Genomic DNA, 57,671 nt, shown 5'->3' with positions numbered 1-57,671 from the left:
TGATTCACCTTACATCCAAGTGTATGAAAAGCGACTGTTGGCATTTTATTCATCTCCTCATTAATTCAAAATGGTAGGAAATTGCCGCTAGAGCATATAAAGGGGCAGTTTCCGTTCTTAATATCCGCGGACCTAAGCCGCACAGAATAAAATCATTTTCTTGTAATACTCTTACTTCTTCATCATCTAGTCCACCCTCAGGACCAAAGACTAGCAGAAGTGATTCCCCTGGATTCATTTTTTGTAGAGTTGCTGAAAATAGGGATGTTTCACCGCTTCTGCTTTCTTCTTCAAAAGCAACTAATTTATATTGAAAACTTTTGCTTTTTCCTAACAAAGCTTTAAAATTCATTGGGCTTATGATTTCAGGAACAATACCTCGATGGGATTGTTCAGCAGCTTCTTTGGCAATTTTTTGCCATCTCTCTACTTTTTTCACTGCTTTTTTGTCATCCCATTTTACAACCGAACGGCGCGCTGAGAATGGTATAAATTCGCGGGCACCAAGTTCGGTACCTTTCTGAATGATCCACTCAAGCTTGTCCCCTTTGGGCAAACCACTTGCAATGGTTATTGAAATAGGTAACTCTGACTTCTCATCTTTCCATTGTACAACGTCTGCAAGTACTTGTTCATCGGTAATTTTTGCAATTTCACAGATTGCTGCTTTACCATCTGGTTCGACACAAATGATTTTGCCGCCAATGTCCATACGCATTACTTTACTAATATGATGGCGGTCATCACCATCAATCACAAAACGATTTTCATTTGCACGTTGTTTAACAAAGTACCGTTGCACACGATGCACCCCTTTAAAACATTTTACTCTTTATTTTACTGCAATAATTGTTTCATTTAAAGCAGGGAAATAGAAAAAAGGGGCATTATCCCCTTTTTTAGCATTATATCCTTTTAGCAATAATGGCAACCCAATCTTCCATTAAGATGGTTTCAGTGATTTCAAAGCCGGACTGAATGAGTCCTTCTTTGACTTGATCTTTCTTCTGTTGAATAATTCCGGAAGCAATAAAAGTTCCTCCAGGTTTAACAACTCGTGCCACGTCATCTATAAATCGTAAAATAACCTCGGCTAAAATATTGGCAACGACAACGTCAGCACTATTTTCTTCTACACCATCTAAAAGATTATTTTGCGATGTAGTAACTTTGCTGCTTACTTTATTAAGCTTTATATTGAGTCGCGCTGAAGTTACAGCAACTTCATCCAAATCATAAGCACGGACATCTTCTGCACCGAGCATTGCTGCAGCAATACTAAGCACCCCTGAACCAGTTCCAACATCAATTACTCTGTCACCAGGTCGAACGGTTCTTTCTAGAGCTTGGATACACATTACTGTAGTTGGATGCGTTCCAGTTCCGAAGGCCATTCCAGGATCCAATTCAATGATTAATTCATCACTGCTGACTGGAGTATAGATCTCCCAAGTAGGAACTATTGTAAACTTCTCTGAAATTTTAACAGGATGATAATATTTCTTCCATGCTGTAGCCCATTCTTCCTCATTCACTTCGCTTATGGTTACTTTATTTTTACCAATATCGATATTGTGGATAATCAGATTATTAATGGATTCTTTTATCGCGTCTACGGTTTCACCAAGAAAGCTGTTAACTGGTAAATAGGCTTTTACAATAACCCCTTCTTCAGGGTAATCATCTGGATTGAGTTGGTAGATTTCCCCGAACTGATCTTGCCTTTCCTTTGTTAGTTCAAAAGGATCTTCAATTACTACGCCGCTAGCACCCGCCTCATGTAAAATATGCGATATTGGTTCAATCGCTTCGTTTGTAGTGTGAATACTAAGTTCAGACCATTTCATTCTACCAACTCCAATCCTTAGTCGCCTTTAAAGGCTCGTTTTACTTTTGAGAAAAAGCCTTCTTCATGCTCCCCTATTGGTGAATTACCACTTAGGTCAGCAAACTCACGAAGAAGCTGCTTTTGTTTATCTGTTAATTTTGTTGGAGTAATAATACGGACGATAATATGCTGATCTCCTACTCCATAGCCACGGACATTTGGAATTCCTTTTCCTTTGAGTCGGAATTTAGTCCCGGTTTGTGTTCCAGCAGGAACCTTTAGTTTAACTTTTCCATGTAAAGTCGGTACTTCAATTTCATCACCAAGGGAAGCTTGAACAAAAGTAATAGGCATTTCACAATAAACGTCATCGCCATCTCTTTCAAAGAACTCATGCTCTCTAACGTGGAAAACAATATATAAATCTCCAGAAGGTCCTCCGTTAATACCGGCCTCACCTTGTCCTGAAATCCTTAACTGTTGGCCATCGTCAATACCCGCAGGGATTTTAACATGGATTTTTTTCCGTTTTTTCACTTTACCTGAACCGCCGCAGGTTGAACATTTATGTTTAATTTCCTTACCTGTACCATTACAATGATGGCAAATACGACGATTGACCACTCGGCCAAAAGGTGTGTTTTGCTCAATATTTAACTGACCTGTTCCATGACAGTGTTGACAGGTTTCAGCCTTCGTTCCCTTTTTAGCACCTGAACCGCTGCATGTACCACATGTTTCTTCACGAGGAATTTCAATATCTGTTTCTTTCCCGAAAGCAGCTTCCTCGAACGAAATGGTCATGGTGTACTGTAAGTCAGCACCTTGTCTTGGGGCATTAGGGTCACGCCTTCGCGAACCGCCGCCGCCGCCAAAAAACGTATTAAAGATATCTTCAAAGCCGCCGAAGCCGCCGCCAAAATCAGCGCCGCCGCCGAAGCCTTGATTTGGATCAGTATGACCGAATTGATCATAGTGTGCCTTTTTTTGATCATCGCTTAAAACCTCATAAGCTTCAGCGATTTCTTTAAATTTATCCGCAGCATCAGCCTCTTTATTAATATCTGGATGATATTGTTTAGAGAGCTTTCGATATGCCTTTTTTATCTCATCCTTAGAAGCGCCTTTACTAACCCCAAGCACCTCATAGTAATCTCGTTTACTCATTGATTACCACTCCCGAATCTGTCACATAAAGATTATTCTAACACAATAAAAACACAAATTACAAAGAAAAAGCCAAAGCCGATGCTGACTTTGACTTTTTCATCAGTTAGTTCATAAAAATTTTATTTCTCATCCTTGATTTCTTCAAATTCAGCGTCGACTACATTGTCATCTTTAGGTCCTGCTGCTCCGCCTTCTGCACCCTGTGCTCCTTGTGCCTGCTGCGCAGCTTGCTCATATAGCTTAACAGTTAAAGCTTGAACAATCTCCTGTAATGCGTCCTTTTTAGCACGGATTTCAGCTAGGTCATTGCTCTCAATTGCAGCTTTTAAAGCATCTTTAGCTTCATTCGCTTTTGCAACCTCATCAGCATCCACTTTACCTTCAAGATCTTTTAAAGTCTTTTCTGTTGTGAATACTAACTGATCAGCTTCATTGCGAAGTTCCACTTCTTCTTTACGCTGTTTGTCTGCTTCCGCATTTTCTTCAGCTTCTCTGACCATCTTTTGAATTTCTTCATCAGAAAGACCAGTTGAAGATTTGATTGTAATTTGCTGCTCTTTATTTGTTCCAAGGTCTTTAGCACGAACATTAACGATACCGTTCTTATCGATATCAAACGTTACTTCAACCTGTGGAATTCCACGTGGTGCCGGTGGAATATCAGTTAATTGGAAGCGGCCTAATGTTTTATTTAGGTTAGCCATTGGACGTTCCCCTTGAAGAACGTGGATATCAACAGCTGTTTGATTATCAGCAGCAGTTGAGAATACTTGTGATTTAGATGTTGGGATTGTTGTATTACGGTCGATTAACTTCGTGAATACTCCACCCATTGTTTCAATACCAAGTGAAAGTGGTGTAACGTCAAGTAATACTACATCTTTAACATCACCTGTGATAACTCCGCCTTGAATAGCCGCACCCATCGCTACTACTTCATCTGGGTTAACACCACGGTGTGGCTCTTGACCAGTTGCTTTTTTAATCGCTTCTTGAACAGCAGGAATACGAGTTGACCCACCAACAAGAATAACCTTATCAAGCTGTGATGGTGAAAGGCCAGCGTCACTTAATGCTTGGCGAGTTGGTCCCATTGTCCGCTCTACAAGGTGAGCAGACAGCTCATCAAATTTAGCTCTAGACATTGTCACTTCAAGATGAAGCGGTCCAGCCGCTCCAGCAGTAATAAACGGTAAAGAAATTTGAGTAGAAGTTACTCCTGATAAATCCTTTTTCGCCTTTTCTGCTGCATCCTTAAGACGCTGTAATGCCATTTTATCTTGAGAAAGGTCAATGCCATTTTCTTTTTTGAATTGTTCTACTAAGTAATCAATAATTACTTGGTCAAAGTCATCTCCGCCGAGACGATTGTCACCTGCTGTTGATTTTACTTCGAATACGCCATCTCCAAGTTCAAGGATTGATACGTCAAATGTACCGCCGCCTAGGTCGTAAACAAGAACGGTTTGGTCTTGGTCTGTTTTATCTAAACCGAATGCAAGTGCTGCAGCAGTCGGCTCATTGATAATACGTTCAACTTCTAAACCAGCAATTTTACCAGCATCCTTTGTTGCTTGACGCTCTGCATCATTAAAATAAGCTGGTACAGTAATTACTGCCTTTGTTACTGGCTCTCCAAGATAATCTTCAGCATATGATTTTAAATATTGAAGAATAATCGCTGACATTTCTTGTGGAGTATAATTTTTTCCTTCAGCTTCTACTTTATAATCTGTTCCCATATGGCGTTTAATAGACATAATGGTATTAGGGTTTGTGATTGCTTGACGCTTTGCCACTTCCCCTACTTGACGTTCACCGTTTTTAAATGCCACAACAGATGGTGTTGTGCGGTTTCCTTCTGGATTTGGAATAACCTTTGGCTCGCCGCCTTCAAGAACAGCGACACATGAGTTTGTTGTACCAAGGTCAATACCGATAATTTTACTCATTTCCTTTTCCTCCTATACCAAATATGTAGTTTTATTGATTCACTTTTACCATTGATGGACGGAGAACCCGATCCTTTAACATGTAACCCTTTTGGAATTCCTCAATGACGGTATTGGAACCATAATTTTCATCTTCCCCTGTCATTACCGCTTGATGGAAATTTGGGTCAAATTCTTTTCCAACTGATTCTATCGCTTCAACGCCTTCTTTTTTCAAAGCTTCCACTAATCCGCGATACACCATTTCCATTCCCTGCAGCAATGATTTTGACTGCTCATTATCTGCTTCTATATTCAAAGCTCTCTCAAAATTGTCCAACGCAGGAAGCAATTCAACTGCTAATTTTTGAGCTCTATATTTCTCACTGGCTTCGATATCCAACCGCGTACGACGGCGGAAATTATCAAAATCTGCTTGAAGGCGTAAATAACGATTATCCGCTTCCTCCAGCTTGTTGGTGAGTACTTGAATCTCAGCTTCATAGTCTATACCCGCAGATTTATCATTAGGAGTACTGTTTTGATCTCCTGCTTCTGCAAAAACACTTTCAACTTCCTCATCGGTAAGCTGGGCATGTTCATTGTTTTGTGATTCAACTTCCTCGTTTAGTGTATGATTTTTTTCTTTTGTCAACTTACTCACCTCCTTAAAGGGTTGGTGTATTTATGATAAATGTAAGTAATTTCATGAAAAGGGGGAGTGAAAGAGTAATTCACCTAGGTGAATTGAGCAGTAATTCACCTGGGTGGAAATACACAGTAATTCACCCCTTATTCAATATTTCCAGCCCTATTATTTTTGATACAGGTTCGTTAACACTGAGGTTAGGTCTTTACTTAAAAACTGGAGCAAGCTTATTACCCGAGAATATTCCATTCTAGTTGGACCAAGAATCGCGATGGTTCCCAATTTTTCTGCTCCAACCGAGTAAGTTGCTGTTATCAAACTGCAATTTTCCATTGCACTATTATTGTTTTCTCTGCCAATTTTCACGTTAATACCAGCTGAATCATTTTTAATCAATGGATAAATCCATTCTTCGTGATCAATCATTTGCAGGAGACTGCGAATTTTACTGATATCATGAAATTCTGGCTGACTTAACATATTCGTCTTCCCGCCAAAGAAGAGCTTTTCATTAGCAGGCATTTTTAATGAATCAGCAATGGTATGAAGCATTAAATCATAATTTCGAATATGCTGCCTTAATAACATCGCTACTTCTTTGTAGATTTTATCGTTTAAATCTTCAAGTGCTACCCCAGTCAACCGTTCATTCAGAATGTTAACCGTTTTTTCCAAATCACTTGCGTCCACTGTTGGAGGCAGATAAAATGTTCGATTTTCAACATGTCCCGAATCGGTTACAAAGATTGCTACAGCACTTTCCTTATTTAAAGGAATAATCTGAATTCGTTTAAGCTTATTAAAACTGGCAGCAGGACCTAATACGATAGAAGTATAATTGGTTAAGTCGGATAAAATCTTTGCTGACTTTTGAATGATTTTTTCAAATTCAAAAATTTTCTCAGCAAAAATCGATTGGATAATCGATATATCCTGTTTGTTTAAGGCTTGAGGCGATACTAAATGATCTACATAATACCGATAGCCTTTTTCTGAAGGAACACGGCCAGAAGAAGTATGCGTTTTTTCAATATAGCCTAGTTCTTCAAGATCAGCCATCTCATTCCTTATCGTGGCTGAACTAAATGATATTTCATCCTTTTTCGACAAACTCCTTGAGCCGACAGGTTGTGCAGACCGAATAAAATCATCAACAATAACCTGAAGAATCAATAATTGACGATCTGTTAACACCTTTCATCACCTCTGTTAGCACTCATTGAAGTCGAGTGCTAATTCTATTAATAAATTATCAAAAATAGGGGGATGGTGTCAATCATTTGATATTAAGAAATTGCAAATCATTATGTCTTCAGGGTTAATTGGCAACCCCTAAAAATGATTGAAAAACCTCATTACCAAGCAGCCGCCCTGTTTTTGTTAAATATATATTATCTTCTTTTACTTCTATCCATTTTTTTGCAATCAAATCCGAAATCTCATTTTCAAATATTTTCAGCGGGTCGAGATTAAATTTTTCAATGAAATGGGATATTGATACTCCATCTGTTTTTCGCAGACCTAAAAACATTTCTTCTTCAATTTGTTCTGCTTTTGAAGTTTGATGTTCCTGAAAGATAGGAAGGTTCCCGTTATTAATTTGTTCCATATATTTTTTCAATGGTCCTGCATTTGAGCGTCTCCAGCCATTCACATAGCTATGAGCACCTGCTCCGAACCCATAATAGGAATCGTTATTCCAATATGTTAGGTTATGTTTGCTTTCATAGCCAGGTTTTGAAAAATTACTAATTTCATACTGATTAATTCCGTGCTTGTCCATTTCCTCCATAAGCAGTTCATACATTGCTGCTTCCGCATCTTCTCCAGGCTGCGGTAGTTTGCCTTTTTGCATGAGATTGTAAAAAACGGTCTTTGGTTCAATAATTAATGAATACGCCGAATAATGTTGAATATCCAGTGTAAAAGCTTCTGTCAATGATTCTTTGAAGTCAGTAAGTGTTTGAGTCGGCAGACTGAAAATTAAATCAATACTGATGTTATCGAAACCAATTGACTTCGCATTTTCTACAGTTTGGTACACATCCCTTGCCCGGTGGACACGTCCGATTTTTTTTAATAATTCATCGTTAAAGGTTTGAACACCGAGACTAAGCCGGTTCACACCTGCATCTTTTAATATTTGTAACTTTTCTTTTGTTAAATCCCCCGGATTTGCTTCAAAGGTATATTCAAGATTACTGCCCGCCGGTAAATTCCTGTTTATACTTTTGCAAAACCTCTCAAGCTGCTTTTCATTTAGGGATGTTGGTGTCCCGCCACCCACAAAAATGGTCTCCAACTGATTCGTTGGGTATTTTTGTAACGTTAAAATCATTTCCTGCTCAAGTGCCTGGATATATTCATCCACCGGCTGCCCCTTTAAAAAGACTTTATTAAAATCACAATAATGGCAAATATGCTCACAAAAGGGTATATGGAGATAAGCAGCTTTAATCATATTTTCACCTTCCTGGAAAAGCGGAAGCGCCTTGCTCAGGGGCGACAGGCATAAGACGAGCCGGCGGGAAGGTTGTTCTTTAACCTTTCTGACGGATTGACTTATGACCCCGAGCCCCTAGGCGCTGCAGCTAGACATTTTTTTCTAGTAAAAAGAGGCTGGATTTCGCCTATAAATAGACATCCCAACCTCCCGTTTCATTTTTATTTTTTTGTATTGTTATCATCCATTTTGAGAACAGCCATGAAGGCTTCTTGTGGGACCTCGACAGAACCAACCTGTTTCATCCGCTTTTTACCTTCTTTTTGTTTCTCGAGCAGCTTTCGTTTACGGGAGATATCTCCCCCATAACATTTAGCCAATACGTTTTTACCCATAGATTTAATGGTTGAACGAGCAACAATTTTTTGACCAATAGCGGCTTGGACAGGAACTTCGAATTGCTGCCTTGGAATTAATTCCTTTAGCTTCTCAACAATGACTTTGCCGCGTTCATAGGCAAAATCTTTATGGACGATAAAGCTTAAGGCATCTACCTTTTCAGCGTTTAACAATATATCCATCTTAACCAAGCTGGAAGGTTTGTAGCCAATTAACTCATAATCAAATGATGCATAGCCTCGGGTGCTGGATTTAAGTTGATCAAAGAAATCATAAACAATTTCTGCTAACGGAATTTCATAGATAATGCTTACACGATTTTCACCTTGGTATTCCATATTAATAAACATACCACGCTTTTGCTGACACAGCTCCATAATTGCACCGACATATTCATTTGGAGCCATCATCGTTGCTTTTACGTAAGGCTCTTCAACATGGTCAATTTTCTGTGGATCCGGAAGATTTGAAGGGTTATCCACTTTTATTTGAGTGCCATTTGTCATGTGTACATCATAAATAACACTCGGAGCAGTCGTAATCAAATCAATCTTAAATTCACGCTCAATACGCTCTTGAATAATCTCCATATGAAGAAGACCTAAGAAACCACAGCGGAACCCAAAGCCTAAGGCTTGAGATGTTTCAGGCTCAAATTGAAGCGCAGAATCATTTAACTGCAGTTTCTCCAGCGCTTCACGTAAATCATTAAATTTTGCTGTATCGATTGGGTACAAGCCACAATACACCATTGGGTTTAATTTACGGTAACCTGGCAGCGGTTCGGATGCACCGTTTTTAGCATTCGTAATCGTATCACCGACACGAGTATCTCCGACATTTTTAATAGATGCTGAAAGGAAACCAACATCACCAACAGTTAACTCGTTTAGAAGCGTAGATTTAGGAGTAAATACCCCTACTTCATTTACTTCAAATTCAGCACCTGTCGCCATCATTTTAATTTTGTCCCCTACTTTTACACTGCCCTCAACCACTCGAATGTAAGCTACAACGCCACGATAGGCATCGTAAAGGGAGTCAAAAATCAATGCTTTTAATGGGGCATCAGGGTCACCTGTTGGAGCAGGGACACTTTTTACAACCTGTTCAAGAATATCTTCAATTCCAATACCAGCTTTAGCAGATGCTAGTACTGCTTCAGAGGCGTCAAGTCCAATTACTTCTTCAATCTCATTACGAACTCTTTCTGGCTCAGCACTTGGTAAATCAATTTTGTTAATAACAGGTAGTATTTCAAGGTTATTATCTAATGCAAGATAAACGTTCGCCAAGGTTTGCGCCTCAATCCCTTGGGCAGCGTCAACAACTAAAACCGCACCTTCACAAGCAGCAAGGCTTCGAGAAACCTCATACGTAAAATCGACGTGTCCAGGGGTATCAATTAGATGGAAAGTATACTCTTCTCCATCTCTTGCTTTGTATTTTAATTGCACAGCATTTAACTTAATTGTGATTCCGCGTTCTCTTTCTAAATCCATCGAATCCAGAAGCTGCGCCTTCATTTCACGGGAAGTTAATGCATTAGTTTTTTCTAATATACGGTCAGCTAGTGTTGACTTCCCATGGTCAATATGGGCAATAATCGAGAAATTTCTAATCTTTGATTGTCTTTTTAATTTTTCTTCTCTATTCATGTGTTTCACTCCTACTATAACTCGCACAATTACACTATTTTTGATTATATCAGTACGGGAAATAAGATTCAATTAAAACTAAGGTGGTGGGTTCTTACAATTAAAAATAGCGGTATCCCGAAAAGGAACCGCTAAAATATTATTGAGTAATAAGATTAATTAATTTCTCAGAAGCATTTGAAATACCTTGGGAAATCTTCTTTCCCATTGAGGAAAATAAATTAAAGGCACTTATTTCCTCTAGCTTCTTTTTCTTTTCATCAATATCATGACTCGATATCTCATTTCCTAAAAAAGTAGCTTTTACTTGCTCGCCATTATCGTTTATTGCCACAGCATTTTGAAAATTCGGATCATCATAGCCCTTCATTTTATGAATGCCATCATTCGCTAATTGCATTCCGGCTAACACCGAAATAAACATAAGAGCCATGATACAAAAAAATTTCAGCATGAACATTTTCATAGGACATGCTCCTTTACCTCTATTGTTTATCTGTGTTTTGTTCTGTCTCTGCGTTAACTTTTTCTGCTTGCCAGTAATATTCACTAAAAACATCTGCAAGTGCTTCGGCAGAACGGTTTAACTCTTCAAAGGTATTATCAACACCGCCAAATTCCACTAATATTACATTCTCAGATAAGTTTTGATTATAGACACCGTTTTGCCCGGCACCCTGGTTCATGTGAATTCCCCAGCTCAATCCCTTATATTTCTTTTCTAGGAGATTATGGAGATCACTTGCTAATTTTTCATTTTTTTCATGATTTGGATTTTTACCGCCAATAACAAAAGCCAATTGTGCATATGCCTTGCCATTTATCATAACTGTCGTTTTATCTTTACGGCGTGCATCTCTATGGATATCAATAAAATAATCCAATTCACGGTTTGTGGCCATTGCAGACTGGACTAATTCACCAGATTTTTGGTAAGTACCAGCCATTTTAACAGACCCCATAATATCAGACTTATCAATTGAGGTTCCAATACCCCTAGCCTCTAAGCTTGCTTTCAACTGATCGCCAATCTTGGTGACATTTAATTGTGAGTGATAAGCTAGATTCGGGTCAGTCACTCCTTGTAAATAAGGAAGATATGACTCACGATTATGAGTAAAGTATAGATGAACCACCTTTTTATCACCTGTCGTAAGTGAGGGATTTGAAGGAATCTCTTCCTGTGTTCCTTTGTCTATACCTTCAATATTTTGCAGTGATGCCTCTCGTTCAGCTTTCATTATTTCTAATGGGGGTGAGCTTTCAAATGGCATGTTCGTATAATTTGAACCTTGCCCAGCTACAAGTATTTTTCCATCAAACTGTTCAAATCCTGGCAGTTCCCTGCCTAAGAGACTTCTTGGATCATCTAAATTAATATTGCTCGATAGCTTAAAAATTAAGTTGGTTAACTTTGGGCTCGCAGTTAAATCATCTTCAATGGATAAAAAATGATGATTCTCCCAAGCCATTAGTTGATAGAGCATTTTTCCATTTACTTCATTTGCGGCAGTATTAACAGAATTAGACATAGGTCTAAATTGGGGCTTTAATGATGTTAATAGCCCGCTGATTGAAAACACCAATAACATGAACAATAAGATAAAAGAGGTTACTTTTATTAGATTCGTCCCTTGCACCGTCAAAAACAATCCGGAATTCCTAGTAGATTTCATGGTTCCACCTCTCAATTTGATTCTAGTAAATACTTATGACATTACTAGAATTGCTAGAACCATAATTCGCAATTAAGAGGCGGTGAAAGAATCTTATCTCGTATAGTAACCTGCATTATCTTGATCGACATTACTGTGGAGAGAAGCATTCAATCCACTTGCTATTAGATTTGCCATATCTTCAATAAATACATCCACTTCCTTTGGGGTAACCATTAAATTATGTCCCAAAGGCGATAAAACCTCATAGATTAATTTTCGTTTTTCTTCCTCTTCTAAAGTACCAATCATCCCTAGAAAGGTCTGGCGGTGTTTTTCTTCCGGAAGATCATCTTCGGTAAGTTTTTTTCTCTTCCCGAAAGTCATACCCGCTGGTGCGAGGGCTCTCGAAGGACGATTTCCTTCCTTGAGCTCCTTGCCAAAATGCTTCAGGATATAATCAATCGTGTCACTCGTAATCGAAACTGCATCAACAACGGTCGGAACCCCAATAGCTATGACAGGAACTCCTAATGTTTCTTTGCTTAGTTCTTTTCTTTTGTTTCCTACTCCTGACCCAGGATGAATACCTGTATCAGAGACTTGGATGGTAGAATTAACTCTTTCAATCGACCTTGCCGCTAAAGCATCGATGGCTATGACAAAATCAGGCTTGGTTTTCTCGACTACACCAAAGATAATATCGCTCGTTTCAATTCCCGTTAATCCCATAACTCCAGGAACTAAAGAACTAACTGGACGATATCCTTCCTCAACACTCTCTGGCTGTAATTGGAACAAATGCCTGGTGATTAAGAGGTTCTCACACACCATCGGACCAAGTGCGTCAGGAGTAACATTCCAATTTCCCAGCCCCACCACAAGGCATGACGCATCCTTTTTGATACCTGTTCCTTCTAAGAAGTGTGCAAATTCTTTTGCAAAAATTTCTTCCACTTTTTGCTGCAAAGGGGTGTCCTGCTGTCTAATGCCCTGAACCTCTACTGTTAAATAGCGTCCTTCTTTTTTACCAAGCTGTTGTGCTCCTTCACCTGTGATCTCAACTAATGATATTTTTATATCATCTATATCTTTTTCTTTAATAATGACTCCTTCGATTTGGGAGATGTTTTCTCCCTGATGTACTGAGCCTTCCCTATCAGCTATAACCATTTCTCTTGCTTCAATCGCTAAATCCGTTCGAATTGAGTACTGACTTAAGTCAATATTGGTGTTATTATTCTCCTGCATTATGTCTCGCTCCTATCCTTAGGTACTAAACTAGAAACTATTTCCTTATTTTTGCCCCTTTTCCGCTAAAACATTCAAGTTTATTCTTATATGTAAATAATCTAGTATTGCAATCTAGGGTTGGGTTTGATAAAATATCTCTTGTTCTGATTAATTGTGAATGAAGGTAAAGTCGAGTTCATATAGTCTCGATCCTTTGTAGGAGGTGAAAGTAATGCCTAACATTAAATCTGCTATTAAGCGTGTAAAAACAAGCGAAGCTCGTAATGCTCAAAATACAACTGCTAAATCTGCAATGCGTACTGCTGTTAAGAAAGTAGAAGCTGCTGTTACTCTTAACGATGCTCCTGCAGCTAAAGAAGCATTCTCAACTGCTGCCAGCAAACTAGACAAGGCTGCTGCTAAAGGACTTATCCATAAAAATGCTGCTGCTCGTAAAAAATCACGTCTTGCTAAAAAAGCTAACTCACTATAAGAAAAGCGGAGGGCGCCTGCTTATCGGCGACAAGCAGAAGACGAGCCGGCTGGAAGGTTGTTCTTTACCTTTCGGACGGATTGGCTTCTGACCTCGAGCCGATGGCGCCTGGAGCTGGACAATAATTTGAGTGCACAAAAAAACGATTCCTTTTGGGAATCGTTTTTTTGTATTAACGCTTTATTTTAAACAATAACATTTCAATTAGTAATGATTTATTCATGCCGCCCGTTTTCATCTGGTAATCAGCGTTGGCAAGCATCCCCATTAGGTTTGTCAATTCTTCATCCGTAAATTGATTGGCTTGTCCGGCAGCAAGCTTAACTCTAAAAGGATGAGTCTTCAAAAATCCAGCCATTTGCTGCTGTCCATATCCTCTTCTCGAAAGCTCTTTAACCTGATAAATCAACCGGAATTGGCCAGAAAGTAAGGCTAATATTTTTATCGGTTCCTCATTTTGCTTTAATAAATCGTAATAAATTCTTAATGCGTCTTCTGGCTTTCGTTGTACAACCTTTTCAATTAATGTAAAAATATTTTGCTCTAATGACCTCGATACTAATCTTTCTACCATCGCGGCGCTAATTTGTTTTTCATCAGCGGCAAACAATGCTAATTTATCAACTTCACTTGTAATCATGAACATATTTGTTCCCACAAGTGTAATCAAAAGTTCGAGCGCTTCAGGATCAAAAACAATCCCATTTACTTTAGCTCTCTCTTTCACCCAATTTTTCAATTCATATTCATTTAACTTCTTTGCTTCAACCGTAACCGCACTTCTTTTTAACTCTTTCGTAATTTTTTTTCGTTCATCGAGTTTTTCATACGGAGCAGATATAACTAAGACAGTATAAGGTGCAGGTTCTTTTATATACGATTCTAATCGTGAGATATTATGGTCGATTTTTTCTTTTGTTTTTTCAGCTGTTAAAAACTTAGGATTATGTAAAAATATTACTTTTTTCTCCCCTAAAAAAGGAAAGGTTTCTGCATCCTCTAAAGCTGTTTCAATAGGTGTTTCATCTAAATCATAAGCAGTAAAGTTAAAATCCTTATCCTCTTCATCTAAAACTTGATTAAGCAATAATTGTTTCGTTTCATTGATTAAAAAGGCCTCTGTACCATATAATAAATAAATGGGAGCAATTTCCCGTTTTTTAATTTGTTTCCATATATCTAATACCATTATCCAAGCTCCCCTTCAATTTACATTCCAATATATATCGTAAAGAAGCTTGGACAATTTGACAAGTGTTTAAAGGGAATTGGCAGCTTTCACTAGAAGTGCCAATTCCCGATCTATAATGAACGCCTGCAATTAAAGCCCTAGGAATTTTTAATTGCTTGGCGGGGTTCCTTGTGTAATTTAGTGTCACCTTTTTACGATAAAGTATTTGTGTCAACTCTTGTCAATATAGGAAGTAGATATTCAAAGCATACTGGATTTTTCAAGTGAAAAAGCTTATAATATTATGTGAAATAGGAGGGGTATATTGTGAATGAATTTGAACAAAATGTAGATAAACGCAACGACGCAATTGATTCTGGTGTAGGCTTTATCGTTTCATTTGGTTTTTTTGCTACAATGTTTATTATTGCAACAGTTATTAAAGTTATCGGATCCTAATGCATTGCTACATAATGAGATGATGGAGGCTGCAAATCAAGCAGTCTCTTTTCTGTTTAAATGAGCTATTGCTTTATATTATGTATAAAGGGAGAAAAGGTTCCATTCTCCTGATTAAATCTATATGAGACAGCGCCATGGTAATCCGTTCTGTAGACAGTCGTATTCGCGAGCTGCTCTAACACTTCGTTATGAGGATGGCCATAACGATTACGTTCACCAACTGAAATCAAAGCAATAGAAGGATTAATTTTATTTATGAATATCTCACTCGTTGAGGTTTTACTGCCATGATGTCCTGCCTTCAGTACATCTATTTGTAAATTAGGATATTTCTTTATAATCCTTTCCTCTCCCGCTTGATCGAGATCACCGCCAAAAAACCAATTAAGCCCTCCAATATTTGCCATAATCGCAATTGAACCACTATTACGTTCACCTTGATAATTTTTTTCAGGACTTAGAACGTAGAATATACTTTTACCAATTTCCCACGAGCTCCCTTCAGCCACCGTTACAACCTGAATTCCTCTTTTATTTGCCTCCTTAATAATATTTATTTCGGATTTTGAAGGCTCAGCGACAGAGGGCATTAATATTTGCTTAACATTTATATCTTTTAAAACAGCCAGTGTTCCACCAATATGATCACTATCACCATGTGTGAGAATAAGTTTATCTATTTGTGTAAGTCCCTTTCCTTTTAAAAAAGGGACTACCACATCTCTTCCAACTTCGTATGGTTTCGCTGCCTTTTTCCACTCTTCCTCCTCAAATTGAATGGTTCCCCCTGTGTCAATTAAATAGGTACCTTTACCAAAGGGATAATGAATCAAAATACTGTCTCCCTGTCCAACATCAATCATCGTGACTTCCCCATAAGGATTTGCCCAATTTAATATAGTCTGGAAAGAAACCAGGATAATAGCTAAGACAATAACTTTTAGTTTCCTCTTTTGTTGTATACCCGCTTCCCAAAATAGAAAGATGACAAGGATGATTACCACATAAATAACAAAGATTATCAGGTTAGGTCTTCCTGTGACAAGCTGTGCGAATGATTGGCCTGCAAGAAAGTCAATCATTGCATTTGCTAAGGTAATGATTTTCGTAAATAGGGTTATTAGAATGGATGGAGTATCACCGAAAACAATTTGAATAATATACAGGATATATAATCCCGGGAGAAATACAAACGAGAAGAGCGGGATATAAAGAAGATTGGCTGCAATGCTGATAAATGATATTTCAAAAAAGTGATACAGTAAAATCGGCAATGCTGCGAGTTGAGCGATAATGGAAGTAACTATCATAGCCGAGATCATTTGTTGGTACCGAGGTAAAATACTTAGGGATAAAATAATGCCATAACTGACTGAATAAGATAACTGAAAACCTGCATCTAAGATGATTAAAGGAGAAAAAAATACATAAATCATGAATGTAAGGCTGATGGCATCAATGGGTGACAGTTTAATTTGTTTGTTCCATTTTACAATAAATAGTATAAGGAAAAGCATTAACACCGCTCGAATTACAGATGGAGAGGCGCCAGTTAGAATGGCATAAATCGGTAAAATAATGAGTAGAAAATTCACCATGAATTGCCTAGTTACACCGATTCTAATCCCTAAATAAAAAACCATTCCAATTAATAAGGAAACATGAAGGCCAGAAATTGCCAGTAAGTGCACAATTCCGGTTTTTTGATAATTCATTAGAACTTCTGGGTCAAACATACTTCTATCACCAAATATTAAGGCAGCAGACAGTGAGGCTATTTCTGGGGGAAAGTGTTTTTCCAAATAATGAATGCCCTTAAATCGCACTTCTTTAATTATTATTAATGGTGATGATTTTACTTCAGCACATTTATTTAAAGGATTATTTTCTATTTCAAGTACCTTATAAACTTTTTTACTTGCTAAATAGTTACGGTAGTTAAATGCATTAGGATTTTTTGCTATAGATGCTTCTGTTAATACTCCTGTAACCTGGCATATACGGCCATAAAAGTTAGTCTCTTTTAGAGTATCCTTCTCTGCCTCTGTTTTAATTTTATAGCGTATCAGCAGTTTTTCTTTATTCTTAAGTTCAATTGCTCTAACCTGGAGCAAATCACCGTCCACCTTTGTATTTTCCGTATATTGCAGATAAAAGGTGGTAAGTGAAGCCTGCAGGCTAGTTTTATTATTTAAGACGGCATGGTGTCCAGTGAGGAAAAAGGTAAGAAATAGGCAAGTGAGGAGAAACAATTGTAATTTGGTATACCGCTTATACCTGTAGAGGAGATAAAAATAAACAATCGCACCAAATAAGAAAGGCAGAAAAGAGAAAAGTGCAGATAATACACCTAAAACAGCAGCCATTGCTAGATAAAAAAATTTACCATTCATAATTAGTCTCCATTAATTGGGGAGGTATTTAACGCCGGCTGACCGGCGTTATTTTTTAGGGGTTATTGACTTATTTTCCGAAGATCAATCACTGATTCTTTAAGTTCCACTTTTTCAGTTCTTACATTAGCCTGCTGAAATAATTTAATAGCATGGGGATGATTTTTATAATCCTCTGCATAATAAACCGTTTTAATTCCTGCTTGGATGATGGCTTTACAGCACTGCAAGCATGGAAAATGAGTAACATAAATTTCTGAATCCGCTGTTGGTACACCAAATTTGGCGCATTGCAGCAGGGCATTCATTTCAGCATGAATGGTCCTGACACAATGATTATCAATAACATAACAGCCTTGATCAATACAATGGTCTCCGCCAGCTATGGAACCATTATAGCCGCCTGCAATGATTCTCTTATCTCTGACGATTGTTGCACCCACTGTTAGTCTAGTGCAGGTACTTCTTAATGCCAGCAAATGACTCTGGGCCATAAAATATTGATCCCATGAAATACGTTCCACTTTCCCCATCTCCTCCAAAATTCGATTACTTTCTCTCTTAAGTGTAATATCGGATACTTTAATAGGTCAATGATAATTCTATTGAACAGTAATGAGATCTTTTAGTTTATCAAAAGTCTTATCACCAATTCCACTTATATTTTTCAAATCTTCAACATTTTTAAACTGCCCGTTTGTTTCTCTATATTCCAAAATAGCAGCCGCTTTTGAAGGACCGATTCCAGGCAGGTTCTGAAGTTCATTTTCATCGGCTTTATTCAGATTAATTTTTGCTTGGTTACTTGAACCACCGGCAGTTTCTGACACGCTCGTACCCGCAGGCATAGAAATGCCTTCCTCTCCCTTTGCAGGGATATAAATGACCATTGCATCCTCAACATGCTGCGCAAAATTCACCTGACTTTCATCAGCGATTTCCGTTAATCCTCCTGCACGATTAATAACATCTATTACTCTTTCTCCCTGACTAGATGAGTACACACCAGGCAATTTCACCTGCCCCTTAACATCCACGATGATGCTTACCGTTTCCTGAATGTGCTCTTGTGGCTGCGGGCTATCCTTCTCTTCCTGTACTTCCTGAGGGACTATATTTTCAATATTTGTTTCGGAAGATTTATTCTCTTCAAAGAAGTAAAAAATGGCTGTTATTATGATTATAGCAGTAATTATGACATATAACTTATGCTCGGTCATCCAGTCTTTCATCATGTATCCATCCTTTCAATTGGTATATTTCACTATCAATTTTCATATTGTTATTAGAGAATCTGCATGCGAAGGAGGGTCGGAATAATGAAAATAGGTATCATTGGTACCGGTAATATGGGGACAATTTTGATCGAGGCTTTAATCGATGGAAAAGCAGTTTCCCCTTCTTCAATGGTGATAACAAACAGAACAAAAACAAAAGCGATGCTGCTTAAAAATAAATATAAGGGAATAAGGGTTGGGGAAAATGCAGCTGAAGTGGCATCTCAATCCGATTTGGTGTTTTTGTGTGTTAAACCACTGGATGTTTACACCATCATTAATGAAATTAACCCACAATTAAATAATAGAAAGTGTGTTATTTCCATCACAAGTCCTATTGATACAAATCAACTGGAAGCAAAGACATCTTGTTCAGTGATCAGGGTTATTCCGAGTATTACAAACCGGGCTTTAGCGGGAGTTTCTCTCATAACGTATGGTGAACATTGCAGTGACAATTGGAAAACAAAAGTGGAAAGTTTATTTGCGAAGATTTCGGTACCAGTAACAATTGATGATAGGATAACCAGAGTCGCATCTGATATCGTTAGCTGCGGACCGGCATTTTTTAGTTATCTGCTGCAACGCTTTATCCTTGCAGCTGTAAAAGAAACGGAGATTGATCAAGAAACGGCAACGGTAATGGCAAGTGAAATGATTGTGGGGTTAGGAGAGTTAATTAAACAAGGACACTATACATTACCTTCATTACAAGAAAAAGTTTGTGTCAAAGGCGGTATTACGGGTGAGGGCATTAAAGTGATGGAGGAGGAGCTTGGAGATCTCTTTGAACATATTTTCCAAGCCACACATAATAAGTTCAATGAAGACTTAGAGAAAGTCAATTCGCAGTTCTATAAACATTAATTCGCCAAGATAAGTCAAATTCCTTTATTTATTTTAAAAAAAGCCATCTTTTTTTCAAGATGGCTTTTTTCTTGCAATAAAGAATATTCTTTCTGACTGATCCTGTGGTTTATTATTTGTAAAGTCAGCAGATATTTCTAGGATTTCGAATCCTGCAGCTTCTAACCAAGAAGAATACTGACTAGTAGGATATGTCCTTTGGTAATGTATTTCGTCAAAACGATCGTATTTACCGGACTGTTCATCTAAAATAAAGAAACTTAGCTCATGTTCTACACTATTTGGTAACTCACCAGCAAAACTGTTCCAGATATAGGATAAATGATCATCAGCTAAGGTAAAGGTTTGATCGATAAATAGCTGTGATACTTTATAAGTAGAATGGACATCAAAAAAGAATAAGCCGCCAGCCTTTAGGTGATTATAGGCACTGGCAAAAGTATGTATTACATCGTCATCCGATTGTAAGTAATTCAATGAATCACAAAAAATCCCAATTATATCAAATTCTCCGTGTCCTTCTAAACTTGCCATATCCTGTTCATAAAAGGGAATAAACACGCCCTCTTTCTGCGCTTTTGCCTGTGCTACAGCCAGCATATCTGGTGATAAATCAACGCCAGTTACTGAAAAGCCCTCCTTTGCAAACCGAACGGAGAGCTCCCCAGTGCCACAAGCTAAATCAAGCAGATTTTTACCACCTGCTTGATATTTATCCAATTTTTCTTTTACAAATCTCACCCATTCATCATATGGAGCATCCTGCATGAGCTCATCATATAGATAGGCAAACTGCTGATAACTCATGTTGTAAGCTCACTGCGAATATCCTCTAAAGGTGCATCGCCCCATAAGCGTTCTAACTTGTAGTAACTTCTCTCATCACGATGGAATACATGTGCAACCACATCACCAAGGTCAATTAAGATCCATGTCGCTTCATCAAAGCCTTCCATTCTTCGCACATTGTATCCATTTTCTTCTGCTTTTTCTTTAATTTCTCTAGCAATTGCCTGAACTTGTTTGTCCGAGTTTCCGTGACAAATAATAAAATAATCGGCAATTAGCGAAATCCCCTGCATATTTAACGCTAAAATATCTTCAGCTCTTTTATCATCAGCAGCTTTTACCGCGATTTTTAATAACTCTTGATTAGACATTAATCAATCCTCCTGACTCATTACGAGATCATTATATGTTTGAAAGCTATCCGGATAAACCGGCTGATTCTTTTTCATTAAGAATAGTATTGTATTTTTTACAGCTTGTATTAACGCTTTGTCCAAATCTTCTTTTGCTAAGGCTCTTACCTCATCCACCCCGGGAAAATGGCGGCCCGGTTCAATATAATCTGCTAAATAAATTACTTTTTCCAGCAGAGTCATCCTTGGCCTTCCTGACGTATGATAGGTAATCGCATCAAGTACTTCCTTATCCTTTATCCCGGCTTCTACTTCGACTAAGTAAGCCCCTGCTGGTGCATGCCACAGCTCTGAGTGATAATCGAGCAAATTCTCAGGGAATTTTTGCGCTAAGATAATTTGCCTCAGTTCATCCTTTGGCCTAAACTTTGCATAATCATGGAATATTGCAGCCAATTCTGCCTTCTTTACATCAGCACCGTATCGCTTTGCTAAAGAAATGGCAGTTTCCATGACTCCTAATGTATGCCGATATCTATGGTCCGTTAACTGTTCTTTTACGATTTTTAATGCGTCTTCACGTTCCATATAAGTGCTTCTCCCTTATAAAATCAATGACCGAGTCGGGTAATAAATACCGTACGGTCATGCCTTGTGATACTCTCTCTCTAATCATACTCGATGAAACATCAAATGCCGGAACATCTACATAGGTAATTGGGTAATCTGTCTGCAAGCTGTATTGCGGCCTTTCTACACCAACAAATTGGACAAGTTCTATCAGTTCATCAATCTTATGCCAGTTGGGAAGATATTCGATCATGTCTGCTCCAATGATAAAATAAAATTGATGTTTCGGATATTGTTCATTTAATATCCTCATGGTTTCAACAGTAAAAGAAGGACCCGATCTCTCAAGCTCACCTTTTTCGATTTTAAAGGAAGGGTTCCCTTTTATAGAAAGCTCCAGCATCTGCAGACGATCTTGATTTTCAACAGAATCCGACTTTTTTTTATGAGGAGGCTCTTGGTTTGGCATAAACCAAACTTCATCAAGATTAAGCTTGGAGAGAACCTCATTAGCGATTAACAAGTGGCCATAATGAGGCGGATCAAATGTCCCTCCCAAAATCCCAACCTTTGTCATGACGAAACCTCCTTATGGAAGTGTTATTTGTTTCTTTTCTACCGATTCTTTGTAAAGTACAATTGTATTTCCAATTATTTGGACGATTTCAGCACCTGTCCCTTGCGCAAGCTGCTGAGCAACAACGTTTTTATCTTCTTCACAATTTTGCAATACACTAATTTTAAAAAGTTCCCTTGCTTCTAAGGCCTCTGCCACTTGTTTTACCATATTTTCATTTACTCCGCCTTTTCCTACTTGAAATATTGGATCTAAATGATGGGCTTTCGACCGTAAAAATCTTTTTTGTTTTCCTGTTAACATTTCGCGCCTCCAAGCTGTTGTAGTACATTTTCTCTCATTCTGTTTACATCTGGGAATATTCCTGTCCATTTCTCAAATGCTAAGGCACCTTGATAAACAAACATCTCCACTCCATTTTGAACGGTTGCACCCTTTTGTTGTGCTTCCTTTAAAAATTGTGTTTCTAAAGGGTTGTAAATAATATCACAAACCAGGGCTTGAGCATTTAAATTACTAAGACTAATGGGTACTTCTGATATTTTAGGGTACATCCCTATCATCGTTGTCTGAATAACCACATCATATTCATTAAGATTGGCAGCTGCTTCTTCCAATGATAAGGATTTAGAATTTGATTCAAACGGGCATGCCTCAATTAATTCTTCCGCTTTACTAACAGTTCGATTTGTAATATCAATTGCGAGAGGCTTCAGTTTCGCCATTGTAAAATAAATAGCCCTTGCAGCCCCTCCTGCACCGATAACTAAGATCTTCTTGTCAGAAAAGGATGTGATATAAGGATCTAAGCCTTTAATAAATCCATATCCATCTGTGTTATAGCCGATTAATTTCCCATTATCATTTACCACAGTATTTACTGCACCAATACTCATTGCCAGTTCATCCACACCATCTAAAAAAGGAATGATGGCACTCTTATGTGGTATTGTTACATTAAACCCTTTTATTCCAATAGCCTTTAACCCTCTAACAGCTGTTCCTAATTCATCCGGACTAACTTTAAAGGGATGATAATGAGCATCCATTTCATAAGATGCTAACACATCATTAAGCATAATAGGTGACATTGAATGACCAATTGGATATCCCAAAACAGCAAAAAGCTTTTTCACCGGTTTCTCCCCATTTCCCTATTGTCTTTTTAGATTAAAGATTTTCTAGTTAAGGTTTGTACGCCTTTAGGTACATATGCAGCTACCTTAACACCCGGCTCGTTAACCGTTATCCAGCCAAGTCCGGAAAATACAACATCTGTCTTAGCATCCTTAATCGTAAATTCTTGTTTAATTAACTCAGGAAATGTTCCTAATTCATCTTTTCTAGGTGGAGCCAGCAATTCCCCAACGTGATTACTATATAGTTCATCGGCATTTTCGGTTTTTGTCCGATGGATGTTTATTTCATTCGAAACATGACAAACAAATGAACTTCTGTCGCCGCTTATATAGTCAAATCTTGCTAACCCGCCAAAAAATAAGGTTTGACCCTCATTTAATTGAAACACCTTTGGTTTTATTTCTTTTTTAGGCGTAATTACTTTTAAATCCTTCTTATCTACAAAGTGTGCCATCTGATGATGATTAATAATTCCAGGTGAATCAATCAGGGCTTTTCCATCCTCAAGGGGAATCTTAATGATATCTAAAGTAGTTCCAGGAAAATGTGATGTAGTAATAATATCTCCTTCTCCAGTAACTTCTTTAATAATTCTATTTATAAATGTAGATTTCCCTACATTTGTACATCCTACGACATAGACATCTTTTCCATTTCGCATTTCATCAATGGCGGCTGCCGTTTCTTTAATATACTTCCCTTTTTCAGCACTGACTAAAAAGACTTCTTCAGGTCTGAGCCCTAACTCTTTTGACTCATGTTTCATCCAATTAATCAATTTGTTATGTTTCACTGATTTCGGCAATAAATCTACCTTATTGCCCACAAGCACAACTTTGTTATTCCCTACAAATCGGTGTAAACCAGGAAGCCAGCTTCCATTAAAATCAAAAATATCTACAATCATAACAATCAAGGCATCAGTCTGACCAATACCATTCAAGATTTTGAGAAAGTCATCATCTGTTAAACTTACGTCCTGTACTTCGTTGTAATGCTTTAGACGGAAACAACGTTGACATATAATGCTTTCCTTTTCAAGTGCTGAGGCAGGCGCATAGCCTAATTCTTCTGGATTTTCAGTTTGAACCTGTACCCCGCACCCCATACATAAATATTGTTCTTGTTCACTCACACTTTAATCCTCCCATTGAATCATCCCTTTTCTCCTGAACCAATTCATAATTCTTCGTTCAGCAAAGCGGTTAAATTTAGTAATAAACCCATCTGTCTGCGCAACTGGGACCACGAGAATGGTATGAAATCCGCTTCGATTTCCACCTAAAACATCCGTTAACAATTGATCCCCAATCACAACTGCTTCTTCCTTTTTAATTCCCATTTGAGAAAGAGCCCTGTTAAATGCGCGCACCATTGGTTTGCGCGCCTGAAAGATAAAGGGAATTTGCAATGGATCTGAGAATTCCTTTACCCGCATTTCATTATTATTAGAAACAATCGTAACGAGAATATTATGTTTTTTTATCTGTTCGAACCATTTTATTAACTCAGGTGTGGCATTAGGACGATCCCATTCCACAAGAGTATTATCCAAATCCGTAATAATTCCCTTAACCCCTCTTTTTTTCAAGTCTTCGGGATGAATATCTAATATGCTTTTTACATGCTCATCAGGTAAAAAATTCTTTAACACTCAGCTTACACCTCATTAATTCATCTGTTTATCTGTACCATCATAACCAATTTTAACCTTAGTATCAAAATATAACTATTATAGCTGTTATCTTTTATTATTTGTCAAACCTCGACATTTTTTCATTGATATGAATACTTTTTGATGTAAATACGAATTACAAAAAAATATTTTTCGACAAAATTCATGATTTTACACACCTGTGGATAAAGTTATTAACATTATACCCATTGTTTCAGTCACTTTTTAATACTTTATAAACAAGTTAATCACAAGTTATCCACTGCTAATTGTGAATAATTGGAAAGGTTGTCCAATTAAAGTTAATTTGGTAGATTTAGGGTACACCAATTGAACCTACCATTTTATGCTTCGTTCATATTATTTAGTACCATTTATTTTTCATATGGAGGTGCATTCTGGCTTGCGTAAACTGTCAGATGAGTTACTAATTGAGTCCTACTATAAAGCAAGAGAATTAAATCTAAGTCCTGAGTTTATTCATCTAATTGAAAAAGAAATCCATCGTCGTTCTTTATTTAACAAAATGAAGATTTCTTCTTAACCTGATTACCATATGCCCCTTGAGGGCTTTTTCTTTTGCCTGGAATAGAACGGCAGAAATCAAAGCACCTCAAGCGTCCTTAACCATAAGCCCAATTTTTTCTCCAATCCTAATGTCCTTTGGTGTATGAATGGAAGAATCCACTTGAAAAGAATCTTTTTCAAATAATAATACAACCGTGGAACCGAAGCTAAAGTAAGCCATTTCTTGGCCTTTTACCAGGTTAGTCCCTGTATGAGTTTTTTCAATTGAATTTACAAACATCGCTCCCACTTTCACAATAGCTAAATGACCCCCTTTAGAGGCCACTTCTGTAATCATTCGGTAATTTTTAGATAATGTTCTAACTCCGTATTTTAGCCCCAATTTATTAACTGGGTATGATTTTGAACCAAGCGACCACTGTTTAACAATCGTGCCCTCAATCGGACTATGTATACGATGATAATGACTCGGACTTAAATAAAGAATCATATATGTTCCATCTAAATATTTAGTTACTGTCTCCTGACTTCCTAACATCTCGAGGATTGAATATGTCTTGCCTTTAACGACCATTTCACTTGTTTGGCTGATGGGCCCCACATCCTCAATTACAGCATCCACTGGGCTTACCACCGAGTTTGAACCAGTATCTATGCTTCTAGCTTCTCTTCTCAGTGTCCTAATAAATAAATCATGTAAAGTGGGATACTCATGTAAAGCTTTTTCCATCTCATTCTGATTTAATTTATAAATTTTTGCGAAAGAAGGAACTACAAATTTACTAACCTTAGAACGTGCAAAACGGCGTAAAATGACTGATGTCCACTTCCCATTGGTAAGTTCTATCATTAAACGATATACGTACTTAAACATCACATGACCCCCAAAAAGTGTAAAAATACTCTTTACGAAACTTCTTAAAAAGCTTAATATAAATATAATAGATAATCGAAAAAATAAAGTTCTCTTCCGGCTTGTTGAAAAGGAGTGGTGGAGCAAAATGTTTTTATTAGACGTTTTTGATTCTACAATTAAGAAACTTAAGTCTCAAACAGCAAATGTCATTACCTTAGTAAATTTATCTTTAGGTGGTTTTGCAATCATCTTTACGATGGAAGGTAATTTACGATTAAGTTTGCTATTAATTTTTATTGCTGCTTTAGCCGATCGTTTTGATGGAATGGCCGCAAGAAAATTTAATATCGAATCAGAGCTAGGCAAACAATTAGATTCCATGAGTGATATTATATCATTTGGAGTTGCACCAGCACTATTACTATATCAAGGAATTTTAAATGAATTTGGCGGCCCGGGCTCCTTCTTCACCGTTTTCTATATTGCCTGTGGTGCATTTAGATTGGCTCGCTTTAATGTTACAGAGAGTAATGGATATTTTACCGGCTTACCCATTACAGCAGCAGGCTGCCTGGCAACATTAAGCTTTCTAGCCATCCCTTATGTACCAGCACAAACATTTTTATTTATTATCATCATTTTATCATTCCTAATGGTCAGCCCATTTAAACTGAAGAAAATGTAATAGAAGCCCAGCAGAACTCTGCTGGGCTCAATTTTTTATTTATTTTCAGTGAGTTCCAGGAACTCCACAATATCATCGACACAGATTTTAACTGCCTTTTCCCAGAAATCCTTTTGGGCTAAATCAACCTGTAAATGTTTAAGAGCTAAATCCTCAACTGTCATGGAAGCGGTATCTCTTAATAAGGCAATGTACTTTTCCTCGTAACCTTTACCTTCCTCAAGTGCCTGTGCATAAATTCCAAGTGAAAACAAATAACCAAACGTATATGGGAAGTTATAGAACGGCACTCCTGTGATAAAGAAATGAAGTTTCGATGCCCAGAATAATGGGTGGTATTCTTCTAAAGCATCGCAGTATGCTTCCTTCTGAGCTCCTTCCATTAATTCATTTAAGGTTTCTACTGAAACGGGACCGCGCTTTCTCTCTTCATAAAAACGAGTTTCGAATAGAAAGCGTGAATGGATGTTCATTAACAGAGCAACTGTTCTCTGAATTTTATCATCTAGTAAAGCAAGTTTTTCTTCCTCATCCTTCGCATTTTTCACTGCAGCGTCAGCAACAATCATTTCAGCAAAAGTTGAAGCCGTTTCTGCAACATTCATGGCATACCCGCGATTTAGATAATGCACTCCTCTCATTGCGTAGGAGTGAAAGCCATGACCCAGCTCATGAGCAAGTGTTGAAACATTGGAAGGTGTTCCAGAATAGGTCATAAATATACGAGATTCTTCACTTTCTGGAAATCCCGTACAGAAGCCTCCAGGGGCTTTTCCAGGCCTGTCTTCCGCTTCAATCCATTGATTTTCAAATGCCTTTTTAGCAAAAGCAGACATTTTTTCGCCGAATAGGGCGAAATTTTGTTCGATAAATTCAGCACCTTCTTGATAAGAAACCTTTGACTCTGTTTTTCCATATGGAGCGTCTAAATCAAACCAGCTTAATTTTTCAATCCCTAAGAGCTTCGCTTTTCGGTTCAAATATTCAACTAGTTGTTGTTTATTCTCTGAAATCACTGCCCACATAGTTTCTAAGGTTTCTTTTTTCATTCGATTAATGCTCAGTGGTTCTTTTAAAACATCTTCCCATCCACGCTTTTTATAGACATTTAATCGGAAGCCTGAAAGATGATTCAAGGTTTTCGATAAATAATCACTTTGATCATTCCAGGATTTTTCCCAGCTTCTAAAAACTGCTTTACGCACTTCTCGGTCAGAGCTAGAGAATTTATTAGCGGCCTGCCCAACTGAAAGTTGTTTTACTTCACCATTTTCGGCTAGCGGCACTTTTATTTTACTAACGATAAGATCATACAATTGTCCCCAACTATGGTAGCCATCAACACCTAACGCACTAATTAGTGCTTCTTCCTCAATAGAAAGCTTATCTTTAGCCCGTTCGCGCCGTTCAGTGAGTGAATATGTCAATTCTGCCAGATATTCATCTTCTAACACTTGAGCCCAAGCATCATCGCTAATCGATGATAATAGGTTGTCAAATGCACTTAACGCTGATTGAAATACCGCACTTAGCCCAGTTACCGTTGCATCAAGTGCATATGCCTTTTTATCTTCTGTATTTTGAGCTTGCAGACAGCCTACAAACGCTCCTGCTTGACGAAGCTTTTTACCAGCTGTTTCGAAATCTGCCAGCAATTCCTTCAAGTAAACTTTATCCTCTGCGGAATTTAACGGGGACCAATTTTTTACTTTTGTTGCAAATAACTCAATCAATTCCTTCGTTTCATTTAAATGGTCAGCAAATTCAGCTGAGTTGCTTCCACCCTTGAAAAATACTTCAAGATTCCATACATCTGAATATGTAGCGGATGTCATCCTATTCCCCCTTTAGATATGTACCATTACATTATAAATTTATATTCTGAAAAATTCTATTTTAAGCATTTACCAAAAAAAATAGCCTGTGCACTGTGTGCACAAGCCTATCATTATGATCAACAGCATGTAGAATAGTACCACCAGCCACCGAAGATGAGCACTAATATCAGTAATACGATAAAGAGTGCATACCATCCTCCCCCGCCAGTTGTATAGGGAACAGGATAAACTGGATAAGGGGCTTGGCAGCAGCAGGGATTTTGGTAACCATATGACATATATATACCCCCTTTTCCTCTTTGTTATAGGGTATGTGCCTGTATACAATTAGGTATGGGCACCTGCCGTTTTACATAAAAAAACAGAGACGGAACTGTTCCGGCTCTGAGGGTGTTCAGTTCTTTTTCTTCCTTTCTTTTTCAGCACGATAAAATTCATGAAACATTTTCATCAATGCACGTTTTTCAATCCTAGAAACATAACTTCTTGAAATCCCCAATTCCTTTGCAATTTCTCGCTGAGTTTTTTCCTTTTGAAGATCGAGACCAAAGCGACCGACTATCACTTCTTTTTCTCTATCATCAAGAACATCAATATATTTTCTAATTTTTTCCAGCTCCATATTTAACTGGATGGTGTCAATAACATCTTCCGATTCTGATTTCAGTACATCAATCAGCGATATCTCATTCCCCTCTTTATCCTGTCCAATCGGGTCATGCAATGAGACATCCTTTTTTGTCTTTTTAAGTGCCCTTAAATGCATTAGAATCTCGTTTTCGATACAGCGAGCGGCATACGTTGCAAGCTTTGTTCCCTTACCCTCAGAATAGCTCTCAATCGCTTTAATTAATCCTATCGTTCCGATTGAGATTAAATCCTCTGAATCTTCACCAGTGTTTTCAAACTTTTTAACAATATGAGCGACAAGCCGTAAGTTATGTTCAATCAGCATATTACGGGCATGTGAGTCCCCTTCCGCCATCAACCGTAGGTATTTTCTTTCATCTGCAGCAGATAGGGGCTGCGGAAAAGCATTGTTTTTTACATAAGAGACAAGAAATAAAAATTCCTTAATGAGATAACCCAGAGCTGTAAAAATCCCTGCCATGCACATCCACCCCCGTGCTTTTTTAGGGCTTTGCCTATAACTAATTCCTATGTTAGAAACAGGATGATTGTGTCTGTCCCAAACATTTTATTTGAAAATAAAGTCTTTTAGCATATATCAAAAAAAGCACTGACCTTTTAAAAAGATCAATGCTTTTTCGTTATTCTACACTTAATTCTGCAGTTATTACACAACTTATCGCCCCAGTAATAACTAAAGCCATCACGATCATGAACATATTCTCCACCCCTTGTGATAGATCCTATTATCTAATTCGAATTTATCATATTTTCACAGTATCTAACTTAAGGGGTTGTGAACATTTTGTTAACAAACGTACCTTTAGGAGTTAAGTTTATTTATGATATCATTTTTTATTTTTCTTCTTTGTCTTTTTGAAAAGAAATAGTAAAAAGTTATGCACCGGCATTTGCTGTTACCTCCTTAAATAGACTAACTAGGTGGTATCCTTCATACTCCATAAGCTTGCTCCGCGTTTTTGAATTAAATAGATCATTGTTAGCCCACCTTTCGTTTTTTGTATTTAAAAGCCTAATTCTTAATACATAATGCGATGAACAGATATTTGACGATCCTTGGTTTCTTCATATATTTTCTTTATTTGTTCTTGGTGTGCTTCTTCTTCCATGCTCATCGCACGTTTTTTGATGGTAATGGATAAGAATAAAATATTTAGAGTCATGACTATCACCTCCCATAAAGGGTTTATTACATTGAATGATAAGCTGCTGCCTGGCGGTCTTTGTGCTGTTCATACAGCTGTTCAATGATTTCATTTTGAATTGCTTCTTCTAGACTTTCATTACGTTTCTTTACAGTTACTGAAAAAAATAAGATATTCAAAGTCATTATTCTACACTTCCTTTTTTATAAGTTAATTTATAGTAAATGATGCATGGTCAGTTGACGTTCTTTGTTTTGCTCGTAAAGTTTTTCAACCATTTCATTTCGAGCTGCTTGTTGAAGGCTTTCTTTATGTTTTTTAAATGTTATTGAAATAAAAAATATATTCAGGGTCATAACTATCACCTCTCTTCCCTTTATAACCAAATTTGACAAAAATATCCATTTAATGAGCGCAAAAAGGCCGCAAGAAATTACTCCCTTGCGGCCTATTTTAAGGCACAAAAATACCGCAGGGCAGCATTCTCCCTGCGGCATGGATATGTATTGTAACTAAAGACTAGTTAAGCAATCCATTCCTGTCGGTCGAATGCAAATTATTTACATATGCAGTTGTCATCCAAATAACATTGCCAGTAGTAGCAGCCATTAATGTCATCATCATTTTCTTCGACCTCCTTCGGAATTTTTTACTAACTACGGTAATTATATCCATCAACATATGCTTTGTAAACCACTTTTTTGAAATTTTTTATAAAAATAATTAAACCGCCTTTTTTTCAATGCTCTGTTAAAACTGAATGTTGATTTCACTGTGTTAGGAAAATAAGCGGAGAAATTCCGTTTAAATTAGGAAATCCTCATATTTCATTAAAAATAGGCGGAGTTTTTCCGCTTATTGTTTCTAAATCATTGTAATTTGTCTTATTTAAAGCAGTTAAGCGGAATATCTCCGCTAATATCTGCTCTTAAGGTTCCTCTATAAACAATAGACGGAAATCCTCCGCCTATTAATTCTCAACCCTACAGGAAAATCAACAATGCATAATCACAGAGTCTTTTTCAAAAAAAAATAAACGTTCCTCGAGGGAACGTTTATCTGTTATTACTATTGCCATCTTCCATATCCATAAGTTTTAATTGGCATTGTTTTGATTGGATAAATAGGAAAATCGATAATGCTAGGAAGGACATGGAGGAGATCATCATTATATTGATATCCATCTCACTCTTTGTGTCAGATGGGATAATTACGCCTAAGAAGAAAAATACACCGACAGCGAGTAATACGACAGCGAATTGTTTAAAATCGACCATTTTTTCATAAAGACTTTTAACTTGTTTGTCCACTGCTGGTCACCTACTTTTCTTAAAATCTACTAAGCTACTTTAACATAAATAGCAGAAGAAAAGTGGATGTAAATTTTAGTAAAAGAAAAAGTCCGGCTCCACAGCCGAACTTTCTCTCCTATCCTAATGCTTCCACAATTTTCATGACCAATGTTGCGGAGTGAGTTGCTGCTTGGTCAATAAATTGATCAAAAGAGATTTCAGATTCTTTCCCTGCAATATCTGACAACGAACGGATGATAACGAAAGGAACCCCGAAACGATGTGCTACTTGCGCTATCGCAGCTGCTTCCATTTCAACTGCCTGCAATTTTTCGAACTTAGATTGAACAAATTTAACGCGCTCAGGATCTTCCATGAATGAATCTCCAGTAACAATTAGTCCTTTAACGATTTGGAATTTATCGAGTTCCTTCGCTGCGTTCTCAGCTATTTGAACTAACTTTTCATCTGCAAGAAAGGCTGCAGGAAGCTGTGGCACCTGGCCATATTCATAACCAAAGGCGGTTACATCCACATCATGATGACGTACCTCTGTTGAGATTACCGCGTCACCTACGTTTAAATCGGGGTTGAAGCCCCCTGCAGATCCTGTATTTATTATGTAATCCGGCTTATATTTTTCGAGCAAAATGGTTGTTGACATTGCTGCATTAACTTTTCCAATTCCGGAGCGAAGTAAAATCACCTCTGCCCCTTTCATTTGTCCAAAGGTAAACTCACAACCTGCAACTGTTTCTTGAGTTTGTCCATCAATATTGTCCCTTAACAGCTTTACTTCCTCTTCCATTGCTCCAATTATCGCAATTTTCATGTTTCAGACCTCTTTCTGATTGTTTACTTCTTTCATAACGAAAGTGTATGAGTTCTTCTAACGACTAATACGATTGCATACTAATAATCTTCCTCGGATTAAACCATCGTATCCGCAAACACTATTCTACCATTATCCGACAGAATTCTTCCAATGCTAGGAGTTCCACTTATATTTCCTTATCTCCGTTTGTGTCACAAGATTGCTCTTGTGACCAAAACAAAAACAGTTTTGGTGGAAAGTGGTCACAAGTAGTGCTCTTGTGACCAGAAACAATGTCGGTTTTGGTGAAAGTGGTCACAAGTAGTGTTCCTGTGACCAGCAACAAAGTCAATTTGGGTGAAAGTGGTCACAAGTAGTGCTCCTGTGACCAGAAACAAAGTCGGATTTGGAGAAAGTGGTCACAAGTAGTGTTCCTGTGACCAAAACAAAGCCGGTTTTAGTGGAAAGAGAAATTGATTAAAAAGCAGGAATTTACTAAAATGAACATAGGGAAAGGATGAGTATTATGATGAATTTTCAGCTTGATTTTATTGAGGATAAAGTAGAATTTTTTGATGCAACAGATCTTAAGGTTTTAGAAAAGAAGATTGAAGCTAAAATTGAGGAAAACAAAGCAATTTTATTAGGCGTCCATTCAGTCTCCCATCAAATGTATGCTAACGAAAAGGGGCAGACATATTTTACAGCAGTCGTACATTTCAAATTAAAAAAATAGGATGGGAGGCCCCATCCTATTTTTTAGTTCTATTGAATTGCAGCAAGCTCTTCGACCTTTGTCGGCCTCCAGCCTTCTCCATCAACCCATTCCAAATATACATTGTATTTTTGCTGTTTATCTTTAGATGCGACGGTACTGAATGATCCAGTGCCTGTTGTTTTATCCCGGCCTAACCAATATAAAGTCATATTACTTTCCTCTAGACCCGTTGCATAAGATATCGCCTTCAGCATTTCCTGCCAATCAACAGAGGAGCTGTCATAGACTGGAGTATGTTCACCTGTTTGTACTGTACCTACAGGCTTCCAAGCAGGATTCTCGATGGTTCTAACTACATTGGACGAGCCATCTCCTTCAGTGATAATTGCCTGTGTATCATCTTCTTGCTCCGGAGCAGAAGCTTCCTCATTTTCTTCAACTGGATTTTCCTCAGTATCACTTTCTTCCTCAGTTTCCTTGGCAGCATCACTTTTTTCAGTATCTTTATCCACTTTTTCTGAGGATTGATTTTCTGTGGTTTTAGATTCTTCCTTTTCGGGTGCTGCTTTATCGTCACCTGATAAAAATATCGTATACGCTACAAAGAGAATGAGAGCTAGTACAATGGCAATGAGACTATTTAAGATAATGTTAGTTTTCTTCCTTTTTGCTCGATAAGTAGAACGTGAGCTAGATTGAAAATCGTTATTCATAAAAATTATCCCTCCAAATAGAAAAGCGAAACGCTGCTAAGCATTTATATGGCTGTCAACATTCTAACATGAATTGATTAGAACTTGAAGAATTTTTACCTTAAGTTAATCCTATTGTAATCCTTTGTCATTTTCATATAACATTTTTACCATATCAGCAAATAACAAATTCACTCCGCCCTCTGTGTCCTGTACATCCAGGTTCACTGCGACAAGCGCATATTTGGGGTTCTGATACGGAAAATAGCCTGCAAACCACTTATTATGCAATTGTTTGTCATTAGCGTATTTTCCTGTCTCCGCCGTCCCTGATTTCCCAGCAACCTCATATGGAAGGTCTTGAAACCATTTACCCGTCCCATTTGGGTTTACAACAACCTCCCTTAACAATTTCTGAAGTTTCATCGCCGTATAGGGAGAAATAGTATCACCAGATAACACTTTATTATTAAAGTTCACCATCGTTGTCCCGTTCTTATACTCAATTTTTGAGGCGGTTCGAACCATTTCTTTTTTACCGCCTCTAGCTATGGCGGCCATCATATTGGCAACAGCCAGCGGGGTTGCTCGAACCTCATGCTGACCTATCCCTGACATGGCCGCATAATTAGGGTCCTTCTTAGCCTCCTCCGTTAAAAACACCCTGCCTTTATCTTCCTCAGTAAGCTGTTTAAAATTATCGGTATGATAAACCTCACCCCGCCAGCCTACGGTACCAGTTAACGACAATTTCTCAGCATATTCCTCCAACAGATTTTTATCTATTTTTTGAAGTTCCTTCGCAAGCTCTCCAAAGGTCCGATTACAGCTTCTTGCAAAGCTGTCAGTAAAGGAGAGCATACCGTAATTATATTTTGTTTCTGGCTCGCCATTAATCTTCACACTGCAATTAAATAACCGGGCAGGGTCATCAAGACTCTTATCAATAGCTGCAGCGGCAACCACCGTTTTAAATATAGATCCCATTATTTCTTGTTTCAACATCCTATTTGTAATCCCAGAGCCGCTATAGGGGTCCTTGGGATTGATAGCCGGACGGGATACAGTTGCCAGCACACTATTGCTTTCAATATCAAGGAGGACAATTCCTCCCTTTTTAATTCCATGCTTGTCCACCAGCTCCTCAGACTTTTGCTGTAAACTCTTATCAATAGTCGTTCTAACATTAACTGGATAAAAAGGATTTGCCGGATCAACATATTTTACATTGATTCCAAATAACGGGGCCCCGCCCCCATCAACATGATAAACAAGCTTTGACTTTCCTTCAGGAAGTAAAAATTCGTCAAAACTTTCTTCAAGACCAGAAACACCAATAAGTGTTTTTTCAGAGAGCTCTTTATTAGGATAGCGTTTTTTTAATTCCTTCTGGTTTTCCCCAGTTAATCCAATTAATTGCTCAGCTAGGATATCAGTGCGTTCGAATTTCTTTTCAATGGCAAATACACCTGGGATCTCTAGTTTATTAATCTTTTCCATTTGTGAAGGTGTCAGCTCTACAGGCTGCGGCTCACCATAAGCAAAAGGTTTCTTTGCATCCTCTAAGGCGTTTATTAAACGTTGTTCTGAAATTCCAGCAATGGTTGAGACTGCTTTAACATCCCAATCCATATTTTTCAAAAAGGGAAATAGGACAAGAACAGATACTTTTTTATGAGTAAGCAACTCCCCATTTCGATCTAGAAAATTGCCTCTCCCATTATCTATGACTAGTTCCTGAGTTCTTTGTTTCACACTTTCTTCTAATAAATTTACATTATGCTTAGAAAAAGCTTCTGTTTGTATTAACTGAATCTGAATTAGCCGTGCGCTCAGCAGCAGCAGCCCTGCAATACAAAAGAAGAGCAGCCCTTTAATCCGTTTACGTATCATAAAAAACACCTCGTCAAAAGTTTTGACGAGGTGTTCCCATTTCAAACATTAAGTTTTAAAATCAATTACTTTATTGAGACAATACGAACGCTCATTTCACCGCCTGGTGTTTGAACAGATACTTGATCGCCTACTTTTTTACCAATTAGGCTTTTGGCTATTGGCGAATCGTTTGAGATTTTCCCTTCAAACGGATCTGCCTCTGCACTTCCAACAATCGTATAAGTTTCTTCATCACCATCTGGAAGCTCAACAAAAGTAACAGATCTCCCTAAAGTGACAGAATCACCAGCACTATCAGCTTCTTCAATGATTTTAGCATTTCTGATCATATTTTCTAGGGTTGTAATACGACCTTCCACAAATGCTTGTTCTTCCTTCGCGGAATCATATTCGGAGTTTTCAGATAAATCACCAAAACTTCTAGCAATTTTTATTCTTTCTACAACTTCTTTACGTTTTACTGACTTTAAATGTTCAAGCTCTTGAATTAATTTGTCTTTACCTGCCTGTGTCATTGGAAATACTTTTTCGATCGCCAAAACTTCTCACTCCTTCTAGTCTTCACAATCCCCCATAGATTGTGTCTTGTTATTGATATGTAGGTATCACAAAATACATAGGAGCGCGTCCTCTTAGAAGGGCGCGCATCTTGTATTCATCCAATATGGATTCATTTTAACCTAATCTTTAGGCTATTGTTTCATAAAATTGACTTTTGTTCAAGAATTGTTTGAATTTTTGTGACCATTAAATCAATCGCCACATGATTTTGACCGCCTTCAGGAATAATTACATCTGCATATCTCTTAGTCGGTTCAATAAATTGGTTGTGCATCGGACGAACAACATTTGTATATTGTTCAATTACAGAATCCAATGTCCGGCCGCGTTCTTTGATATCACGTGACATCCTTCGAATAATCCGTATATCTGCGTCTGTATCAACATACAGCTTGATATCCATCAAATTTCTCAATCGTTCATCTTCAAGAACAAGTATGCCTTCTAAAATAATAACATCTTTTGGCTCAACTTCAATAACTTCTTTTGAACGGGTATGAAGTGAATAATCATAAACTGGTTTTTCAATACCCTCGTACCGTAACAGCTTTTCAAGATGTTCGATGAGCAAATCATTGTCAAATGCCAGCGGGTGATCATAATTTGTCTTCAAACGTTCCTCAAATGGTAGTTCGCTTTGGTCTTTATAATAAAAGTCCTGTTGAATCATCGTAATAGAATGACCTTTAAAGCTCTCATATATTGCTTTGGTAACACTCGTTTTTCCTGAGCCGGAACCTCCGGCAACGCCAATAACAACCGGTTTGCGCATCAACCTAGTTCTCCTTTCGCATCATGTTGTTAGGGTAAACCGGTTTGTCCAATTTGAATTGTACAATCTGAAGTGGATGTCTAGCTGCATCCAGTTCGTTACCTTTTTCATCCCAGATTTTATCAATCACATGTGTAAAGTTTTGAATTTCCGGACCAAAGAACTCTACTTCCTGACCCGGTTTAAAGTGGTTTCGTTGTTGAAGTGTAACCATTTGTGTTTCTTCGTTGTAATCCAACACAAGACCGACAAATTCAAACTTTGTCTTGTTGCTATGATTACCAAACATTTGCTCTTTATACCCTGGAACGCCTTCAAAAAATGCCGGTGCGGTTTCACGGTTCGCACATTTGTCCAGCTCTTCCAGCCACTCACGTTTAATCACAAAGTTATCAGGGTCTGCACAATAAGCGTCAATTACTTTTCTATATACACTTACAACGGTTGCGATATAGTGAATTGATTTCATACGACCTTCGATTTTTAAACTATCAATTCCAAGCTCAATCATTTGTGGGATAGCTTGAATTAAGTTAAGATCCTTTGGACTCATAGCAAATGGTGCGTCATTCTCACCAAAAAGCGGAACTTCTGTTTTGCTGTCCTCTAGTTGATATAAATCATAATCCCAGCGGCATGACTGACAGCATCCGCCTCGGTTGGAATCCCTTGCAGTCATATGATTACTTAATGTACATCGTCCAGAATAGGCAATACACATCGCACCATGAATAAAGGTCTCAATTTCAATATCAACCTTTTCCTTCATTTCTCTAATTTCTTCTGCACTTGCCTCACGTGCTAAAACGACACGTTCTGCACCGCTTTCCTTCCAAAACTGAGCTGTTTTCCAGTTTGTGATGGATTGCTGCGTACTAATGTGTATCTCGATTTCAGGAGCCAGCCTGCGGCAAGTTTCAATAATTAACGGGTCAGCAACGATAATTCCAGCGATTCCTGTTTCTTTTAACCCAAGGATATAGTCTTCCAATCCATCAATATTTTCGTTGTGAGCAAATATATTGGTTGTCACGTAGATTCTCGCACCATATTTTTTGGCGAATTCCACGCCTTCTTTCATCTCTTCAAATGTAAAGTTATCAGCGTTTGAACGTAAACCATATTCCTGACCGCCAATAAATACGGCATCTGCTCCATATTGAACAGCAATTTTTAGTTTTTCAAGATTACCTGCCGGTGCAAGGAGTTCCGGTTTCTTCACGATCACACGTTTTCCATTGACGATTTCAGAAATATTATCTTTAACTGTATTCACGAATGAACTCCTCCTTTTAGTAGACTGTCTCCTTGAAAAAGAATCCAGTATCAAGTTTTCGGTTAGCTGGCTGCACAGCTTCAATTTCTTCTAACAACTCGTCCTTCTTATCATCGTATAAATCAGGATCCTTATAGAATAGGTCAATCGCTTCACGGTACGCCTTTGTTACCGCAATTAGATAATCAGATGATTTTAAGATTCCATCAATTTTAAAAGAATCTACACCGGCTTCAAGCAATTCCTGCAGCTCATCAATGATACAAATATCATTAGGACTCATAATGTGAGTGCCATTTTCATCTTCAAAGATCGGATATTTATTTTCTCTTTCTTTATCATGTATGAACATGTTTTTTTCCATTTTACGATTTTCAATTTCCATTACTTTTCCTTGGAACTCATAATAGTTACCTAGGAGAGAACGTTTTGATTGGAACATACAGCTCATCCCATGAACCTGTACTTCAATTTCCACCTCAGCGTTTTCTTTGATTTCTATGATCGCATCCATATTAATTTCCCGTGCAAGAACAGCTCTCTTGGCACCTTTTTTACCCCAATAATTACATGAGAACCAATTGGTCCCGAGCGTTTCTGTAGCCCAGTGCAGCTTCATATCGGGTGCTGCTTCACGTGCAGTCATCAATACAGCAGGATCGCCAAAAACAATGGCATCTGCCTTTGCTTCTGCAGCAAATTTAATATAATCACTTAATTCATCTATTTTTTCATTATGAAAAATAGCATTCATGGCAACATAGACTTTTTTACCTTTAGAATGGGCTAATTCTATCGCCTGTTTTACCTGTTCACGATTAAATTCACCAGCTAATCGTAATCCATATCTCTGTTCTCCGAGGATAAACGCATCTGCTCCAGCTTCAGCCAGTGGCAGTATATCGTTTACTGACAGTGGAGTAACCAATAATTCCGTTCTATTCATTCTAGTCACCTCTTCTTTTTGCTAATTGCGATTCCGTCTCCAACAGGGAGAATCGCTGTATGATAATCAGGGTGATTCATCAGCCATTGATTAAAGCCATCTATTTTCTTAACAAGATTACGAATTCTTTTCGATTCAATTTCAGATTGTGTAACTAGACCTTTAAATAAGACATTATCCGTAATAATAATGCCGTCATCACTTAAGTATTTGGAATACATCTCAAAGAATTTTTGATATTGCCCTTTTGCGGCATCGACAAAAATCGCGTCATAGGGTGCTTGTTTCCGTACAAGCTCCTCAACTTCAAGTGCATCACCTTTAATCAAGAGAATCTGTCCGCCATGCTTCGAACGACTCATATATTCTTCAGCAGACTGTATTCTTTCTAAATCTCTTTCTATTGTAACAATGGAAGCCTTTGGGAGTGCCTCAGCCATCCGTAATGCTGAATATCCAATTGCAGTACCTATCTCTAGAATCCGTTTAGAGTCTTGGATTCTTAAAAGCTGAAGCAGTGCTTCAATCCCCACAAGCTCCATGATTGGTACTTTATTTTCTTTCGCATAATTTTCCATTTCGATAAACAATGGTTCACGCTCTGGAATTAGTTCCTCAATATAAGAATGCAGTTTATCATTCAACAAACTGCCATCACCTGCCTCTAGCTATTAAAAGCATTGTAACCAATTTACTGCTTTATAGACATGAAAAAATAGCGTTCAAAGAAACGCTATTATCTGCTCATAAAACACTTGAACTATTTTAACACAATCAAGGAGGAAAGAAAACCATTTCCCCCCTGATACTTTGTTAATTATTATTGGTTGGTAATATGCTCTGCTTTTGCAGCATTATGTTCATCTAATGTGTTTGTAAAAAGAACTTCTCCTTCTGGTGTAGCAAGGAAATATAAATGTTTTGTATCTGCGGGCTGTACTGCTGCCTCAATCGAATCCTTACCTGCATTTGCTATTGGCCCAGGAGGAAGCCCTTTATGTTTGTAAGTATTATATGGGGATTCCACTTCTAGATCCTCATAAAGCACCCGTTCCTTATGTTTTCCTTGAGCGTAAAGAACTGTTGGGTCTGTCTGCAGAGGCATACCTTGTTCTATGCGATTATAGAATACACTAGATATTTTTTTGCGATCCGCCTTTGCAGTTGCCTCTTCTTCAATCAAGGAGGACATCGTTAATAACTGGTGTGCGGTAAACTCTTCCTCCTCACTAAACTCAGCTAAATACGGCGTGATCACTTTTTTAGTCTGTTCGAGCATAGTAACAACCATTTCTTCTACAGTCGGATTCGGCTTGTAGAATGGATAGGTTGCCGGGAATAAGTAACCCTCTAGCGGGTACTTAATGTTTGGATTTTGTATGTCTGTTGTTAATAAATCAGGAAATTTCGCCATCATCTTTTGGATGAAGGTCCTATCATTTAATTGATTAAATACTTCTTCTTCTGGCAGGTTAACAGCCTTAGCGATAATTTGAGCAATTTCCTTTAACTGTTTACCTTCTGGTATGGTCAGCTGGAAAGCAGCCTTTTGCAATACTTTACCGGTCTTCAAACGATTAATAATTTCTGGTATCTCCATTGATGGACTCAGTTCATATTCCCCAGCCATAAACCCTGCTTCATTTTTAAATTTCACATAGTATTTAAAGACTTTAGCATTTTTAATAATTCCACTTGCCTCTAATTTCTCTGATATTCCTGTCACGGAAGATCCTATTGGGATTTCTACCTTTGTCTGAACTTTACTATCCTTGTCAACAGGCTGCAGTGCTGACTTGATGTAGAGATAGCCCCCTCCGCCGATAAAGACGAGTATCAATATGGCCACGATTGTAATTATTAAAACAATCCTGCGAACAATTCTTGCTTCACTTTGATGCTCAAGCATTTTCTTGCGTATTACCGCTTTTTTCGAGTTTGTCTCTTCTGTTGACATCTAATTGCCCCTCCCATAAGCCCAGAAACATATATCTTTAAAACTCTTTTTATTCATTAATAAATAGCGTATCAGATATTATTTCAGCATATACAGCGAAAAATGTCAATTTTTCACGAAAAGTTGAAGCGTTTTCACTTCACTACATACCAAAGCGCCCTCACTCTACAGATCCATTTTCTCTTACATCATTAATCAGGATGATTACCGTTGATGTTTAAAATTGGGGGTGGCGGGCATCTTTCATTCGGAATGATTCCCGTCGATGTTCATTATTGAGGGTGGCGGGCATCTTTCGTTCCGAATGATTCCCGTCGATGTTCAATAATGGGGGTGGCGGGCATCTTTCGTTCGGAATGATTACCGTCGATGTTCAATATTGGGGTCGGCGGGCAACTTTCGTTCCGAATGATTCCCGTCGATGTTCAATATTGAGGATGGCGGGCATCTTTCGTTCGGAATAATATCTGTAAAATCCGAAATATGAAGTACTTGGTCTACTAACGACTCAGTTAATTGAATACCAAGTTATAGAAAACAAAAAATGGCCCAGTATAGGAACTGAGCCATTAAAAACTAGGGTGCAAATTTTGTTGTAGTTATATTATAGGATTTTGCAATCCGTAACAAACCTGTAACCTGCACCAAGATTGATTTGTTCTTATTCTTCGTCTTCTTGCTCGTCGTAGAAGGTATTAAGCATTTCTTCTACCATATCCCATTCTTCTTCAGTTTCGATTGGGATTAATTCACCTTCGCCATCTTCATCATTAGGATTGAAGGCATATGCATGAATTTCAGGACCTTCTTCATCGTCTTCCACTCCGCCTACTTGTTGAAACAAAACGTACGACTTGCCAAAATCCTCTGATTCAAATGTAAAAAGTACTTCACATAATTGTTCATTACCTTTTTCATCTACAATTGTAATTTGATTTTCTCCGTGTTCCATAACTTCACCTCATTAATTTTTGCTATCAAGATAGCCTTGTAGAATCATCGAAGCTGCCATTTTATCTATTACCTTTTTTCGCTTTTTACGACTGACATCTGCTTCAAGCAAAACCCGCTCTGCTGCCATAGTAGTTAAACGCTCGTCCCATAAAATGGTTGAAACTGAAAATTGATTTTCAATTTGTTCGGCGTATCGCTGGCTGGCTTCACCACGGGGGCCAATAGAACCATTCATATTCTTTGGCAGACCAATGACAACTTGAGTGATCCCATACTCTTTTATTAATTGACCAATTTCTTCAAAACCAAACTTATTTTTTTCCTCGTCAATCTTAAGGGTTTTAAGGCCCTGTGCAGTCCAGCCAAGTTCATCACTAATGGCAATACCAACTGTCTTAGAGCCTACATCTAATCCCATTATCCGCATTACTTAACCCTCACGTCGTTGATTTAAATAAGATTTTACCAATTCTTCAATAATCTCGTCTCGTTCAAGTTTGCGAATGATATTCCTAGCATCGCGATGCCGTGGAATATAAGCAGGATCACCGGATAGTAAATAGCCGACGATTTGATTAATTGGGTTGTACCCTTTTTCCTGTAAGGCTTCGTATACTTGAAGAAGAACATCATTGACGTCATGTTCAAACGGATCTTCAGGAAAATTGAATCTCATCGTTTTATCAAATGAGCTCATCATATGCACCTCGCAGTTTTAGTAGAGGAGATAACTGTCTGTGTTTAGCTCCAGCGCCTAGGCGCTTCCGCTTTTCTAGTTACCTATATATTACACTACTTTGTCTCATTATCAAATTGATTTTACCCATTCGTCAACGAATTGCAGGGCAGAATCAAGTTTTTCTGGATCTTTACCGCCAGCTTGAGCCATATCTGGACGGCCTCCGCCTCCTCCACCACAGCGTGTTGCAACTTCTTTAATTAATTTACCCGCATGATATCCCTTGTCAATTAAATCCTTAGTAACAGCAGCGATTAAATTAACCTTCCCTTCATTGACACTTCCTAGAAGGATAACAGCCGATCCGACTTTTTGCTTCAGATCATCAGCCATATTTCTAAGATTATTCATATCAGATGCTTGAACTCTTGCAGATAAAACAGTTATACCATCAATTTGCTTAGCTTTTGATACAAGGCTGCCAGCTTCAATATTCCCTAATTTCGCAGCAAGTGATTCGTTTTCACGCTGAAGTTGTTTGATTTCACCCATTAAAACTTCAATACGGTTAACAACTTCCTTAGGATTAGTTTTTAATTTGTCAGCCGCGTCCTTTAATAAAGCTACCTGGTCATTCATCAATTGGTAAGCTGATTCACCTGTCACAGCTTCAATTCTCCTTGTACCTGCACCAATTCCGCCTTCAGAAACGATTTTAAATAGTCCAATCACAGAAGTGTTCGGTACGTGACAGCCGCCGCAAAGCTCTAAGCTATAATCTCCTACTTTAACAACACGAACGATATCTCCATATTTCTCACCGAAAAGAGCCATTGCCCCCATTTCTTTTGCTTCAGCAATAGGTTTGAGGCTAATATTCACTTCGATGTTTTTCCAAATTTTCTCGTTCACGATTCTTTCAATTTCCTCTAATTCTTCTGGCTTTACTTGACCAAAATGAGAGAAATCAAAACGCAGACGATCTGGTTCTACTAATGACCCTGCTTGGTTAACATGCGTTCCCAATACATCCTTCAATGCCTGGTGGAGCAAATGAGTCGCAGTATGATTTTTAATAATTTGAACTCGATTCTCCTGATTAACAGTTGCCGTCACCTTTGCACCAGTTTTTACTATTCCAGACTCCACCACTGCTTTATGAAGATTTTGTCCGTTTGGAGCTTTTTGAACATCCTTAACAGCAAGTGCAACACCATCCGCAAAAATCATACCATGGTCTGCAATCTGCCCGCCGCTCTCAGCATAAAATGGAGTAACATCAAGAATTATCTGTACTTCATCGCCGCTGAACGCTTCCTCAATTAATTCACCATTTTTAACGATGGCAGCAACTGTGGAGTTAGTTTGAAGCTGGTCATAACCTACAAACTCGCTTTCTACCTTAATGTCTCCAAGTATACCACCTTGAACCTGCATACTATCAACATCTTGACGAGCAGCACGAGCGCGTTCACGCTGAGATTCCATTTCTGTTTCAAACCCAGCTTGGTCAATCTTCATACCTTCATCTTCTGCATATTCCTCTGTCAATTCAACTGGGAATCCGTAAGTATCATAGAGACGGAAAACATCACTACCAGAAATCGTATCGCTGCCTTTTTCCTTTTCTTTTTTAATAACATTGCCTAGTATAGCTAAGCCTTCATGTAGAGTTTCATGGAAGCGTTCTTCTTCATTCTTCATCACTTTCTGGATAAAATCAGTCTTGTCCTTAACCTCCGGATAGAAGTCGTGCATGATTTCGCCTACCACAGGAACAAGCTCATACATAAAAGGACGATTGATATTTATTTGTTTTGCGTAGCGGACTGCACGGCGCAGTAAGCGGCGTAAAACATATCCACGTCCTTCATTTGAAGGTAATGCACCATCACCGACAGCAAAGGCAACGGTACGAATGTGGTCAGCAATTACTTTAAATGCTGTATCCTTTTCTTTATCCTCACCATATTTCACACCTGAGATTTCTTCAGTCGCTCTGATAATAGGGATAAACAAATCTGTATCAAAGTTAGTCGGAACGTTTTGAACAACGGAAGCCATTCTTTCCAGGCCCATACCTGTATCAATGTTTTTCTTTGGCAGTGGTGTATAAGTGCCGTCAGGATTATGATTAAACTGTGAAAATACAAGATTCCAAACTTCAAGATAGCGTTCATTTTCGCCGCCTGGGTATAATTCCGGGTCATTTGGATCATCCCCGTAATCTGGCCCGCGGTCATAGAAGATTTCTGTATTCGGACCACTTGGACCTTCGCCAATATCCCAGAAGTTCCCTTCAAGTCGAATGATTCGCTCCTCTGGAACCCCAATCTTTTTATTCCAAAGCTCAAATGCTTCATGATCCTCCGGATGAATGGTAACGGAAAGAAGTTCAGGGTCCCAGCCGATCCATTTTTTATCCGTTAAAAACTCCCATGCCCACACTATTGCTTCTTCTTTAAAGTATTCACCAATAGAAAAGTTACCAAGCATTTCGAAAAAAGTATGATGGCGTGCTGTTTTTCCAACATTTTCGATATCATTGGTACGAATTGATTTTTGAGCATTTGTAATCCTTGGATTATCAGGGATAACCCGGCCATCAAAGTATTTTTTCAACGTTGCAACACCACTATTAATCCATAATAAAGATGGATCTTCATGAGGAACAAGCGGCGCGCTTGGTTCAACAGCATGCCCTTTCTCCTGAAAAAAATCTAAATACATTTTGCGAATTTCTGAACCAGTTAAGTATTTCATATTTTTACCCTCCCTTAGGTTATCCAATATAAGTTAAAAAAGAACACAAAAAAGCCCTCATCCCTAACAGGGACGAGAGCTAACTCGCGGTACCACCCTGATTATGAACACAAAAACATAAGTGCTCATCTCTCAAATAATGCCTTAACGCGGCAATAACGGCAGTGGTTAGCTGCACTCCGGACTAGCTTTCTGTTATCCTTCATCTAGAGCTTCTTACAGCCAAGGAAGCTCCTCTCTGAGAGATGGACTACAACATACTTGATCCTTCAACATGTTATCCAAAATATTCTATAAAGGGATTATAGCCACACGAAAAACGTTTGTCAATCAGAGGGGGCAGGTTCTTTCACTTTTTCGTGCATAAAATGATTCTTGGCATGAATAATGCTGACTTTTAGGACAACGAGAACAGGGACAGCAACAATCATTCCAAGGATTCCTCCAATTTCTCCGCCAGCTGTTAAAGCAACCATAATCATTAACGGGTGCATATGTAGGCTTTTACCCACGATATAGGGAGATAAAATATTTCCTTCTAAAAACTGCAGGACAAATACAATGGCAATGGTTATGATTACTAATTTTACTGAGCTGGTGGCCGCAATAATTACGGCGGGTACAGCCCCAATGATTGGCCCAAAATAAGGGATTACATTTGTGACCCCAATAATCATACCTAAAAGCAGAGGATACTTTAAATGAAAAACCCAAAATAGAATGGAGGAAAGACTCCCGATAATAAGACAAACTAGAAGCTGTCCTCGAATATAGCTTCCAAGAGATTCATCAATATCCTTAAGGAATCGTGTTCCTGTTCTACGCCATTTTTTAGGTGTTAAATACCATACTGCTCTTTTTATGAGGCCAAAATCCTTTAACATATAAAAAGCAATAAAAGGGATAATCATAATGGCAAACGCAAAATTCAAGAAGTTCAGCAGAGAATCGACAATCACATTAAGCAGTGAGTCTAATCTTTTTTCAAAACCAATGATTCCTTCGTTTAATTGGTCCTGAAGACCATCCGGCCATTCCCGCGTATGCGACTGAAGGTCTCTTATCCAGTTTCTGTATTGCTCAGCAAGAACGGGTGCACTTTCCGCAAGGTCTCTTACTTGTGATATAAATACAGGAATGCCTTTGTAAAGTGCTAAACCAATCCCGCCGAAAAAGAGAAAATATATCAGAAAGATTGCGAGTCCGCGATGCAAGCCTTTTTCATGAAGTTTTTCAACGATTGGGTGAAGTAAGTAGGTAATAAATCCTCCGATAAAAAAAGGCAGGATAATCACGATTGCTACCCTAACAATAGGCAGCCAAACAAACCTAATCTTTAAAAACACAAAAAGTGCGATGAGTAAAAGAAGCAAAAAACCGATTCGATAAAACCATTTAACCCGAATATCCAACGATACGTGCCTCCTTATTAACTTTATTCTTAGAGACAAATACCGGATTTATACATAGAGCAAAAATCCCCCTCTTTTAGGAGGGGGATACATCTTAGAATAAAGCACGTTTTACTTTTCTTGACATTCGTTTCATTTGACGGCCAGACATCATGTTGTTTCTCTGTGCAATATTATATGCCGCCACTCCAACACCAAATGCAACAACGGAAGTCATAACTTTATTCATACGTCTCACCTCTTCTGTAGTTTGACAGTGCTCTTTAGTTTTGTGCTTACTGTCTTCCTTCAGTACATAAGTGTTTCCACTTTATATGGTGTAACGACGCTCTTCTTCTTCAAACAAGTCATCTAAGGAACTGAGTGTACCATCTTCTTCGACTTGATGGGTATTGATTACGCCTTTGGCAAGAGACAATTCAATAAAACAATTCCAGCAATAATATTGGTTAATTCCAATCTTACCGATATCCTTGCTCTGACAATTGGGACACTTGAACATGAAAAGAACACCTCACGTATGATTTACGTCTACGATGATGGCATCCTTTCCGATCGCAGGGGGCTTCTCGGATTGTACAATCTGTTTCCCTTCTGTTATATCTGAAAAGAAACCATCCGTAATTTCGTACCCTACGATTGTGCCCAATTCTTCATGAAAATATACGTCCTGTAACAATCCAAGTGACTCTCCGCTCTTTGATAACAGCATTTTTCCACTTAGGGAGTGTTGGTGGTTTAATGTATATTCTGGATTTGTTTTAAGTTTTTCTAGGTGATTATCCTCTTCAATCATAACCCCATCCCAGCCAAAAGATGCTACATCTTGAATGTCCAGAAAGTAGGTTTGCTTAAAGAAAACGCCCTTCTTGACCAAAAGGCCTTTCACGACCCCTTCGTTACTGATACACAAATCAGTAACTTCACCAATTTTTTCTCCAGTACGGTTTTCAAAGACTGGCTGTCCTTTTAATAACGAAAATGTTCGCAAAGAGTGTCCCACCTCCTGTGAACATTTATAGTGTTAGTCATTCACCATGAAATCATAAGGTGAAGTGTTTTCCATGCCAATCATTGGATGCACCTGCATTAATTTTTCCTCCGCAGATAGGTCAGAATCCTGATCAGATTCTTCTTCTTTGGATGTTGTTCTGTTGACTGATATCATTTCTTGAAGCTTTGGAGATAGGGTCGTTTGCCTGCTTTGCTCATCTGCTCTTTCGACGCCCATTCTTAATGCTTCTTCCTCACCACAAAGGATTAAAGATTGTTTACTTCTAGTAATGGCTGTATAGATAAGGTTTCTTCGCAGCATTCGAAAATAGCTTCTGGTGATGGGAAGGATAACAATCGGGAACTCACTTCCCTGAGATTTATGTACCGAACAGCAGTAGGCATGCGTAATTTGGTTTAAGTCCTGTCGTGTATATTCGACTTCGTTTCCTTCGAAGGAAACGTATATCATATCTTGTTTTTCCGTATTTTCCTTTGCATAGATGATTGAAATGATTTCTCCAATATCTCCATTAAAAACATTACTTTCCGGCTGATTTACAAGCTGCAGGACCTTATCACCAATACGATATTTCACTTCACCAAATACAATTTCCTTCCGGGATCCATCCTGGTTGGGATTAAAAATTTCCTGCAATAAAACATTTAGGCGATCAATACCTGCAGGCCCTCTGTACATCGGTGCCAACACCTGTATATCCTTTGCTGAATATCCTTTACTCTTGGCATTCTGCGCAACTTTTTCAATCACCTGAGGAATTTGGACTGTTGAACATTTAATAAAAGAACGGTCTGGCTGCTTCATCGTAACATTCGCTGGTAAATAGCCTTTTTTAATATCATGTGCAAGTTCTATAATCGAAGACCCTTCAGCCTGACGATAAATATCCGTTAATCTTACGGTAGGAACAACCTCTGATCTCAATAAATCCTTCAGTACTTGGCCAGGACCTACAGACGGAAGCTGATCTTCATCACCAACTAGAATAACCTGAATGTTATCTGGCAGTGCTTTAAACAATTGATGTGCTAACCAGATATCTAACATAGAGGACTCATCCACAATAAGAATTTTGCCTTCCAATGGGCTGGCATCTTCAAGGTCAAATCCCTCTGTCCGATTAAAGCCGAGAAGGCGATGAATGGTTACGGCAGGAAGACCGGTTGATTCAGTCATCCTTTTGGCTGCTCTTCCTGTCGGGGCAGCGAGCAAAAATGGAAAGGGTTCATCCTTTTTATGATAGTCCTTTGGCTCTAATGAACAGCCATGCAGCTCAGCATATAGCTCAACAATCCCTTTAATAACAGTGGTTTTACCTGTACCAGGACCTCCTGTTAAAATTAGCATCGGAGACATTAAAGCTGTCTGGATGGCTTCTCTTTGGGTTGGTGCATATTGTACTTTTAGTCTTTCCTCAAGATTGCCTAACGCCAGCAAAAATTCTGATTCAGGAAATTGATCCTTGTATTGTGTTTGTTCGAGAATTTTTTTAATACTTGTGACAAGGCCTTTTTCTGCAAAATAAAGCGAAGGCAAATAAACCCGTTTTTCTTCACCTATTAATTTTCCTTCTTCTTCGAGTTTCACTATCTCTGTAGAAATATCGGTAAATTCAATTTGGTCGCGTTTATTTTCTTCCAACAGATTTTTAACCTGTATCAGTAAATCCTCCGCATGAACAAATACATGTCCTGTTTGCATACTCTCGTTTTCAAGTGAGTACAAACATGCCGCTTTAATCCTGTCTGGATGATTTCCAGAAATACCAAGCTGATAACCCAGCTCATCTGCCCTGCCAAAGCCAATCCCCTCGATATCCTCCACAAGCTTATAAGGGTTCTTTTGAATAATATCTAGGGTTTCATCTTTATAGGTCTGATACATTTTCATAGATAATTGCGGACCGAAGCCATATTGATTTAAGGCAACCATCACCTGCTCGAGGCCTTGATGCTCCATCAAAGTATCATAGAGCATTTTCGCCTTATCTGGAGGAAGCTTTGGAACAGAATCAAGCAGGGAGGGCTGATTTAAAATTTTCGTAATCGCGTTTTCTCCTAATGTTTCAACAATGTTTTCTGCTGTTTTCTTACCAATCCCTTTAAACAATTCACTTGATAAATATGCTGCCACACCTTGTTTTGTCTGCGGAATATCCTTACGAAAATGCTTGGTTTGGAATTGCATGCCAAACTTCGGATGGTCCTTAAATTCACCAAAGAAAATATAAGTTTCCTGCTCATGTATTTTTGGAAAATAGCCGGTGATTACCGCTTCCTTGTCATCATACTCATGATTGGTCTCTTCTACACGAATTCTTAATACCGTGTAAAGATTTTGCTCATTATGAAAAATGGTCACCAGATGTTTTCCTTTTACGAACTTTCCTTGCTCGGCAAATAAATCAAGTGAGCTTTGCTTATCCATGGGGTGCTTCCTCCTTTCTTTCTTTTTATGAAATTATCTTGCTGTTTCAATCAACTTTTTCGCGTGTCCTGCCAAAAGATGATCTGGCTGAATCTCGAGCGCTTTATCAAACATCGCTAAAGCTTTAGCTGTATTTTCTTTGAATGCATATGATACACCCAAATTATAATATGCATCACTATGTTCAGGATCTAATTCCAAACATTTCTCCAATTGAACAATTGCCTCATCGATTAATTCCAGCTGAGCGAGACAGAGACCATACTGAAAACGTGCTTCTGCATCCTCTTCATTTAGTTCTACACTTCTTTGGAGGTAAGGCAGTGCGAATTTACCCTGATCAAGCTGTACAAGGGTTAAACCCAGCATGAAATAATTATCACTGCTGTGCAGGCCTTTTTTCATTGCCAATTCAAACATATTTTTAGCCTGGTCAAACTTATCGTTGCTGAAATAAATAGTACCAGCACTATAATAAGCGGCTGCTGTATTTTCTTCTAATTGAATAGCTTTTTCGTAAAATTTCAATGCCTTCTCGTCATCACCGACAGCAGAAAGCACGTTACCAAAATTTATGTAAGCAATCGGGTCTGTTGGATTTTCCTCAATAACTTCATTAAAGATTTTCGCAGCCTCTTCCCACTTGCCTTCTTGCATGTATTGAACACCTAATTGGTTTTTATCCATGTTAATATCACTCCGTTCTAATTTTAGAGTATACCATAAATCAATCCATTTTCCGTATAGAAGGCGATAGTCTATTATTTACGAACAAAAAACCCGATTCCAGATGGAATCAGGGTCATTTTAACCGACATATGTTAAACGTTGTCCATTTTTATAAACTTCATCGATGGTACCGCCGCCAAGACATTCATCACCATTGTAAAATACAACAGCTTGTCCAGGAGTTACCGCACGAATGGGTTCGTCGAAGATAACTTTGACTTTATTGTCATCCATAATCTGTACCGTCACTTTACTATCTTCCTGACGATAACGGAACTTTGCTGTACATGCAAACTCTGCTGGTTTCTCTCGGTCAGAAACCCAGCTTACATTATCAGCAATGATTGAGTCCGAGTACAGCATTTCATTATGAAATCCTTGTCCAACATAAAGAATATTTCTTTTTAAATCCTTGCCAATCGCAAACCAGGGCTCGCCTGAACCGCCAATTCCTAATCCATGGCGCTGCCCAATAGTATGGTACATCAGGCCATCATGCCTGCCCTTGACCTCTCCATCCATTGTTTCCATGTTTCCTGGCTGAGCTGGAAGGTACTGACCAAGGAATTCTTTAAAGTTACGCTCCCCAATAAAGCAGATTCCTGTGCTGTCTTTTTTCGTCGCCGTCGCTAAATTAGCTTCTTTGGCAATTTCACGTACTCTTGACTTTTCGAGATTACCAATTGGGAACATGACTTTACTTAACTGTTCCTGATTCAATTGATTTAAGAAATACGTTTGGTCTTTATTCTCGTCTCTCCCGCGGAGCATTTTGTATTCTCCGTCACGGTATTCTACTTGAGCATAATGACCTGTAGCTAAATAATCGGCTCCTAATTTAACTGCATGCTCTAAAAAGGCTTTGAATTTTATTTCCTTATTACACATGACATCAGGGTTTGGAGTTCGACCAGCCTTATATTCATCTAAGAAATAGGTAAATACCTTGTCCCAGTATTGTTTTTCAAAGTTAACAGCATAATAGGGAATCCCAATCTGATTACAGACACGAATCACATCGTTATAGTCTTCAGTTGCCGTGCAGAATCCATTATCATCAGTATCATCCCAGTTCTTCATAAAGATTCCGATGACATCATAGCCTTGCTGTTTTAACAACAGCGCAGCAACTGAGGAGTCAACGCCTCCCGACATACCAACAACAACTCGTATATCCTTAGGTTCTCTTTTTTCCATTGTTCTCACCTCTCTAACCTTAAAAATGTCTCTCATTTATTTTTTCAGACGTGTTACAATTCTTGCTGTTTCATCAGCTGTTTTAATGATTTGGTCTTCAGTGGCAGTAAAACCAAAGCTAAAACGAATTGAATTGATCAATACATCTGATTCTTTACCAAACATGGCAACCAGGACGTGTGAAGGTTCAATTGAACCCGCAGTACAGGCAGAACCGCTTGAAACAGCTATTCCAGCTAAATCAAGGTTTACCAGCATTGCTTCCACGTTCGTTCCCGGAAAGCTTAAGTTTAATACATGTGGCAGTGAATGTTCAAGCAATCCGTTTATGGAAAAGTCTACATTTTGTTTATTCAATTGATTAATAAAGGTTTTCTTAAATCCTTGATACTTTTCTCTATTGCTTAAACGTTCTTCAGTTGCAATTTGTACGGCCGTCTGAAAACCGACAATTGCCGCTACATTTTCCGTACCAGCACGTCTTTTCCGTTCCTGCTCACCGCCATAAGCACGCGGGACTAATTTTACCTTATCACGTACATATAGGAATCCAGTCCCTTTAGGTCCGTTAATCTTATGGGCAGAAACGGATAATAAATCGACATTAAGCTCATTCACATCGATATCTTCAATCCCATAGGCCTGAACGGCATCAGTGTGAAACAAGGCCTGATGAGGTTTGAGAAGCCCGCCAATTTCCTTAATAGGCTGAATACTTCCTACTTCATTATTTCCGTACATAATAGAAACAAGAATAGTATCAGTCCTTAGAGCCTCACTGAGGTCATTAATAGAAACGATTCCTGTCTTATCTACAGGCAAATAGGTTACTTCGTATCCCATCTTTTCTAAGCGCTGACAGGCATGGAGTACAGCATGGTGTTCAACTTGAGTCGTAATGATATGCTTCCCTTTATGCTGATAGCTTTCAGCAACGCCAAATAAGGCCATATTATCTGCTTCTGTACCGCCGCTTGTAAAAACAATTTCATTTTCCTTAGCGCCAATACTCTTAGCCAAGGTTTCTCGTGCCAAGTCAATATAATGTCTTGCTTCTCTTCCGAATGAGTGAATACTGGATGGATTTCCATAGTTATGGTTCATAACCTCCATCATTTTTTCAATTACCCTAGGGTGCATCGGAGTGGTAGCAGCATGGTCGAGATAGATTCTTTCCATCGTTCCACCTTCAATCAAAATAATTCTCTATTCTACTTTTAACATTAAATGTAAAACATATAACCATCAATTTCCTCATCATTGCTATGACTTGCTAGATCTTCAAGAGTAGTATGGTCAAGAACGGATTTAATTGCATCACGTATACGTATCCAAAGCTCACGCTGTGCAGGCTCCTCATTCTCGATTCCTTCTACGAGTGTTATCGGTCCTTCTAGTACACGAATAACATCTCCTGCCGTTATTTTGGAAGGCGCATCCGCAAGGATATAACCGCCATAAGCACCACGGATACTTTTAACCAGACCAGCATTTCTTAATGGAGCAATCAGCTGCTCTAAATAATGTTCTGAAAGGTCGTTTGCTTGAGCAATAGACTTTAGTGAAGTTGGCCCCTCTCCATGATTTTTAGCAAGCTCAATCATGATCGTTAGACCATAGCGTCCTTTTGTTGATATTCTCATTTGTAACACCTCTATTATTTTATTTCACTTTTTATATACACAGTAATTTGATAGGCATTAGCAATTATATCATATTGTACTTTAATATGCTTTTCCAGGAGAAAATGGTAGAGTTAAAGGGAACTTATATTTGCTTGGAGAGATGGATTATGCAGCAGAAGCCGCTAGCATTTCGAATGCGACCTAGAACAATTGAAGAAGTCGTGGGACAACAGCACCTAGTGGCAGATGATAAAATCATTGCCCGGATGGTAAAAGCAAAACAGCTTACCTCGATGATACTATATGGACCGCCTGGTATAGGAAAAACCTCTATTGCCAGCGCCATCGCCGGCAGTACGAAATATGCGTTTCGTACGCTAAACGCAGTCACCAGCAACAAAAAAGACATGGAAATCGTCGCTGCTGAAGCAAAAATGTCAGGAAAAGTAATTCTGCTCCTCGATGAAGTCCATCGTCTTGATAAAGGAAAACAGGATTTCTTATTGCCTTTTTTAGAAAATGGAATGATTACACTCATTGGTGCAACCACCAGCAATCCTTATCATGCCATTAACCCTGCGATTCGGAGCAGGTGTCAAATTTTCGAACTCAAGCCTTTAACTCCAGACGAAGTTAAACAAGCATTATTCACTGCCCTAAAGGACGAGGAACGTGGTTACGGAAAGCTTAGAATAGAGATTACAGATGAGGCATTAACTCATTTTGCCACTGCATCGAACGGTGATGTCCGCAGTTCTTTAAATGCACTAGAACTGGCAGTTCTCTCAACCGACAAAGATGAAAAAGAAGTCATCCATATTGATTTAAAAACTGCTGAAGAATGCATGCAAAAGAAAAGTTATGGCTCCGATAAAGATGGTGATGGGCACTACGATGTCCTTTCTGCTTTTCAAAAATCAATTCGCGGAAGTGATGTAAATGCAGCTCTTCATTATCTCGGAAGATTAATTGAAGCCGGTGACCTACAAAGCATTAGCAGACGGTTACTCGTAATCGCCTACGAAGATGTTGGTCTTGCCAGTCCACAGGCAGGTGCACGGACATTAGCAGCAATTGAAACCTGTGAGAGAATCGGTTTTCCTGAGGCCAGAATTCCCTTGGCGAATGCCGTGATTGAGTTATGTTTATCACCTAAATCTAACTCTGCGGTAATAGCAATTAGCGAAGCTCTCGCAGATATTCAAAAAGGAAACATAGGGGAAGTGCCTGATCATTTGCGTGACGCTCATTATAAAGGCGCAAAAGAACTAGGAAGAGGAATAGGCTACCTCTATCCACATGATTATGAATCTGGCTGGGTTCCTCAACAATATCTTCCTAACAAACTAAAGAATAAACAATATTACCACCCCAAGAAAACCGGAAAATTTGAACAAGCTCTTGCAGCGGTTTACGAGAAATTAACTCGAAAAAAATAACCTCTGGAGAATCCCAGAGGTTTTCTTTTTAAGCAGCAACGTCTCTCTTTTTGAAAACATAGAAAGCCAAAAATTGAAAAATTACGAAGTAGATGATGAGCATAATGACAGAGAATGTCATCGTCATTCCCTCTAACAGAGGTGTTCCCTCGATATACTGCATTAAATTGGTATTAGCAAATAAAATGTATTTTGCCCAATCAAATTTCATAGATAGAAGAGCTGTAAATTGTCCTCCAGTGAACATTAAAAATAAAGATAACCCGATCGCTAATGAGCTGTTTCGGAAAACAGATGAAATCATGAATGCCATTGTTGACAGCATAATCATCTCAATCGAACCTAATCCATAATAATTTATTAAATAAACGACAATGTGCTGCTCTGTTACCCTTCCATTGAAATAATTCAAATACGGAAGTGTTTGCTCTGGCAGCCCAAATAGTAGTGCGCCAAGCAATGCTGAAAAACCAAATAAAATACCTACCATTAACAGTGCAAACAATAAAACAGTTAAATACTTTGATAATAATATTTTACTTCGATTTATGGGGCGGATTAGCAGCAGCTTAATCGTTCCCCAATTAAATTCACTGGCAACAATCCCAGCAGAGACCACAATCGTAAATAAACCTGCTAATAAAATAAGCTCTGAACTGTCTTTGACAAATGACCAAACATTATACTTTTCTCTAAATGGAATATCATGCTCAATCCTGTACTCATTGATGGCAATTTGTTTTTTATAATAATCCTGTTCCAGCTTTACTGGACTAGATTCTAATTGCTTTTTCAATGCTTCGTTTTCCTGCTGCAAGACTGGTTTCCATTCTTCGGTCACATTAGGTTCTTCTTCAACCAAATTATATTTCATAAATATCCCGGTGACAGAGACAATCACAACTAGTATCGCAATCATTACATATGTACCAGGTCTTCTGAATATTTTCATTAATTCATTACGAATTAAATTAATCATGATCGCTAGCCCCCTTTTCGGCCGTCACTTCAAGGAAGCGGTCCTCTAATGTTTTGGAAACTTCTCTAATTCCAAACACTTGAATATCTTCTTCAACAAACACCTTTACCATTGCAGGAACCTCGTCTTTTGCAAGTTCCATAGTAATACCATTTCGAGAATGTGTTACAGGGATTTTAGGAAAGTTGGTGTTCAGGAGGGTTATAGCTTTCTCACTAGGAATAACCTCAAACTCAAAGCTTGCACTAGTTCCGTGTACAAATTCCTGTATCATTTGAACATCAATGAGGCGTCCATTTTGGATAATCCCAATTCGATCACACATCATTTCCATTTCAGAAAGGATATGACTTGATACTATCACTGCCATATTTCTTTCCCTTGCAAGGCGACGGATGTAATCACGGATTTCTCTTATTCCTGCAGGATCTAGTCCGTTAGTCGGCTCGTCGAGAATCAACACCTTGGGATCATGCAAAAGGCATTGCGCCAATCCTAATCTTTGCCGCATGCCCAGGGAGTAGGTCTTGACTTTATCGTGGATTCGATCCGATAAGCCCACAAGTTTTACTGTCTCATCGATTTTTTCCTTCGAAATCCCTTTTACCATCCGCGCGTAATGTATAAGGTTTTGATAGCCGCTCAAAAATTTGTACATTTCCGGATTTTCAACGATGGCTCCGACATGTCCCACTGCGTCTTCAAACTTCATTTTTATACTGCTGCCACCTATCGTGATATCTCCTGAAGTAATATCCATCAAGCCAACAATCATTCGAATAGTGGTTGTTTTACCTGCTCCATTTGGTCCTAGAAATCCGAATACTTCACCTTTATTTACTTCAAAACTGATATTATCTATTATCGTTCTTCCTTTAATTACTTTTGTGACTTCTTTTAAAACTACAATTGATTCCAAACTACGACCCCCTCTCCCCATCAAGTTTAACCTATAACAGAGTATTATAAAATAAAAATCAGCCCCGATCATTGGAATCGGGGCTTGCTGCTATTTTTCGTCAGATACTCTTGTTATTTTGATATCTTTTAACAATTGCTGGACCACATAGCTTGCCATGATTAATCCGCAAG

The 57,671-nt window shown here is 38.3% G+C and carries 63 protein-coding genes, 1 pseudogene and 1 other annotated feature (2 of these 65 only partly in view); of the genes and pseudogenes, 7 read left to right on the top strand and 57 right to left on the bottom strand.

The genetic code is table 11. The features are described from left to right. From mtaB to gpr, 12 genes are all read right to left on the bottom strand, one after another. A protein-coding gene (gene mtaB, locus H0184_RS13245) for a tRNA (N(6)-L-threonylcarbamoyladenosine(37)-C(2))-methylthiotransferase MtaB (RefSeq protein WP_221825887.1) crosses the window boundary here: on the bottom strand, positions 1 to 44 show its beginning. Its footprint begins 1,312 nt before the window's first position; the window shows 44 of its 1,356 coding nt (coding positions 1-44); the start codon lies at positions 42 to 44; the stop codon falls past the left edge of the window. Positions 45 to 49: 5 nt separating this feature from the next. Continuing rightward, the gene (locus tag H0184_RS13240; protein ID WP_221825885.1) at positions 50 to 802 is read right to left on the bottom strand and encodes a 16S rRNA (uracil(1498)-N(3))-methyltransferase; all 753 of its coding nucleotides are present in this window, start codon (positions 800 to 802) and stop codon (positions 50 to 52) included. Positions 803 to 905: 103 nt separating this feature from the next. Then, positions 906 to 1,847: a 50S ribosomal protein L11 methyltransferase gene (prmA, locus tag H0184_RS13235; RefSeq protein ID WP_221825883.1), complete on the bottom strand. Its 942-nt coding sequence runs from the start codon at positions 1,845 to 1,847 to the stop codon at positions 906 to 908. A 17-nt stretch (positions 1,848 to 1,864) separates the two neighbouring features. Further along, the gene (gene dnaJ, locus H0184_RS13230; RefSeq protein ID WP_221825880.1) at positions 1,865 to 2,995 is read right to left on the bottom strand and encodes a molecular chaperone DnaJ; all 1,131 of its coding nucleotides are present in this window, start codon (positions 2,993 to 2,995) and stop codon (positions 1,865 to 1,867) included. A gap of 122 nt (positions 2,996 to 3,117) precedes the next feature. Beyond that, on the bottom strand, positions 3,118 to 4,950 hold the full coding sequence (gene dnaK / locus H0184_RS13225; RefSeq protein WP_221825879.1) for a molecular chaperone DnaK: 1,833 nt from the start codon (positions 4,948 to 4,950) through the stop codon (positions 3,118 to 3,120). Between the two features lie 31 nt (positions 4,951 to 4,981). Next, complete coding sequence (gene grpE / locus H0184_RS13220; protein WP_221825876.1) at positions 4,982 to 5,584, bottom strand: nucleotide exchange factor GrpE; 603 nt, start codon at positions 5,582 to 5,584, stop codon at positions 4,982 to 4,984. Positions 5,585 to 5,743: 159 nt separating this feature from the next. Next, complete coding sequence (hrcA, locus tag H0184_RS13215) at positions 5,744 to 6,772, bottom strand: heat-inducible transcriptional repressor HrcA (RefSeq protein ID WP_221825874.1); 1,029 nt, start codon at positions 6,770 to 6,772, stop codon at positions 5,744 to 5,746. A gap of 124 nt (positions 6,773 to 6,896) precedes the next feature. Then, the gene (hemW, locus tag H0184_RS13210) at positions 6,897 to 8,039 is read right to left on the bottom strand and encodes a radical SAM family heme chaperone HemW (RefSeq protein ID WP_221825872.1); all 1,143 of its coding nucleotides are present in this window, start codon (positions 8,037 to 8,039) and stop codon (positions 6,897 to 6,899) included. Positions 8,040 to 8,242: 203 nt separating this feature from the next. Next, positions 8,243 to 10,078, bottom strand: coding sequence for a translation elongation factor 4 (gene lepA, locus H0184_RS13205; protein ID WP_221825865.1), 1,836 nt, complete (start codon positions 10,076 to 10,078; stop codon positions 8,243 to 8,245). 139 nt (positions 10,079 to 10,217) lie between these two features. Next, a complete protein-coding gene (locus tag H0184_RS13200; RefSeq protein WP_221825862.1) occupies positions 10,218 to 10,544 on the bottom strand; it encodes a DUF3679 domain-containing protein in 327 nt (108 codons plus the stop codon). Between the two features lie 19 nt (positions 10,545 to 10,563). Continuing rightward, the gene (locus tag H0184_RS13195; protein ID WP_221825860.1) at positions 10,564 to 11,754 is read right to left on the bottom strand and encodes a stage II sporulation protein P; all 1,191 of its coding nucleotides are present in this window, start codon (positions 11,752 to 11,754) and stop codon (positions 10,564 to 10,566) included. 93 nt (positions 11,755 to 11,847) lie between these two features. After that, positions 11,848 to 12,984 (bottom strand): GPR endopeptidase, encoded by a 1,137-nt coding sequence (gene gpr / locus H0184_RS13190; RefSeq protein WP_221825858.1) that lies wholly within the window; start codon positions 12,982 to 12,984, stop codon positions 11,848 to 11,850. Positions 12,985 to 13,198: 214 nt separating this feature from the next. Between gpr and rpsT the strand changes: the two genes are divergently transcribed. Then, positions 13,199 to 13,459: a 30S ribosomal protein S20 gene (gene rpsT, locus H0184_RS13185; protein WP_063251355.1), complete on the top strand. Its 261-nt coding sequence runs from the start codon at positions 13,199 to 13,201 to the stop codon at positions 13,457 to 13,459. Positions 13,460 to 13,631: 172 nt separating this feature from the next. Here rpsT and holA read toward each other — a convergent pair whose 3' ends face one another. After that, positions 13,632 to 14,648, bottom strand: coding sequence for a DNA polymerase III subunit delta (holA, locus tag H0184_RS13180; protein ID WP_221825856.1), 1,017 nt, complete (start codon positions 14,646 to 14,648; stop codon positions 13,632 to 13,634). A 309-nt stretch (positions 14,649 to 14,957) separates the two neighbouring features. On the opposite strand from holA, the gene H0184_RS13175 reads away from it, so the two are divergent. Then, entirely contained in the window at positions 14,958 to 15,089 is a 132-nt protein-coding gene (locus tag H0184_RS13175; RefSeq protein ID WP_221825849.1) for a YqzM family protein, read from the top strand. A gap of 65 nt (positions 15,090 to 15,154) precedes the next feature. On the opposite strand, the gene H0184_RS13170 is transcribed toward H0184_RS13175, so the two are convergent. From H0184_RS13170 to H0184_RS13160, 3 genes and pseudogenes are all read right to left on the bottom strand, one after another. Beyond that, positions 15,155 to 17,485, bottom strand: coding sequence for a DNA internalization-related competence protein ComEC/Rec2 (locus H0184_RS13170; protein WP_221825847.1), 2,331 nt, complete (start codon positions 17,483 to 17,485; stop codon positions 15,155 to 15,157). Between the two features lie 77 nt (positions 17,486 to 17,562). After that, positions 17,563 to 18,009 (bottom strand): annotated as a pseudogene (locus H0184_RS13165) (ComE operon protein 2); the annotation flags it as partial. Between the two features lie 78 nt (positions 18,010 to 18,087). Then, positions 18,088 to 18,720: a helix-hairpin-helix domain-containing protein gene (locus H0184_RS13160; protein WP_260631550.1), complete on the bottom strand. Its 633-nt coding sequence runs from the start codon at positions 18,718 to 18,720 to the stop codon at positions 18,088 to 18,090. Positions 18,721 to 18,804: 84 nt separating this feature from the next. Here H0184_RS13160 and comER point away from each other — a divergent pair, with 84 nt between their 5' ends. Next, entirely contained in the window at positions 18,805 to 19,629 is an 825-nt protein-coding gene (comER, locus tag H0184_RS13155; protein ID WP_221825842.1) for a late competence protein ComER, read from the top strand. A gap of 54 nt (positions 19,630 to 19,683) precedes the next feature. Here comER and H0184_RS13150 read toward each other — a convergent pair whose 3' ends face one another. From H0184_RS13150 to H0184_RS13115, 8 genes are read right to left on the bottom strand one after another with little or no spacing between them, the layout of a single operon-like run. After that, positions 19,684 to 20,436, bottom strand: coding sequence for a class I SAM-dependent DNA methyltransferase (locus tag H0184_RS13150; protein ID WP_221825836.1), 753 nt, complete (start codon positions 20,434 to 20,436; stop codon positions 19,684 to 19,686). Beyond that, positions 20,433 to 20,789 carry a ribosome silencing factor gene (rsfS, locus tag H0184_RS13145; protein ID WP_063251362.1) on the bottom strand — a complete coding sequence of 119 codons (357 nt, stop codon included), beginning with the start codon at positions 20,787 to 20,789 and terminating at the stop codon, positions 20,433 to 20,435. The genes H0184_RS13150 and rsfS overlap by 4 nt, the downstream gene beginning before the upstream one ends. Before the next feature lie 3 nt (positions 20,790 to 20,792). Next, the gene (gene yqeK / locus H0184_RS13140; RefSeq protein ID WP_221825835.1) at positions 20,793 to 21,359 is read right to left on the bottom strand and encodes a bis(5'-nucleosyl)-tetraphosphatase (symmetrical) YqeK; all 567 of its coding nucleotides are present in this window, start codon (positions 21,357 to 21,359) and stop codon (positions 20,793 to 20,795) included. Continuing rightward, a complete protein-coding gene (locus H0184_RS13135) occupies positions 21,349 to 21,918 on the bottom strand; it encodes a nicotinate-nucleotide adenylyltransferase (protein ID WP_221825833.1) in 570 nt (189 codons plus the stop codon). Before H0184_RS13135 ends, yqeK begins: the two co-directional genes overlap by 11 nt. Before the next feature lie 12 nt (positions 21,919 to 21,930). Further along, on the bottom strand, positions 21,931 to 22,221 hold the full coding sequence (yhbY, locus tag H0184_RS13130; RefSeq protein WP_221825830.1) for a ribosome assembly RNA-binding protein YhbY: 291 nt from the start codon (positions 22,219 to 22,221) through the stop codon (positions 21,931 to 21,933). Beyond that, entirely contained in the window at positions 22,215 to 23,054 is an 840-nt protein-coding gene (gene aroE / locus H0184_RS13125) for a shikimate dehydrogenase (RefSeq protein ID WP_221825826.1), read from the bottom strand. The genes yhbY and aroE overlap by 7 nt, the downstream gene beginning before the upstream one ends. Before the next feature lie 29 nt (positions 23,055 to 23,083). Next, complete coding sequence (gene yqeH, locus H0184_RS13120; RefSeq protein WP_221825962.1) at positions 23,084 to 24,166, bottom strand: ribosome biogenesis GTPase YqeH; 1,083 nt, start codon at positions 24,164 to 24,166, stop codon at positions 23,084 to 23,086. A 30-nt stretch (positions 24,167 to 24,196) separates the two neighbouring features. Continuing rightward, positions 24,197 to 24,712, bottom strand: a complete 516-nt coding sequence (locus H0184_RS13115) for a YqeG family HAD IIIA-type phosphatase (RefSeq protein WP_221825824.1) — start codon at positions 24,710 to 24,712, stop codon at positions 24,197 to 24,199. Positions 24,713 to 25,136: 424 nt separating this feature from the next. Here H0184_RS13115 and H0184_RS13110 point away from each other — a divergent pair, with 424 nt between their 5' ends. After that, a complete protein-coding gene (locus H0184_RS13110) occupies positions 25,137 to 25,277 on the top strand; it encodes a sporulation histidine kinase inhibitor Sda (RefSeq protein WP_260631549.1) in 141 nt (46 codons plus the stop codon). 69 nt (positions 25,278 to 25,346) lie between these two features. On the opposite strand, the gene H0184_RS13105 is transcribed toward H0184_RS13110, so the two are convergent. Then, on the bottom strand, positions 25,347 to 26,135 hold the full coding sequence (locus H0184_RS13105; protein WP_221825821.1) for a phosphatidylserine decarboxylase: 789 nt from the start codon (positions 26,133 to 26,135) through the stop codon (positions 25,347 to 25,349). 127 nt (positions 26,136 to 26,262) lie between these two features. Between H0184_RS13105 and pssA the strand changes: the two genes are divergently transcribed. Next, positions 26,263 to 26,802, top strand: a complete 540-nt coding sequence (gene pssA / locus H0184_RS13100) for a CDP-diacylglycerol--serine O-phosphatidyltransferase (protein ID WP_221825817.1) — start codon at positions 26,263 to 26,265, stop codon at positions 26,800 to 26,802. A 35-nt stretch (positions 26,803 to 26,837) separates the two neighbouring features. Here the strand turns inward: pssA and H0184_RS13095 are convergent, their stop codons facing one another. The 8 genes from H0184_RS13095 to mtnN form a co-directional block, all read right to left on the bottom strand. Then, on the bottom strand, positions 26,838 to 28,637 hold the full coding sequence (locus H0184_RS13095) for a M3 family oligoendopeptidase (RefSeq protein ID WP_221825813.1): 1,800 nt from the start codon (positions 28,635 to 28,637) through the stop codon (positions 26,838 to 26,840). A 119-nt stretch (positions 28,638 to 28,756) separates the two neighbouring features. Next, on the bottom strand, positions 28,757 to 28,918 hold the full coding sequence (locus tag H0184_RS13090) for a hypothetical protein (protein WP_221825811.1): 162 nt from the start codon (positions 28,916 to 28,918) through the stop codon (positions 28,757 to 28,759). Positions 28,919 to 29,034: 116 nt separating this feature from the next. Next, positions 29,035 to 29,751, bottom strand: coding sequence for an RNA polymerase sporulation sigma factor SigK (sigK, locus tag H0184_RS13085; protein ID WP_045517798.1), 717 nt, complete (start codon positions 29,749 to 29,751; stop codon positions 29,035 to 29,037). A 559-nt stretch (positions 29,752 to 30,310) separates the two neighbouring features. Further along, a complete protein-coding gene (locus H0184_RS13080) occupies positions 30,311 to 30,454 on the bottom strand; it encodes a YrzI family small protein (RefSeq protein WP_221825809.1) in 144 nt (47 codons plus the stop codon). A gap of 26 nt (positions 30,455 to 30,480) precedes the next feature. After that, positions 30,481 to 30,621 (bottom strand): YrzI family small protein, encoded by a 141-nt coding sequence (locus tag H0184_RS13075; protein ID WP_221825808.1) that lies wholly within the window; start codon positions 30,619 to 30,621, stop codon positions 30,481 to 30,483. A 30-nt stretch (positions 30,622 to 30,651) separates the two neighbouring features. Continuing rightward, entirely contained in the window at positions 30,652 to 30,792 is a 141-nt protein-coding gene (locus H0184_RS13070) for a YrzI family small protein (RefSeq protein WP_221825799.1), read from the bottom strand. 699 nt (positions 30,793 to 31,491) lie between these two features. Continuing rightward, positions 31,492 to 31,746, bottom strand: coding sequence for a YrhC family protein (locus H0184_RS13065; protein WP_221825797.1), 255 nt, complete (start codon positions 31,744 to 31,746; stop codon positions 31,492 to 31,494). A gap of 118 nt (positions 31,747 to 31,864) precedes the next feature. Next, positions 31,865 to 32,560 (bottom strand): 5'-methylthioadenosine/S-adenosylhomocysteine nucleosidase, encoded by a 696-nt coding sequence (gene mtnN / locus H0184_RS13060; protein ID WP_221825793.1) that lies wholly within the window; start codon positions 32,558 to 32,560, stop codon positions 31,865 to 31,867. Positions 32,561 to 33,071: 511 nt separating this feature from the next. On the opposite strand from mtnN, the gene H0184_RS13055 reads away from it, so the two are divergent. Then, complete coding sequence (locus tag H0184_RS13055) at positions 33,072 to 33,278, top strand: DUF2536 family protein (RefSeq protein WP_221825954.1); 207 nt, start codon at positions 33,072 to 33,074, stop codon at positions 33,276 to 33,278. A gap of 29 nt (positions 33,279 to 33,307) precedes the next feature. Here H0184_RS13055 and H0184_RS13050 read toward each other — a convergent pair whose 3' ends face one another. The 21 genes from H0184_RS13050 to cymR all read right to left on the bottom strand — a co-directional run bounded on the left by H0184_RS13050 (position 33,308) and on the right by cymR (position 54,179). Then, entirely contained in the window at positions 33,308 to 33,973 is a 666-nt protein-coding gene (locus H0184_RS13050) for a YrrS family protein (RefSeq protein WP_221825784.1), read from the bottom strand. A 111-nt stretch (positions 33,974 to 34,084) separates the two neighbouring features. Further along, the gene (locus H0184_RS13045) at positions 34,085 to 35,845 is read right to left on the bottom strand and encodes a peptidoglycan D,D-transpeptidase FtsI family protein (RefSeq protein ID WP_221825782.1); all 1,761 of its coding nucleotides are present in this window, start codon (positions 35,843 to 35,845) and stop codon (positions 34,085 to 34,087) included. 65 nt (positions 35,846 to 35,910) lie between these two features. Beyond that, positions 35,911 to 36,387 (bottom strand): transcription elongation factor GreA, encoded by a 477-nt coding sequence (gene greA / locus H0184_RS13040; RefSeq protein ID WP_221825778.1) that lies wholly within the window; start codon positions 36,385 to 36,387, stop codon positions 35,911 to 35,913. A 161-nt stretch (positions 36,388 to 36,548) separates the two neighbouring features. Next, complete coding sequence (udk, locus tag H0184_RS13035; protein ID WP_221825776.1) at positions 36,549 to 37,184, bottom strand: uridine kinase; 636 nt, start codon at positions 37,182 to 37,184, stop codon at positions 36,549 to 36,551. A gap of 1 nt (position 37,185) precedes the next feature. Continuing rightward, positions 37,186 to 38,457 carry a peptidase U32 family protein gene (locus H0184_RS13030; RefSeq protein ID WP_221825774.1) on the bottom strand — a complete coding sequence of 424 codons (1,272 nt, stop codon included), beginning with the start codon at positions 38,455 to 38,457 and terminating at the stop codon, positions 37,186 to 37,188. Between the two features lie 16 nt (positions 38,458 to 38,473). Next, the gene (locus H0184_RS13025; RefSeq protein WP_221825771.1) at positions 38,474 to 39,403 is read right to left on the bottom strand and encodes a peptidase U32 family protein; all 930 of its coding nucleotides are present in this window, start codon (positions 39,401 to 39,403) and stop codon (positions 38,474 to 38,476) included. A gap of 5 nt (positions 39,404 to 39,408) precedes the next feature. After that, positions 39,409 to 40,050, bottom strand: a complete 642-nt coding sequence (locus H0184_RS13020) for an O-methyltransferase (RefSeq protein WP_221825768.1) — start codon at positions 40,048 to 40,050, stop codon at positions 39,409 to 39,411. A 173-nt stretch (positions 40,051 to 40,223) separates the two neighbouring features. Then, positions 40,224 to 41,360: an endolytic transglycosylase MltG gene (gene mltG / locus H0184_RS13015; protein WP_221825756.1), complete on the bottom strand. Its 1,137-nt coding sequence runs from the start codon at positions 41,358 to 41,360 to the stop codon at positions 40,224 to 40,226. 661 nt (positions 41,361 to 42,021) lie between these two features. Next, on the bottom strand, positions 42,022 to 42,312 hold the full coding sequence (locus H0184_RS13010) for a DUF1292 domain-containing protein (RefSeq protein WP_063251383.1): 291 nt from the start codon (positions 42,310 to 42,312) through the stop codon (positions 42,022 to 42,024). Between the two features lie 12 nt (positions 42,313 to 42,324). Beyond that, complete coding sequence (ruvX, locus tag H0184_RS13005) at positions 42,325 to 42,741, bottom strand: Holliday junction resolvase RuvX (protein ID WP_221825753.1); 417 nt, start codon at positions 42,739 to 42,741, stop codon at positions 42,325 to 42,327. Between the two features lie 3 nt (positions 42,742 to 42,744). Further along, a complete protein-coding gene (locus H0184_RS13000; protein ID WP_221825951.1) occupies positions 42,745 to 43,011 on the bottom strand; it encodes an IreB family regulatory phosphoprotein in 267 nt (88 codons plus the stop codon). Positions 43,012 to 43,122: 111 nt separating this feature from the next. After that, on the bottom strand, positions 43,123 to 45,756 hold the full coding sequence (gene alaS / locus H0184_RS12995) for an alanine--tRNA ligase (RefSeq protein WP_221825730.1): 2,634 nt from the start codon (positions 45,754 to 45,756) through the stop codon (positions 43,123 to 43,125). A 65-nt stretch (positions 45,757 to 45,821) separates the two neighbouring features. After that, positions 45,822 to 46,038: a binding site (T-box leader), on the bottom strand. A 44-nt stretch (positions 46,039 to 46,082) separates the two neighbouring features. Continuing rightward, complete coding sequence (locus H0184_RS12990; protein WP_221825728.1) at positions 46,083 to 47,168, bottom strand: AI-2E family transporter; 1,086 nt, start codon at positions 47,166 to 47,168, stop codon at positions 46,083 to 46,085. 94 nt (positions 47,169 to 47,262) lie between these two features. After that, on the bottom strand, positions 47,263 to 47,397 hold the full coding sequence (locus H0184_RS12985) for a YrzQ family protein (RefSeq protein WP_221825725.1): 135 nt from the start codon (positions 47,395 to 47,397) through the stop codon (positions 47,263 to 47,265). A gap of 81 nt (positions 47,398 to 47,478) precedes the next feature. Then, entirely contained in the window at positions 47,479 to 47,670 is a 192-nt protein-coding gene (locus H0184_RS12980) for a hypothetical protein (protein WP_221825722.1), read from the bottom strand. Between the two features lie 12 nt (positions 47,671 to 47,682). Further along, positions 47,683 to 48,159, bottom strand: coding sequence for a PRC-barrel domain-containing protein (locus tag H0184_RS12975; protein ID WP_221825720.1), 477 nt, complete (start codon positions 48,157 to 48,159; stop codon positions 47,683 to 47,685). Between the two features lie 33 nt (positions 48,160 to 48,192). Further along, positions 48,193 to 50,610, bottom strand: coding sequence for an SF1B family DNA helicase RecD2 (gene recD2, locus H0184_RS12970; RefSeq protein ID WP_221825718.1), 2,418 nt, complete (start codon positions 50,608 to 50,610; stop codon positions 48,193 to 48,195). 33 nt (positions 50,611 to 50,643) lie between these two features. After that, positions 50,644 to 51,297 carry a tetratricopeptide repeat protein gene (locus H0184_RS12965; RefSeq protein ID WP_221825716.1) on the bottom strand — a complete coding sequence of 218 codons (654 nt, stop codon included), beginning with the start codon at positions 51,295 to 51,297 and terminating at the stop codon, positions 50,644 to 50,646. Between the two features lie 120 nt (positions 51,298 to 51,417). After that, positions 51,418 to 52,536, bottom strand: coding sequence for a tRNA 2-thiouridine(34) synthase MnmA (gene mnmA, locus H0184_RS12960; RefSeq protein WP_221825713.1), 1,119 nt, complete (start codon positions 52,534 to 52,536; stop codon positions 51,418 to 51,420). Positions 52,537 to 52,572: 36 nt separating this feature from the next. Then, positions 52,573 to 53,715, bottom strand: a complete 1,143-nt coding sequence (locus H0184_RS12955; RefSeq protein WP_221825710.1) for a cysteine desulfurase family protein — start codon at positions 53,713 to 53,715, stop codon at positions 52,573 to 52,575. A gap of 44 nt (positions 53,716 to 53,759) precedes the next feature. After that, positions 53,760 to 54,179 carry a cysteine metabolism transcriptional regulator CymR gene (gene cymR, locus H0184_RS12950; RefSeq protein ID WP_221825705.1) on the bottom strand — a complete coding sequence of 140 codons (420 nt, stop codon included), beginning with the start codon at positions 54,177 to 54,179 and terminating at the stop codon, positions 53,760 to 53,762. 149 nt (positions 54,180 to 54,328) lie between these two features. Between cymR and H0184_RS12945 the strand changes: the two genes are divergently transcribed. Then, positions 54,329 to 55,600, top strand: a complete 1,272-nt coding sequence (locus H0184_RS12945; protein ID WP_221825703.1) for a replication-associated recombination protein A — start codon at positions 54,329 to 54,331, stop codon at positions 55,598 to 55,600. 28 nt (positions 55,601 to 55,628) lie between these two features. Here H0184_RS12945 and H0184_RS12940 read toward each other — a convergent pair whose 3' ends face one another. The 3 genes from H0184_RS12940 to H0184_RS12930 form a co-directional block, all read right to left on the bottom strand. Continuing rightward, positions 55,629 to 56,579 (bottom strand): ABC transporter permease, encoded by a 951-nt coding sequence (locus tag H0184_RS12940; RefSeq protein ID WP_221825700.1) that lies wholly within the window; start codon positions 56,577 to 56,579, stop codon positions 55,629 to 55,631. Beyond that, positions 56,572 to 57,498 (bottom strand): ABC transporter ATP-binding protein, encoded by a 927-nt coding sequence (locus H0184_RS12935; protein WP_221825697.1) that lies wholly within the window; start codon positions 57,496 to 57,498, stop codon positions 56,572 to 56,574. Before H0184_RS12935 ends, H0184_RS12940 begins: the two co-directional genes overlap by 8 nt. A 90-nt stretch (positions 57,499 to 57,588) precedes the next feature. Further along, positions 57,589 to 57,671, bottom strand: partial view of a tRNA threonylcarbamoyladenosine dehydratase gene (locus tag H0184_RS12930; RefSeq protein ID WP_221825685.1) — the 3' end only. It continues 685 nt past the right edge of the window; 83 of the gene's 768 nt are visible here — the last part of the coding sequence; its start codon lies off the right edge, out of view — the gene reads right to left on this strand; the stop codon is at positions 57,589 to 57,591.

The organism is Neobacillus niacini (assembly GCF_019749295.1).
Classification (GTDB): Bacteria; Bacillota; Bacilli; order Bacillales; family Cytobacillaceae; genus Neobacillus; species Neobacillus niacini_D.
The sequence above is the reverse complement of the archived record's forward strand: the minus strand, read 5'-3'. Positions and strand labels throughout refer to the sequence as shown.

What these genes read in the sequence shown, in the direction of transcription:
- rpsT (WP_063251355.1), top strand. Translation starts at nt 13,199, where the DNA reads ATGCCTAACATTAAATCTGCTATTAAGCGTGTAAAAACAAGCGAAGCT.
- H0184_RS13150 (WP_221825836.1), bottom strand. Translation starts at nt 20,436, where the DNA reads ATGAGTTATCAGCAGTTTGCCTATCTATATGATGAGCTCATGCAGGAT.
- H0184_RS13095 (WP_221825813.1), bottom strand. Translation starts at nt 28,637, where the DNA reads ATGACATCCGCTACATATTCAGATGTATGGAATCTTGAAGTATTTTTC.
- H0184_RS13160 (WP_260631550.1), bottom strand. Translation starts at nt 18,720, where the DNA reads ATGATGAAAGACTGGATGACCGAGCATAAGTTATATGTCATAATTACT.
- hemW (WP_221825872.1), bottom strand. Translation starts at nt 8,039, where the DNA reads ATGATTAAAGCTGCTTATCTCCATATACCCTTTTGTGAGCATATTTGC.
- H0184_RS13090 (WP_221825811.1), bottom strand. Translation starts at nt 28,918, where the DNA reads ATGTCATATGGTTACCAAAATCCCTGCTGCTGCCAAGCCCCTTATCCA.
- H0184_RS12965 (WP_221825716.1), bottom strand. Translation starts at nt 51,297, where the DNA reads ATGGATAAAAACCAATTAGGTGTTCAATACATGCAAGAAGGCAAGTGG.
- yqeK (WP_221825835.1), bottom strand. Translation starts at nt 21,359, where the DNA reads ATGGAACGTGAAGACGCATTAAAAATCGTAAAAGAACAGTTAACGGAC.
- ruvX (WP_221825753.1), bottom strand. Translation starts at nt 42,741, where the DNA reads ATGCGGATAATGGGATTAGATGTAGGCTCTAAGACAGTTGGTATTGCC.
- H0184_RS12980 (WP_221825722.1), bottom strand. Translation starts at nt 47,670, where the DNA reads ATGTTCAAGTGTCCCAATTGTCAGAGCAAGGATATCGGTAAGATTGGA.
- H0184_RS13080 (WP_221825809.1), bottom strand. Translation starts at nt 30,454, where the DNA reads ATGACTCTAAATATTTTATTCTTATCCATTACCATCAAAAAACGTGCG.
- rsfS (WP_063251362.1), bottom strand. Translation starts at nt 20,789, where the DNA reads ATGTCTAATCAAGAGTTATTAAAAATCGCGGTAAAAGCTGCTGATGAT.
- H0184_RS13170 (WP_221825847.1), bottom strand. Translation starts at nt 17,485, where the DNA reads ATGAATGGTAAATTTTTTTATCTAGCAATGGCTGCTGTTTTAGGTGTA.
- H0184_RS12985 (WP_221825725.1), bottom strand. Translation starts at nt 47,397, where the DNA reads ATGAATAAAGTTATGACTTCCGTTGTTGCATTTGGTGTTGGAGTGGCG.
- H0184_RS13000 (WP_221825951.1), bottom strand. Translation starts at nt 43,011, where the DNA reads ATGAGCTCATTTGATAAAACGATGAGATTCAATTTTCCTGAAGATCCG.
- H0184_RS13075 (WP_221825808.1), bottom strand. Translation starts at nt 30,621, where the DNA reads ATGACTTTGAATATCTTATTTTTTTCAGTAACTGTAAAGAAACGTAAT.
- pssA (WP_221825817.1), top strand. Translation starts at nt 26,263, where the DNA reads ATGTTTTTATTAGACGTTTTTGATTCTACAATTAAGAAACTTAAGTCT.
- H0184_RS13070 (WP_221825799.1), bottom strand. Translation starts at nt 30,792, where the DNA reads ATGACCCTGAATATATTTTTTATTTCAATAACATTTAAAAAACATAAA.
- alaS (WP_221825730.1), bottom strand. Translation starts at nt 45,756, where the DNA reads ATGAAATACTTAACTGGTTCAGAAATTCGCAAAATGTATTTAGATTTT.
- yhbY (WP_221825830.1), bottom strand. Translation starts at nt 22,221, where the DNA reads ATGTTAACAGGAAAACAAAAAAGATTTTTACGGTCGAAAGCCCATCAT.
- mtnN (WP_221825793.1), bottom strand. Translation starts at nt 32,560, where the DNA reads ATGAAAATTGCGATAATTGGAGCAATGGAAGAGGAAGTAAAGCTGTTA.
- dnaJ (WP_221825880.1), bottom strand. Translation starts at nt 2,995, where the DNA reads ATGAGTAAACGAGATTACTATGAGGTGCTTGGGGTTAGTAAAGGCGCT.
- gpr (WP_221825858.1), bottom strand. Translation starts at nt 12,984, where the DNA reads ATGCAGGAGAATAATAACACCAATATTGACTTAAGTCAGTACTCAATT.
- lepA (WP_221825865.1), bottom strand. Translation starts at nt 10,078, where the DNA reads ATGAATAGAGAAGAAAAATTAAAAAGACAATCAAAGATTAGAAATTTC.
- cymR (WP_221825705.1), bottom strand. Translation starts at nt 54,179, where the DNA reads ATGAGAATATCAACAAAAGGACGCTATGGTCTAACGATCATGATTGAG.
- H0184_RS12940 (WP_221825700.1), bottom strand. Translation starts at nt 56,579, where the DNA reads ATGATTAATTTAATTCGTAATGAATTAATGAAAATATTCAGAAGACCT.
- H0184_RS13055 (WP_221825954.1), top strand. Translation starts at nt 33,072, where the DNA reads ATGAATTTTCAGCTTGATTTTATTGAGGATAAAGTAGAATTTTTTGAT.
- sigK (WP_045517798.1), bottom strand. Translation starts at nt 29,751, where the DNA reads ATGGCAGGGATTTTTACAGCTCTGGGTTATCTCATTAAGGAATTTTTA.
- H0184_RS13025 (WP_221825771.1), bottom strand. Translation starts at nt 39,403, where the DNA reads ATGAATAGAACGGAATTATTGGTTACTCCACTGTCAGTAAACGATATA.
- mnmA (WP_221825713.1), bottom strand. Translation starts at nt 52,536, where the DNA reads ATGGAAAAAAGAGAACCTAAGGATATACGAGTTGTTGTTGGTATGTCG.
- yqeH (WP_221825962.1), bottom strand. Translation starts at nt 24,166, where the DNA reads ATGGGGTGCGGGGTACAGGTTCAAACTGAAAATCCAGAAGAATTAGGC.
- H0184_RS13105 (WP_221825821.1), bottom strand. Translation starts at nt 26,135, where the DNA reads ATGTTTAAGTACGTATATCGTTTAATGATAGAACTTACCAATGGGAAG.
- prmA (WP_221825883.1), bottom strand. Translation starts at nt 1,847, where the DNA reads ATGAAATGGTCTGAACTTAGTATTCACACTACAAACGAAGCGATTGAA.
- H0184_RS13135 (WP_221825833.1), bottom strand. Translation starts at nt 21,918, where the DNA reads ATGACAAAGGTTGGGATTTTGGGAGGGACATTTGATCCGCCTCATTAT.
- H0184_RS13050 (WP_221825784.1), bottom strand. Translation starts at nt 33,973, where the DNA reads ATGAATAACGATTTTCAATCTAGCTCACGTTCTACTTATCGAGCAAAA.
- H0184_RS12955 (WP_221825710.1), bottom strand. Translation starts at nt 53,715, where the DNA reads ATGGAAAGAATCTATCTCGACCATGCTGCTACCACTCCGATGCACCCT.
- comER (WP_221825842.1), top strand. Translation starts at nt 18,805, where the DNA reads ATGAAAATAGGTATCATTGGTACCGGTAATATGGGGACAATTTTGATC.
- H0184_RS13010 (WP_063251383.1), bottom strand. Translation starts at nt 42,312, where the DNA reads ATGGAACACGGAGAAAATCAAATTACAATTGTAGATGAAAAAGGTAAT.
- recD2 (WP_221825718.1), bottom strand. Translation starts at nt 50,610, where the DNA reads ATGGATAAGCAAAGCTCACTTGATTTATTTGCCGAGCAAGGAAAGTTC.
- H0184_RS12945 (WP_221825703.1), top strand. Translation starts at nt 54,329, where the DNA reads ATGCAGCAGAAGCCGCTAGCATTTCGAATGCGACCTAGAACAATTGAA.
- mltG (WP_221825756.1), bottom strand. Translation starts at nt 41,360, where the DNA reads ATGTCAACAGAAGAGACAAACTCGAAAAAAGCGGTAATACGCAAGAAA.
- H0184_RS13195 (WP_221825860.1), bottom strand. Translation starts at nt 11,754, where the DNA reads ATGAAATCTACTAGGAATTCCGGATTGTTTTTGACGGTGCAAGGGACG.
- H0184_RS13045 (WP_221825782.1), bottom strand. Translation starts at nt 35,845, where the DNA reads ATGATACGTAAACGGATTAAAGGGCTGCTCTTCTTTTGTATTGCAGGG.
- dnaK (WP_221825879.1), bottom strand. Translation starts at nt 4,950, where the DNA reads ATGAGTAAAATTATCGGTATTGACCTTGGTACAACAAACTCATGTGTC.
- H0184_RS13200 (WP_221825862.1), bottom strand. Translation starts at nt 10,544, where the DNA reads ATGAAAATGTTCATGCTGAAATTTTTTTGTATCATGGCTCTTATGTTT.
- holA (WP_221825856.1), bottom strand. Translation starts at nt 14,648, where the DNA reads ATGGTATTAGATATATGGAAACAAATTAAAAAACGGGAAATTGCTCCC.